This window comes from Streptomyces colonosanans (assembly GCF_001866645.1).
Taxonomy (GTDB): domain Bacteria; phylum Actinomycetota; class Actinomycetes; order Streptomycetales; family Streptomycetaceae; genus Streptomyces; species Streptomyces colonosanans.
The window spans coordinates 1-46,288 of record NZ_MLYP01000005.1 but is presented as its reverse complement, the minus strand read 5'-3'; the positions used below and the strand labels follow the sequence as shown (position 1 = coordinate 46,288).

The following is a 46,288-nucleotide window of genomic DNA, read 5'->3' as shown; positions in this document are numbered from 1 at the left end:
CACCGATCGGCCGCTCCGGATCGGCGACCACTGCCTCCAGCAGCCGCGTCCAACGAGCGAACAGCGTCTCCACCGTGCCACGGTCGAACAGATCGGTGGCGTACTCCACGAGCGCGTCCAGCCCGCCCGGTGCGCCGTCCGTGCTCCGGCGCTCGGCGAAGCTGAGGGTGAGGTCGATCCGGGAGGTGCTGGTGGCCACGGGTACCCCGGTCACCGTGAGGCCGGGCAGGGTGAAGTCGCCCATGGGCGCGTTCTGAAGGGCAAGCATGGTCTGGAACAGCGGGTGGTGAGAGAGCGACCGGGCGGGGTTGACCACCTCCACCAGGTGCTCGAAGGGCACGTCCTGGTGGGCGAACGCCTCCAGCGCGGTCTCCCGTACCCGGCCCAGCAGTTCGGCGAAAGTCGGATTGCCCGAGGTGTCGGTGCGCAGCACCAACGTGTTGACGAAGAACCCGACCAGGTCGTCCAGGGCCTCGTCGGTGCGCCCCGCGACGGGGCTGCCGACGGGGATGTCGGTGCCGGCGCCGAGCCTGGTGTACAGGGCGGCAAGGGCCGCCTGCAGCACCATGAACAGACTCGCCCCGCAGCGTCGGGCCAGGTCCCCCAGGCCGGCGTGGAGCACGGCGTCCAGCTCGAAGGTGACCAGGTCACCGTGGTGGGTAGCGGTCGCCGGGCGAGGTCGGTCGGCGGGAAGCATCACCTGCTCCGGCATGCCAGCCAACTGACTTTTCCAGTACGCAACCTGGGAAGCGAAGACGCTTTCGGTGTCGCTCTCGTCACCGAGGATGTCGTGCTGCCACAGGGTGTAGTCGGCGTAGCTCACCGGCAGCGGCCGCCACGCGGGCGCCTCGCCTTGACACCGGGCCGTGTAGGCGGTCGCCAGGTCGCGGGAGAGCGGTGCCAGGGACCAGCCGTCACCGGCGATGTGGTGCAGGACGACCAGCAGAATGTGCTCGTCCGGTGCGAGCGCGAAGAGATCGGCCCTGACGGGCGGTTCGGCGGCCAGGTCGAAGCCGCGGGCCGCCCGGGCGCGCAACACCTTCGGTAGTTCCGCCTCGGCGACTTCGGTGAGGGACAGCGGGATCCCGGCCTCCGTGGTGTCGAGGATCCGCTGGTACGGCACGCCGTCGCGGTGCGGGAACACCGTCCGCAGAGGTTCATGGCGAGCCACCACGTCCGCCAGCGCGGCCTCAAGCGCGCGGCGGTCGAGGTCGCCGGTGAGCCGCAGCGCCAGCGGCATGTGGTAGGTGGCGCTCGGCCCTTCCATCTGGTGGAGGAACCACAGTCGACGCTGGGCGAACGACAGTGGTGTGGGCTCGGGGCGCTGCCGCGGCACCAGGGGCGTCCGGGCGGTTGCGGCGCTGTGCAGTCCGGCGGCGAGTCCGGCCGGTGTCGCGGTTTCGAAGAGTGCCCTCAGCTCCAGCTCCACGCCGAGGGTGACGCGGATCCGCGAGACCAGACGGGTGGCAAGCAGCGAATGGCCGCCCAGGTCGAAGAAGTTGTCGTCCACACCGAGCTGGGACACGCCCAGCACGTCGGCGAAGAGCTCGCAGAGGATCTGCTCCTGCGGGGTGCGCGGTACCCGGGCGCCGGGGCTGTCGCCCCCTGGTGCGGGCAGCGCGGCGCGGTCCAGTTTGCCGTTGGGGGTCAGCGGAAGGGCATCCAGGGTGACGATCGCCGACGGCACCATGTAGTCCGGAAGCCTTTCCCGCAGGTACTCACGGATGCCGTCCGCTCCCGTGGCACCAGGTACCACGTAGGCCACCAGCCGGTCCTCCCGGGCCACCACCGCGGCCTGCGCGACCGAGGAATGGGCGATCAACTGGGCCTCGATCTCACCGGGTTCGATGCGGAACCCGCGCACCTTGACCTGGTGGTCCACCCGACCGAGGAACTCCAGCTCGCCGTCGGCCCCCCAGCGGACGAGGTCGCCGGTGCGGTACATCCGCGAGCCGGTCGGGCCGTACGGGTTCGCCACGAACCGGCTTGCCGTCAGGCCCGGCCGGCCCAGGTAGCCGCGGGCCAGTTGGACGCCGGCCAGATACAGCTCACCCGCGACGCCGGGTGCCACCGGCCGCAGCGCGGCGTCGAGTACATACACCTGGGTGTTGGCGATGGGGCGGCCGATGGGGACCGGCAACGGGCACACGGTGAGGTCGGCGGGGAGCGGGTAGGCGGTGACCACGTGTGTCTCGGCGGGGCCGTAGTGGTTGTGCAGGACCCGGTCGGCGCGGGCGCCGAGGCCCCGGACCTGGTTGCCCAGCCGCATCGCCTCGCCGGCTTGCGCGATCACCCGCAGGCTCGGCAGGTCGCGCCCCTGCTCGTCGGCTGCCTCGGCGAGCGCTTCGAGCACCAGGTTGGGCGCGTAGAGCTCCTCCACCTCGTGGTCGTCGAGCCACTGGGCCAGCAGCTCGGCGCTGCGGCGCTGCTCGTCGCAAGGAACGACCAGGGTCTTGCCGAACAACAGGGCGGAGAGCATCTCCTGCGCGGAGACGTCGAAGCTGACCGCGGTGAACTGGGCGACCCGGGTGCCGGGTTGACCACCGATGGCGCGGTGGTGCCACTGGAGGAGGTTCACCAGGGCGCCGGAGGGCATGACAACGGCCTTGGGGCGGCCGGTGGAACCGGAGGTGTAGATGACGTAGGCGGGGTGACGTGGATCGATCGCGGCCGCCGGATCGGTGTCCGGGTGGCCGGGTTCTGCCTCGACGTCCCGTGGGTCGTCCAGGACCAGGGTCGGGCGCGCGTCGTCCAGCATGAACGCGACCCGGGACTCCGGGTACTCCGGGTCGACCGGCAGGTAGGCGGCACCGGTCTTCAGCACCGCCAGCACGGCGACCACGAATCCGGCCGAGCGCGGCAGTCGCAGCGCAACGATCCGCTCCGGGCCCGCTCCCCGCTGGATCAGGGCATGGGCGAGCCGGTTGGCACGGGCGTCGAGCTCGGCGTACGTGAGTGTGGTGTCGCCGCAGATCACGGCGGGTGTGTCGGGTGTGGCCCGCACCTGGGCCGTGAACAGGGCGGGCAGGCTGGCGTCGGGGAACTCGACGGCGGTCGCGTTGCGTTCGACCAGCAGCGCTTTGCGTTCGTCGGTGGCGAGGACGTCGAACGCACTGATGGGCCGGCCGGGTTGGGCGACCGCCGCGCGCAGCAGCCGCACCCAGCGGGCGAACAGCATCTCGACCGTCTCCTGGTCGAAGAGGTCGGTGGCGAACTCGACGTATCCGTGGATCCCCTGGGGCGTGCCGGCGTCGCCGCGTTCCACCAGATGGAATCCGAGGTCGAACATGGCTGTCGGGGTGTGCACGAGATGGATATCGGCGTGTACACCGGGCAGGTCGAAGTCGCTGCGCGGCACGTTCTGCAGCGCGAGCATGACCTGGAACAGCGGCTGGCGGGAGAGTGAGCGGGCCGGGTTGAGGGCCTCCACCAGGTGCTCGAACGGCAGGTCCTGGTGTGCGTAGGCGCCCAGGGCCTGTTCCCTTACTCGGCCGAGCAGCTCGGCGAAGGTCGGATCGCCCGAGGTGTCGGTGCGCAGAACGAGCGTGTTGACGAAGAAGCCGACGAGGTCGTCCACTGCATGGTCGGTGCGGCCGGCGATGAGGCTGCCGACGGGGATGTCGGTGCCCGCGCCCATCCGGGTCAGAAGGGCTGCAAGTCCGGCCTGCAGCACCATGTACACGCTGGCGCCGCGCTCCCGGGCCAGCACGGCGAGCCCCTGGTGAAGCTCCGCGTCGAGCTCCACTGCCAGATGGCGGCCGTCGTACGAGGTGGTGGCGGGGCGGGGGCGGTCGGTGGGCAGCGGGATCTGCTCCGGCAGCCCGGCCAGCGTCGTCGTCCAGTAGGCGGTCTGCCGGGCGGACAGGCTGCCGGGGTTCTGCCGCTCGCCCAGCAACTCCTCCTGCCACAGCGTGTAGTCGGCGTAACTCACCGACAACTGCGCCCACTTCGGCTGCCGGTCGTTCAGCCGTGCCGTGTACGCCGTGGACAGGTCGGCGGCCAAAGGGCGCAGCGACCAGCCGTCACCGGCGATGTGGTGGACCACGATCAGCAGGACGTGCTCATGTGGACCGAGCGCGAACAGCTCGGCGCGCACCGGTGGTTCGGTGACGAGATCGAAACCGCGTCCCACGGCCTGTCCGAGCAGCTCCGGAAGTTCTGCCTCGGCGGCCTCGGTGACGGGCAGCTCCGGGCGGACCTTCACCACGTCCAGGACCTGCTGGTACGGAACGCCATCGTGTTCGGGGAACACCGTCCGCAAGGTCTCGTGCCGGGCGATGACGTCGGTGAGGGCGGCCTGCAGGGCGGCGCGGTCGAGGTCGCCGGTGAGCCGCCAGGCCAGCGGGATGTGGTAGGCGGGGCTGGCGCCCTCCAGCTGGTGCAGGAACCACAGACGCCGTTGCGCGGAGGAGAGCGGAATCCGCTCCGGGCGCTGCCGCGGGACCACTGCCTGGCGTGCCTGCCCGGCCTCACCCAGACTCGCTGCCAGACCCGCCACAGTCGGGGTCTCGAACAGGGCGCGCAGCTCCAGTTCCACACCCAGCGCGGCCCGCACCCGGGAGACCAGGCGCGTCGCGAGCAGGGAATGGCCGCCCAGGTCGAAGAAGTTGTCGTCGACCGTCACCTGCGGCACGCCCAGCACCTCGGCGAACAACTCGGCGAGGACCTGCTCCTGCGGCGTCCGCGCGGCCCGGCCGCCCGGAGTGGTCGTGACCTCGGGCTTCGGCAGCGCGGCGCGGTCGAGCTTGCCGTTGGCCGTCAGGGGCAGGGCATCCAGGGTCACGAAAGCGGCTGGGAACATGTACTCCGGCAGCCGGTCCCGCAGATGTGCCCGCAGCTCTTCAGAGCGTGGCGTTCGGTCCTTCGCCGGCACCAGGTAGGCGACCAGCCGCGTGTCGTCCGCTCGATCCTGGCGGGCGAGGACGGCGACCTGGCCGACCTCCGGGTGGGCGGCCAACGCGGCCTCGATCTCGCCGGGTTCGATGCGGAAGCCGCGGATCTTGACCTGCTGGTCGGCACGGCCGACGTACTCCAGGTCGCCGTCGGTGCGTCGGCGTACGAGGTCGCCGGTGCGGTACATGCGGCTGCCTGCCGGGCCGTACGGGTCGGCGACGAACCGTTCGGCGGTCAGCCCCGGACGGTTCAGATAGCCGCGGGCCAGTCCGGCACCGGCCACGTACAGCTCGCCGGGGACGCCCGGCGGAACCGGCTGCAGCCGCTCGTCGAGCACGTACACCCGGGTGTTGGCGATGGGACGGCCGATCGGTGGCACCTGGCCGCAGGGGACGAGCGGCTCGCTCATGGTCGAGATCACCGTGGTCTCGGTCGGGCCGTACGCGTTGATCATGCGGCGGCCGGGCGCCCACCGTTCGACCAGCTCTGGCGAGCACGCCTCACCGGCCACGACCAGCGTCGACACGGACAGCGCGTCCTCCGGCACGGCAGCCAGCACCGACGGCACCAGCGTCACATGCGTCACCCTGGCGGCAGGGTCGGTCAGGGCCGAAAGCGGCGATTCCGGAGGCGGCAGCACCAGCGTGGTGCCGGTCAGCAGGGCGCTGCACAGATCCCAGAACGAGACGTCGAAACTGGGCGAGGAGAACTGGAGCACCCGGCTTCCCTCATCGAGCCCGAGGCGTTCCACCTGTGCCGCGACCAGGCTGAAGACACCCGCGTGGCTGACCACGACGCCCTTGGGGCGGCCGGTCGAGCCGGAGGTGTAGATGACGTACGCGGGGTTGTCCAGGGCGACGGCGGTCCGGGGGTCGGTTTCCGGCAGGGTCTCCAGTAGGGCGGCTGCATCGGGAGAGCCCAGTACCAGGCGGTCGAGCTCCTGCGGGCCGAGTGGGCGGTCCTCGAGCGCGCTGCTGGTGATCAACAGCTTGGGCTGGGCGTCGGAGACCATGAACTCCAGGCGGGCGGCGGGGTAGTTCGGGTCCAGCGGCAGGTACGCGGCACCGGCCTTGAGGACGGCGAGCATGGCGACGACCAGGTCGACGGAGCGTGGCAGCGCGAGCGCGACGATGTCCTCGGGCCCCACACCGCGGCCGGTCAGCGCATGAGCGAGCCGGTTCGCACGGGTGTTGAGCTCTGCGTACGTCAGTGTGATGTCGCCCGACACCACGGCGACCGCATCGCGGCGGGCGTGGACCTGTGCCTCGAACAGGGCCGGCAGCGCGATGGCGGGCGCCTCGACGGCGGTGCCGTCGGCGGCCAGCAACTGCCGGCGTTCGTCGGCGCTGAGGATGTCGTACTCGCTGATCAGCCGCTCGGGGTCGGCGGCCGCGGCCTCCAGCAGTCGTACCCACCGCTCGGTCATCGTCCGCACGGTCTGTGGGTCGTACAGGTCCGCGGCGTACTCGATGTACCCGTCGATACCCTCGGGTGATCCGTCCTCACCGTGGCGCTCGGACATCGAGAAGACCAGGTCGAGCTTGGAGGTGGTGGTCGTCAGCCGGACGTCGCCGACGTCCAGACCCGCCAGGGCGAGGTCGGCCGTGGGGGCGTTCTGCATCACCAGCATGACCTGGAACAGCGGATGGTGCGCCAGCGAACGGGCCGGGTTGAGGACCTCCACCAGATACTCGAACGGCACGTCCTGGTGGGTGTAGGCGCCGAGCGCCACATCGCGGACGCGGTTCAGCAGGCGAGCGAAGCTCGGGTCACCGCTGGTGTCGGTGCGGAACACCAGGGTGTTGACGAAGTACCCGATCAGCTCCTCCAGCGCCTGGTCGGTCCGCCCTGCGATCAGACTGCCGACCGGGATGTCGGTGCCCGCGCCCAGCCGGTTGAGGAGCGCCGCGAGCCCGGCCTGCAGCACCATGTACAGGCTGGTGCCGTGGACGCGCGCCAACTCACGCAGGTTCCGATGGAGTTCGGTGCTCAGCTCGACGGTCTCGAAGCCGCCGCGGTGGGACGCGACCGCTGGGCGGGGCCGGTCGGTGGGGAGTTGGATCTGCTCGGGCAGCCCGGACAGGGTCTTCGTCCAGTAGGCGGCCTGGCGGGCGAAGAGGCTGTCCGGGTCGGTGTGGTCCCCGAGCAGCCTATGCTGCCACAAGGTGTAGTCGGCGTATTGCACCGGCAGCGGCCCCCACTGCGGCTGCTCGCCCCGGCAGCGGGCCGCGTACACCGCGGTCAGATGGTGTGCCAGGGGACCGAGGGACCAGCCGTCACCGGCGATGTGGTGGACGACGAGCAGCAACACGTGCTCGTCGGGCCGCAGTGTGAAGAGCTCGGCGTGAAGAGGCGGTTCGGCGGCGAGATCGAACGAGTGGGCCAGCGCCTCGGCGAGGACGCGGTCCAACTCCTCCTCGGTGGTGGAGGCCAGACGCAGCCTCACACGGGCGTCCGCCGGGCTCAGTACCTTCTGGTAGGGCGCGCCGTCGATCTGCGGGTAGACCGTGCGCAGGCTCTCGTGTCGGGCCACCACGTCCGCCAGCGCGGCCTCCAAGGCGGCCCGATCGAGGGGGCCGGTCAGGCGCCAGGCCATCGGGATGTTGTAGTTGCCGGTGACGCCCTCCAGCTGGTGCAGGAACCACAGGCGCCGCTGGGCGAAGGAGAGCGGGATCCGCTCGGGGCGCTCCTGCGGGGTCAACGCCAGCCGTGCCTGCCCGGCCTCGGCAAGGCTCGCCGCGAGGCCTGCGGGGGTCGGTGCCTCGAACAGGGTGCGCGGCTCCAGTTCGACCCCGAGGACGGCGCGGACCCGGGCCACCAGCCTGGTGGCAAGCAGCGAGTGGCCGCCCAGGTCGAAGAAGTTGTCGTCCATCCCGGCCTCGGCCACACCGAGGACCTCGGCGAACAGCTCGCACAGGATCTGCTCCTGCGGCGTGCGCGGAGACCGGCCGCCGGCGCCCGCGGAGCCGAACTCCGGCTCCGGCAGCGCCTTGCGGTCGAGCTTGCCGTTGGTGGTCAGCGGCAGCGCGTCCAGCGGCACGAAGGCGGCGGGCACCATGTACTCCGGCAACCGCTCCCGCAGGTGTTCACGAAGCACGGCCGAGCGCGGGGTGGCGCCGGACGCGGGCACCAGATAGGCGACCAGCCGGGTGTCGTCGGCGCGGTCCTGACGGGCGAGGACGGTTACCTGGGCGACGTCGGGGTGGTCGGCCAACGCGGCCTCGATCTCACCGAGTTCGATGCGGAACCCGCGCACCTTGACCTGGTCGTCGGCGCGCCCGACGAACTCCAGCGTGCCGCGAGAGCTCCAGCGCACCACGTCGCCGGTGCGGTACATCCTGGTCCCCGGCGAGCCGTACGGGTCGGCCACGAAGCGTCCGGCGGTGAGCCCCGGCCGGTTCAGGTAGCCGCGGGCGAGCCCCGGACCGGCCACGTAGAGTTCACCCCTCACACCGGGCGGCACCGGTTGCAGGTGGGCGTCGAGCACATAGGTGCGCAGGTCCGGGATGGCGGTGCCGATGTCGCTGGCGGCTCCGGTGACGGCGCTGTGCCGGTCGAGCCCGGCGTAGGTGACGTGCACGGTCGTCTCGGTGATGCCGTACATGTTCACCAGGACGGGGGCGTCGTCCTGGTGGCGCCGGTACCAGTCGGCGAGCCGGGCCGGCTCCAGCGCCTCGCCGCCGAAGATCACGGTGCGCAGGGCCAGGGCACGGCCGGTCTGCGGGTCGTCCTGATCGGCCTGCATCAGCTGGTAGAACGCGGATGGCGTCTGGTTGAGCACGGTGACGCGTTCGTCGGCAAGGAGCCGCAGGAAGCGGTCCGGGGAGCGGCTGACGTCGTGCGCCACGACGACGAGCCGTCCGCCGTGCAGCAGCGGGCCCCACAGTTCCCACACCGAGAAGTCGAAGGCGTAGGAGTGGAAGAGCGTCCATACGTCATCGGCACCGAAACCGAACCAGTGCCGGGTGGCGGCGAACAGCCGCACCACGTTCCGGTGGGGGATGACGGTGCCCTTGGGCTTGCCGGTGGAGCCGGAGGTGTAGACGACGTACGCGGGGTTGTCCGGTGCGACGACGGCTCGGGGGTCGGTGTCCGGGGCCGCATCGAGGCTTGCGCGTACGGCCGGGTCGTCGAGCAGGAGTTGCTCGACCGGTTCGGCGCGGCCGGGGAGGGTGGCGGCGGTACGGCTGGTGGTGAGCAGGAGGGTGGGCCGTGCGTCACGCAGCATGAAGGCGATCCTGGCGGCCGGGTACTCCGGGTCCACGGGGACGTATGCCGCGCCCGCCTTGAGGACCGCGAGGACCGCTGCCACCAAGTCCGCCGAGCGCGGCAGGGCCAGCGCCACCAGCCGCTCCGGCCCGGCGCCCCGGGCGATCAGCAGATGGGCGAGACGGTTGGCTCGTGCGTTCAGTTCGCGGTAGGTGAGCGAGGTCTCGCCGGACACCACGGCGACCGCGTCCGGGGTGGCCTGGGCCTGCTCCTCGAAGAGCGCAGTGATGGTGGTCGGCGCGACGGTGTCCGCTGCGGTGTCCGGCGCGGCGAGCAGGCTTCGGCGTTCCTCCGGCGTCAGCACGTCGATCCGGCCGATGGGCTGGTCCGGGTCGGCGATCGCGGCCCGCAGCAGCCTCACCCAGCGTTCGACGATGACCTCCACGGTGGCCGCGTCGAACAGGTCGGTGCTGTACTCCACGAATCCGGCGAGCCCGTCCGGAGTGCCGTCGGCGGTGTGCCGCTCGGACAGGTTGACGGTGAGGTCGTACTTGGCGGTACCGGTGTGTACCAGTTCGCTCTCGACGTGCAGTCCCGGCAGGTCGTAGGCGTCCTGGGGTGCGTTCTGCAGCGCCAGCACGACCTGGAACAGCGGATGGTGCGCCAGCGACCGGGCCGGGTTGACCGCCTCCACCACATGCTCGAACGGCAGGTCCTGGTGGGTGTAGGCGGCCAGTGCGCTCCTCCGAACCCGTGCGAGCAGTTCGGTGAAGGACGGGTCACCGGACAGGTCCGTGCGCAGCACCAGGGTGTTGATGAAGAGCCCGACCAGATCGTCCGCAGCCTCGTCGGTGCGGCCTGCGACGGGCGTGCCGAGGGCGATGTCCGTACCGGCGCCGAGCTTGCCGAGCAGGGCGGCCAGACCCGCCTGGAGCACCATGAAGAGGCTGGTCGCGCTGGTACGCCCCAACTCCCGCAACCTGGTGTGGAGGTCCAGGTCCAGTCGCAACGGCACGTGGGCGCCACGGTACGACATCGTTGCGGGCCTGGGCCGGTCGAAGGGCAGCTCGGTCTGATCCGGCAGACCGGCCAGGTTCTCCTTCCAGTAGGCGAGCTGCTGGGCGCTCAGGCTGCCGGGGTCTGACGCCACGCCGAGCAGTTCACGCTGCCACAGGGAATAGTCGGTGTAACTCACGGGCAAAGGGGCCCAGTTGGGTGAATCTCCGCGGAGCCGGGCGGTGTAGGCGGTGGTCAGGTCACGCGTGAGCGCCCCCATCGACCAGCCGTCGCCGACGATGTGGTGGACCACGACGAGCAGCACGTGCTCCTGCGGGCCCAGTACGAAGAGTTCCGCCCGTACCGCAGGTTCGGCCGCGAGGTCGAAGGTGTACCGTGCGGCGTCGGCCAGCCGCTCCGGCAACTCGGCCCGGGTGGTGTCGGTGACCAGCAGCCGCAGTGGCACCTGCCCGGGGCCCAGGATTCGCTGGCACGGCACGCCGTGGGTGTCAGGGAAAACCGTGCGCAGGGTCTCGTGACGTGACACGACGTCCGCGAGCGCGGCTTCCAGGGCGCCCCGGTCCAGGGATCCCGACATCCGCAACGCCAGCGGGATGTTGTAGGTGGCGCTCGCCCCCTCCATCCGGTGCAGGAACCACAAGCCGTGCTGCGCGAACGACAGCGGCACCACGTCGGGTCGGCTGCCGGCGGTCAGCGGGGGCCGCCGCTGACCGGCGCTGTCGAGTGTGGCGGCCAACCGGGCGACGGTGGGAGCATCGTACAGGTCACCGAGGCCGAGCTCGGCACCGAGGACGGAGCGGACACGGGCGATCAGCCGCATGGCGAGCAGGGAGTGCCCGCCGAGGTCGAAGAAGCTGTCGTCGACGCCGACGGCCGGCACACCCAGCACCTCGGCGAAGAGCTGGCACAGCAGTTGCTCCCTGGGCGTGCGGGGCGTCCTGCCGGGATCGGCCACCGGGCTGTGCGGGGCGGGCAGGGCCCGCCGGTCGAGCTTTCCACCCGCGGTCAGCGGAAGCCGGTCCAGAACCGCGAAGGCCGCCGGCACCATGTGATCGGGCAGCCGCTCCCGCAGAAACGTACGCACCCGGTCCACCTGGACACCTTCGGCGGCGGGCACGACGTAGGCCGCCAAGGACGGCTCGCCGGAACGGTCCTGCTCGACCACGACGGCGGCCTGCGCCACATCCGGGTGCTCGGCGAGCGCGGCCTCGATCTCGCCCGGTTCGATACGGAAGCCTCTGATCTTGACCTGGCCGTCGGCGCGACCGGCGAACTCCAGGTCGCCGTCCCCGTTCCGCCGCACGATGTCCCCGGTGCGGTACATCCGTTCTCCGGCAGGGCCGAAGGGGTCGGCGACGAACCGTTCGGCGGTCGGCCCGGGCCGGTTGAGATAGCCGCGCGCCACCCCGGCCCCGCCGATGTACAACTCGCCCGGAACGCCCGGCGGCACGGGCTGCAGTCCGCTGTCGAGCACATACACCCGGGTGTTGCCGATCGGGCGGCCGATGACGGGGGCGGGGGAGGAGCCGATCCGCGCGGTGACCGCGTCGACCGTGCACTCGGTCGGGCCGTAGAAGTTGAAGGCGGCCACGCCGTCGACCGAGCCCAGGTCGTCCCAGAGCCGCTCCGGTACGGCCTCACCACCGGCGATGACCACGGCGGGGCGCCATCGGCCGGCATCGAGCAGGCCGTGGGAGAGCAGGATCCGCCAGTACGACGGTGTGGTGTTGACCAGATCCAGACGGTGGCGGGCGAGGTAGTCGGCGAAGGCGTCGGGGTCGGCCCATGTCTGCCGGTCCAGGACATGCAACTCATGGCCGGCGAACAGGCACGACAACTGGTCCCAGGCCGCGTCGAACGACACCGAGGTGGTCAGCGCCACCCGCATCCGCCGCCCCGGCGTGGCGGTGAACAGGGTCCGCCGCTGGTGGTGGAAGAGGTTGACCAGGCCCGCACGGGTGGCCACAACCCCCTTGGGCCTGCCGGTGGAACCGGATGTGTAGATGACGTAGGCCGGGTGCTGCGGCTCGACGGGGGCCGCCGGGCGGCTGTTCGGGTAGCTGTCCACCACGTCGGCGGTGTCCGGGTCGTCCAGGACCACACGTCCAACGGGCGGTGCGCCGGTGAGCCTGTCGACGGTTCCGGTGCCGGTGATCAGCAGCGCGGGCCGGGCGTCGTCGAGCATGCCGGCGATACGGGCCGCCGGGTACTCGGGGTCGAGCGGCAGGCAGGCCGCACCGGACTTGAGTACGGCGAGGATCGCCACCACCAGCTCCGCGGAGCGCGGCAGGGCCAGCGCCACCAGCCGCTCGGGTGCTGCGCCCCGGGCGATCAGCAGGTGCGCGAGGCGGTTGGCGCGGGCGTCCAGTTCGGCGTAGGTCAAGGTGGTGTTGCCGGCCATCACGGCCACCGCGTCCGGCGCGGCCTTCACCTGCTCTTCGAAGAGCTCGGCCGGGTCGGTGCGCGGTACTTCGGCATGCGTGCCGTTGAGGTCGCCCAGCACCTTGCGACGCTCCCGACCCGACAGCAGGTCGATCCCGCCGACGGTCTGCTCGGGGTCACCCTGCGCGATCCGCTCCAGCAGCCTGGCCAGGCGCTCCCCGTGGCGGGCGAATTCGGTTTCGTCGTGGGCGTCGGCGGCGCCATGGAGCTTGATGCGCGGAACCGAGCCGTCCCGCCGGTCCACAGCCCAGAGCGCCAGGTCGCTGGTGGCTCCCTCGGCGAGGTTGTGGGCCGTGACCCGGTGTCCGGCGAACGTGATGTCGTAGGGGAACGACATGATGTTGACGACCGGGGAGAAGGCCGTGCTGATGCTGCCGGGCAGGGCGAGCTCGCGGTGCAGGTCCTCGGCGCGGTAGCGCTGGTGCTTCAGCGCGGCGCGGACCTCCTGCGCAGTCCGGTCCACCAGGTCCGACCAGCGCAGGTCCGGGCGCACCATAAGACGCAGGGGTACGAGATTGGAGACCGCGCCCGGTGCCGCTGCCAGCGCGGGGTCGTCGGTCGGGCGGCCTGCGACGGCCAGCCCGAGGACGATGTCCCGGGCGCCGGTGAGCCGGTGCGTGTAAAGGGCGGTGGCGGCGATCAGCACGCGGGACCATCGAGTGCCGGCCTTGTCGGCCGCGCTCCGGAGAGCCTCGCCGACCGGTGCGGCATCCAGTTCGGTCCTGCGCACGGCCGCGGGACCACCGCGTGCGGTGCGCGTCGTCAGCCGCACGGCCTCCGGGCGGTCCCCGAGGCGCCCCAGCCAGTACGCGCGGTCCGTGGCGAACTTCTCGGAGAGGCGGTAGGCGGTGTCGCTGGCCACCAGGTCGTCCAGCGAGGTGAACGCGGTCGGCGCCGCGGACCGGCCGTCGACCAGGAGCGTGTACGCCTCGGCGAGGCGCCGCGCGACGAGCGAGTAGCCGTACCCGTCCATCACAAGGTGGTGGTAGCCCTGGTACCAGATGTAGTGGTCGGGCGCGAGCTTGAACAGGGCATAGCTGAACAGGGGATCACGCGCGAGGTCCAGCGGGCGGGCGCGGTCGGCGGCGATCCAGGTGAGCGCTGCCGCGCGGGGGGAGGTCTCCCGGCTGAAGTCGAGGTAGGGCAGCAGCCGGTCCGTCGTCGCGCGCAGGACCTGCGTCGGGCCGTCCGCGTCCTCGGCGAACCGCACGTGCAGGGCGTCGATCTCGTCGACGACCTGGTGCAGGGCGGCCTCGAAGACAGCGCCGTCGACCGGCCCGTGGATCTCCAGGTACTCGCCGATCCGGTAGGCGGGGATCACCCCGTTCGATGCCTGTTCGGCGAGCCAGATCTCGCGCTGTGCCGCTGTCAGCGGAAGGGCGGCGCCGTCGCGACGGGACATGGGGGTACCTCCAGAGGTGTTTCAGAGAAAGCTGATGCCGCCGGCGTCACTGCCGGCCGACCAAGCGGTCAGGGGCGCCCCTTGACGGGCGCTCGGTGACCTCGCCTGATCGGCGGGCGTGTTATGCGACCTTCTCGCCGGCCTGAAGGTTCCACAGGGAGGCATAGAGCCCATCACGCGCGAGCAGGTCGTCGTGGGTGCCCTGCTCCGCGACGACTCCGCCCTTGTCCATGACGTAGATCCGGTCGGAGTGCCGGATGGTGGAGAGGCGGTGCGCGATGATCACCAGGGTGCGGTCCTTCGCGAATCCCCGCAGGGTTCGTTGGATAGCCGCTTCGGTCTCGTTGTCGACGGCCGAGGTGGCCTCGTCGAGGATGACGACGGGTGCGTCCTTCAGCATCGCCCGTGCCAGGGCGATGCGCTGTTTCTGGCCACCGGAGAGGGCGGCGCCTCGCTCTCCGATCAGCGTGTCGTACGCGTCCGGCAGTGCCTCGATGAAACCGTGCGCTTCCGCCATGCGGGCCGCCCGTACCACGCTGTCGTCGTCGGCCTCGAAGCTGCCGTACCGGATGTTCTCGGCGATGGTCCCGTCGAACAGGAAGGGGTCCTGTGCCACGAACCCGACCTGCTTTCGCAGGTCGCGCCGTGGCAGTCGGCGGATGTCCTGCCCGTCGAGCAGGACATGGCCGAACTCCGCGTCCTGGAAGCGCATGAGCAGCTTGGCGATCGTCGTCTTCCCCGCGCCGGTGGCACCCACGATGCCGGTGACCTGGCCGGGGGCGATGGACAGCGACAAGTCGTCCAGGGCCGGTGGCCGGCCGGGATAGGAGAAGCTGACGTTCTCCAGGGCGATTGCCCCCTTGACGTCCCGGTCGTCGAGCGTCAAGTCGTGGCCATCGGGTTCGACGGGGAGGCTCCGCAGGTGCTCGACCCGGTCGTAGGCCGCCAGGGTGCGCTGATACTGGTCGACGATGCCACTGAGCCTGGTCAGGCGCAGCAGGACCTGCTGGGGCAGGCCGATGAGCGGGCTGAACACCTCGAAGGGGAGAGTGCCGTTGAGGACCGAGAGGCCACCCAGCAGCATCGTGCCCGCCATGGAGGCCGTGGTGCAGACGCGGATGGTCTCGGAGTGCCGGGCGGTGCTCCGGTCGGTGCGGTGATCGCTCTCCCGGCAACTCTCGCTGAGCCGGTCGATGCGCTCGGCCTCGTACTCCTCGGCGCAGAAGCTCTTGACGGTGGCACTGGCCTCCAGCGTGTTGACCAACTGGCTGTGCAGCTGGGCCTTGTTCTCGCTGGAGACGGCGTAGTCGGCGGCCACCCGGTCCTGGTAGTGGAACGACAGCCAGGCCACCACCGGCATCGGCAGGAAGGCGATCCAGGCGATCTGCGGTGCCAGGAGCAGGAAGGCGGGCACCAGGACGAGGAAGCTGGTGGCGAGTTGCACCACATCGTTGGCCGAGGTGGCGAAGAAGTTGCCCATCTGGCTGATCTCTGCGGTGAGTACCCCGGAGATCCGGCTGGTCCGTTCGCCTTCCAGATGGCTCAGTTCCAGCTTCTGCACATGTGCGTACGTCTCATTACGCCAGTCGTGCTGAACGGCCTGGCCGAGCTTGCGCCACTCCAGGGTGGCGGCGTACGACAGAGCCGCGGCTGCCGCGCAGGCCACGGCGGCCCCGCAGGCCAGGAACCACAACTGTGCGCAAGCGCCGGTCACTCCGAGGCTGACGAGCGGGGCGCACTCTCCCTTGATGAGCACCAGGGCGATCCAGCCCAGGAAGACGCTGAGGGCCAGCTCGGTGACCTGGCAGAGCGCGGACAACGCCGAGGCCATGCACAGCTTCCCTTTGTGCGGTCCGACGATGCGCAGCAGGGTGTGCTCCGACGGCTCGTGCGGCAGGGACTCCCCTTGGGCGGCCAGGGTTTTCCGCCAGGCCCGCCGTACGACGACTGCCGTGGCCGCCGTTACGGCGCCGAGCGCCAGTACGGCCTTGCGCAGCCTCCCGCGGCCGAGCGTGAGGATGGCGGCGGCACCGCCTGCGACGGTGAGGGCGGGACGCAGCACGCCGGCCCGGCCTCCCGTCGCCGAGGTCGCCTCGCGGGGCGCTGCCGCTTCCGAGGGGCGCGGGATGGCAGCGGCGACGCCTTTCGACAAGGCATCGACGGCATTTCTCAGCAGTTCCCCGATATCTGTGGCGGTGAGGGCGGAGTCATGAAGGACGAGCACCCCACCGGTCACAGGATTGGCACGGGCCTCCCTGACTCCGGGCGTGCGCCGGAGCACGCCCTCCAGGATTTCCGCGACCTTGGGCCGCCTGAGCACCGCAGGGACGTCCCAACGCTGTCGACCCGGAACGACAGACCTTGCGTGAACGTTCGAGCGGTTGGGTCGGCGTGTGGCTGCTGCGCCCACCAAAGATGTCATGTAGAACAATCACCTGTTTTCGGAGGACGCGTCCCGGAACGGGCGGGCGTACCCTGCGGGGAAAATGGACGACTCGACGACTTGCGCGGACGAAAGCGCGGCGCGGAGATTCCCGAAGAGTGGCCTGGCCGACGACAAGCGGAAAGTGCTCAGGTCGCTTTACGACAGGACATCGAGCGCGGTGGGACCACGCGGAATCCGGGTCAGCGGACGGCTTTGCGCTCCCACGCCCCGTTTCCTCGGACTGCCGGGAGGGACGGAAAGAACGTCACGCCCCGGCCTTGGTGCCGACAGCCATGTGGTGCGCGATCTCAGTGCAGCTTGGCGGCGGCCGAACCGGCGCCGCGGGCCTTGCTGCTGGACTTGCTCCCCGCGCTGCTGGTCTGTGTCGCCGACGTGATGCCCGCCGTGGGCCGGCTCGTGGTGCCGTCCTCCTGGGCGCTGGTGTGCGCGTCGAGCTCGGTTTCGTGTGCCATCTGGGCGGCGAGCATTTCGGCGGTCGCCTCGGCCGCGAGATCCTGGATTCCCTCGCTGGCCTCATGGACGGCTCTCTTGACCTCCACGCCCAGTCCCACCGACGTTTTGACGACCCCTCGCATGAGCGGCTTTCCCAGCCTTTTGACGAGAGCGGCGGTGAGCAGACCGATAAGGAAAGGGGGCACTACAGGCGGCATAAGAAGACACCCTTCTCTTCTGCTGGGGAAACGAAGATTGAGGAAGTGGCGGGAGGTGAACAGGAAATGTGATGAAAGCACCGCCCGGCACTGTGGGATCTTCGGCGCCTATGCCGTGCCCGGAATCCATACACCTTGCGTATGCGTTCCATATTGCGGAACCGACATCCCATCACGCAGAGCGTATCCGAGATTGAGTAGGTAGATCCAAATGCTGCTGCCGTCCTTCACCCATTCGAGCGGGACCGCTTTTCCATAAAGGCCTGTTCAAGCCATTCGACGGCCGGCATGAACCTCACCTGCCATCTTCGGGTGACCACCCGTACCTCTGCTGACGGCCGGACGTCAGCGCAGCTCACGCGCAACCCGTCGACTCAGGGCGGGAAACGGCAGCGCACCGCCGGCCAGAACGGCCTCATGAAAGGCGCGTACGTCGAACCCTGCGCCCGCGCGGCGTTCACACGCTGTGCGCAGTTCCGTGAACTCCGCATAACCCGCCCGGTACGTCAGCGCCTGCCCTGGAAGATCGGTCGCGTAGCGCAGCAACTCCGTCGCAATCTGCCCGTCGGACTCAGCCGCCGCATGGGCACGCATGAAGGTGCGCGCCTGTTCCATCGTCATCGTTCCGAGGTTGAGCCCGGTGTCGACAACGAGACGCTGCGCGGTGAACCGTTCATGGGCCAGGCGTCCGTACGCGTCCCACGGGTCGTCGTACAGGCCCATCTCCCAACCCAGTCCTGCCGCGTACTCCGCCCAGCCCTCCTCGAACCCGCTGAAGGTGGCCAGTTCGCGCCGCAGGTCGGGCAGGGTGGTGTTCTCGGACTGGCGGGCGAGGTGGAAGTGGTGACCTGGCGCCAGTTCGTGGTAGATCAACGCGGCCGCGCCGAGCAGCGACCGGTGCGCCAGGTCCGAGGCGTTGTAGCGGTAGCACCCCACCGGCTGTGCGGCGGTGGGCGGGTCGTAGTAGCCGAAGGTCATCGATGCCTCAAGCGCCGGGTCGAGGCGGGCCACGCCGTAGGGGGCGCGGGGCAGGATCGCGAACCAGCGCGGCAGCAACGGTGTGAGGCGATCGAGGTGTCCGCGGTAGCGGGCTTCGACCTCCTCCGGGGTTGCCACATACAGGCGAGGTTCGGTTGCGAGCCGTTCGTTGAATTCCGCCTCCTTTCCCGTGAAGCCGAGTGCGCTTCGCGCATCCCGCATCCGTTCTGTGAGTTCGTGGCAGTGTTCACGGCCGAGTTCATGGAGGCGTTCGGGCGGTGTGTCGCCGGATGTGTACGTCCTGACGAATGCGCGGTACGCCTCTTCGCCGTCCGTGTAGTGAGCCCACCCGACATCCTGCGGCGCGCGCCGCAGATAGTCCGGATCGCTCATGACGGCGAGGAGGCGGTCGAACGCCGGTTCAAGCTCGGTGGCCACGAGCCGTTCCACTCCGTCGCGCACGCGCCCCCGGCTCGCCGTGTCGAGTCGGGTGAGCCGCTCGGCGTCCGCCCCGACATAGCGTGCCGCCGATGCGCGCAGACGGGTGATGGTCGTGCGGACCCCGGGCAGGGCCGGTGCGGGGACGAAGAAGCCACGTGCCGCCTGCCCGGCGGCCTTGTCGCCGATCGTCGCGACACAGCGGGCCAGGTCCCGTACGAGGGACGCGTAACGGTCTGCGTCGGCCCCGGTCTCGAAGAGGAACGGGCGGAAGACCATGTCACCGTACTGCTGCAGGCGGAAGAGCTGGTACGGCGTGGCTGTGGGGGTGAGCCAGTGGAACCGTCCCGCCTGGGCTTCCTGTTCGGCCAGGGCCTCCAGGAAACCCGCGGTGTCGGCGGCGGGGCCGGTCAAATCCGCGGGCTTCAACGTGCGCAGCCGGTCCAGCACGCCTGTCGCGAATCCTGCGCGCTCATCGGCCTCCGTGGCCGACATCCCCGGCAGCGACTCGACGGGCAGCCCGCGTCGTGTTTGCAGCGACGGCTCGCGTGCGAGCAGGAATTCCCAGTACGAGGTCGTGAGACGGTCGATCTCCTCGGCCGCCGAGCCGTCGTCGGAGTCCGATGTGTGAGTCGTCATAGCGCCAGTGTGCGCGGAGGTGACGCCATGTCACGTGCATCAAAAAGCGCACCGCGTGGCGGGCAGCCTCACTCGGAAGGGGGAAATGGTTCGCGGTATTCGCAGGCGGCCCGGGAACGCCGGTCCGGCGCCGTCGATCGCGATGGCACGATGAGCGCCATGCACCGCCGAACCGTGTCGTTTCCCGGGGCCCGGTCGGCCGCAGTGGCGTCGGCTGCCGTCGCGTCAGCCGTGCTGGCGGGTTGTGGCGGCAACGACGACGTGTCATCGACGCACACTCCTGTCGTTGAGCGAGGCACGGTAACGATCGCCACCGCCTCCGAGACCCCGAGCTTCAACCCGTACTCGCAGTTCGGTACTGCCCTGGCTCCGTATGCCTACGACTCACTGGTCCACGTGGCGCCGGACGGCCGTGTGGTGTCCGGTCTGGCCGAGAAGTGGGAGGCCGGTGCCACTTCGGCGAGCTTCGTCCTGCGCAAGGGCGTGACCTGCTCCGACGGCACGGCCCTCACGGCTTCCGGTGTGGCACGGTCGCTGAGGTATGCGAGCGACCCCCGGAACCGGCTCATCGGCGCCCAGGCAGCACTGCCCGGTGTGCCCTTCACCGTGTCGGCCGACGATGCCGCGGGGAGCGTGTCGGTGCGGATGACGTCGCCGTACAGCTTCATCGTGCGGACGATCGGTCTGATGCCCGTCGTCTGCCCCGCCGGACTGGCGGGTCCCGGCGTACTGGACAGGAGAACGGAGGGCACCGGACCGTACGTGTTGAGCGGGTACACCTCGGGCGGTCCGTACGTCTTCACGCTGCGCAAGGGATATGCGTGGGGGCCGGGCGGGACGACCAACGCGACTCCGGGCCAGCCCGCGAGGATCGTGGTGTCGGTGGTCCCACAGGAGTCCACCGCGGCGAACCTGCTCCTCACGGGCGGTGTGAACATCGCCACCGTGACCGGCCCGGACCGTGCGCGGCTGACCGGTCGCGGCCTGGCCACCGCCAAGGTGCCGACCGTGGTGGGACTGAGCTTCTTCAACGAACGCTCCGGCCGCCTCTTGAGCGATCCGGTGCTGCGTCGGGCTCTTGTCGGCGCCCTGGACCGCAAGGGCCTCGCCAACGTGGCGATCGGCGGCGACGGTAAGCCCGCAAGCCATCTGACTGCTACAGACTCCGTCTGTCACGCCGACGTGGCCACCAGGAACCTGCCCTCACACAACGCCGTACGGGCCCTGCGGACTGCGGGCTGGACGAAGGACGCACAGGGCGAGCTGGTCAAGCAGGGCAGACCGCTGCGTCTGCGAGTGCTCAGCAGTGGCGACTTCGGCTCCACACTTCCGTCGGTCGCGGAACTGATGGCCGTGACCTGGCGGGAGCTGGGTGCGGATGTCGAGCTTGTCACCGAGAGCCGTAACGCGGTGGTGCAGGCCATGTACCAAAGCGGCGACTTCGACGTCGTGGTCGGCAGCTCCCCGGGGCCGCAGCTGCCCGTGCAGCTCGTCCCGTACTTCTCCGGCCCGCCGCCGTCGCGCGGGCTGAACTTCGCACATGTCACCAACCCGGAGTACGACCACTTCGTCGCCCTTGCGATGCGCGCACCGGGCGCGGCCAGTTGCGCGGACTGGAACCGGGCCGCCGCGGCGCTGTTCCGCTCGGCCGACGCGCTGCCCGTCGCGGACGGCACGAGCACGGTCTACGGATACCGGACGACCTTCACCGTCGCTCCCGGCGGCCAGCTCGCCCCGACCAGCATCCGCCTGCACAAGTAGCCACGGCGAACGCCCGGTGTGGCCGCACCGCCCCGAGTCGAGGAGGCTCCCCATGACGACCATGTCCGCGCGGCTAGGTGCCCTGGCCCGGCACCACCCGTGGGCGGTGTTCTGCTGCCGACGTGCGGCGCGGCTGATCGTCTCCCTCTTCCTGGTCGTCACCGGTTCCTTCGCGATGATCCGGCTGATCCCCGGAGACCCCGTCCGGGCCGCACTGGGCGTGGATGCCGCACCGGACCTCGTGGCGGCGAAGAGGCACGAATTCGGCCTGGATCAAGACCTGTTGACGCAGTACCGGCAGTACCTGCGGCACCTGGCGCACGGGGATCTCGGGGTGTCGCTGGTGACCGGCGAGCCGGTGGCCGACCTGGTCAGGGCACGTCTGCCCGCCACACTGCTGCTCGCCGTCCTGGCGTTCGCCTGCGTACTCGTCGTCGCTCTCCCCGGCGGTCTGATCGCCGCCGTGTGGACCCGCGACGGGCGGCGGCCCCGGACAGAACTGGTGTTCACCACCGCCACATCGGTCATGGCGGGCATGCCGGACTTCGTCCTCGCGGCGGGCCTGACCGCGGGATTGGCGGTCTCCCTGCGGCTCTTCCCGGTTTCCGGCGACCTTGGTCCGCAGTCCTATGTGCTGCCCGTGCTCGCGCTGGCACTCGCTCCGACCGCGGTCCTCCTACGGATCGTGCGGGTGGAGACGCTCAAGGTCCTCGCCGAGGACTATCTGCGCGCCGCCCGCGCGAAGCGGCTGCCCGCCTTTTCGCTCTATCTGCGCCACGTAGCGCCCAACACGCTGACCGCGTCGCTGACGGTCGCCGGGAACCTGCTGCCCGCCCTGATCGCCGGGACCGTGCTGGTCGAGAAGGTGTTCGCCTGGCCGGGCATCGGGTCGGCGATGGCGCAGTCTGTGGCCGCGCAGGACTACGCGGTCGTGGAGGCGACGGTTCTCGTGCTGGGCGCGGCCGTGCTCGTCGTGAACCTCCTGGTCGATCTGGCCCTCGCGCTGCTCGACCCCCGATCGGTCATCCGGAAGACGTGATCCCATGGTGTCCTCACCTCCCCTGCCCGCGCCGCGCGCCACCGCTGGACGCGGCTCTCGTCCGGTCCGGTCGGGTTGGGCTTCGCCGATGGGCGTGATCACCCTGACGATGCTCGGGTCGCTCACCGTGCTGGCCATGGTGGGACCTGCGCTCTGGGGGCAGGCGGCCGACCGTCCGAACCCGTCGGCGGTGCTGCAAGGGCCCACCGCGGGCCACCTTCTCGGCACGGACCATCTTGGACGCGACCTGTTGGCACGGCTGCTCGCGGCGACGGGGCTCTCCCTGCTGCTGGCGGTCGCGGCGACGCTGCTCGGGGCGACGGCCGGGATCACGCTCGGCGCGCTCACCGCCGTCGTGGGTGTGCGCACCCGCCGGATGCTGGGGGCCCTGATCAACCTCCTGCTGGCCTTTCCCGGGCTCCTCGTCGCGATGTTCTTCGCGGTCCTCTTCGGCGCGGGCGCGGGTGGTGCGGTGTTCGCACTCGCGGTCGCCTACGCGCCGGGCTTCGCCCGGATCGCCCAGACCCTCGCCGCCAAAGTCACCGAAACCGACTTCATGGCGGCGGCGCGCGTGCTGGGCCTGCGTCGCCACCGGCTCCTCCTGCGCCATGTCCTGCCCCACATCGCCGAGCCGCTGATGCTCAACACCACAGTCGCCGCCGGCTCGACACTCGTAGCCCTGTCGGGCCTGAGCTTCCTCGGACTGGGCGTCCAACCGCCCTCGTACGACTGGGGGCTCCTGCTCAGCCAGGGGCTGGACCGCATCTACTCCGAACCCCTGCCCGCCGTGGCACCCGGTATCGCCATCGTCTACGCAGGCGTGGCCTTCCAACTGCTCGGCGAGATGCTGGCCAAAGCCGCCGCACGACGCACACGCCCACGGCAGATGGCGGAACCGGCGGTACGCCCGGCACACGTCGACCGCACGGCCTCCGTCGACCAAGTGCTGGAGGTGGAGGATCTGCGGGTCGCCATTCCCACCGCGGCCGGGGTGGTCCGGCCCGTCCGCGGTGTCAGCCTCGACCTGCGGCGCGGCGAGATCGTCGGGCTGGTCGGCGAGTCCGGCTCCGGCAAGTCACTCACGGCGCTCGCCATCGCCGACCTGCTGCCGGAACACGCCAAGTCCACCTGGCGGGCGAACCGCTTTCTCGGCACGGACACCAAGTCATTGACGCGCAAGGAACGACGCAGACAGCTTGCGACGGGAATGGCGGTGATCTTCCAGAACCCGGCGTCGGCCTTCAACCCGTCGCTCCGCATCGGCACGCAGATGACGGAGGCCGTGCGCGCACACCACAACACGCCTCGCGCCGAAGCCGTCGAGCAGGCCCTGACCGAGCTTCAGCGAGTCACTCTCCCCGCCGGGCATCGGTTGCTGCGGTCCCGGCCCTTCCAGCTCTCCGGCGGTCAGCGCCAGCGAGTGGCGATCGCGACCGCTTCGATGATGCGGCCCGATCTCATCATCGCGGACGAGCCGACAACGGCCCTGGATGTCACCGTGCAGCGGCAGATCGTGGACCTGCTCCGCCGTATCCGGCACGACGATGCCACCGCGATCCTCTTCATCAGCCACGACATCGCCCTGGTGGCCAACACCTGTGACCGGGTCCTGGTCATGTACGCGGGAACGATCGTCGAGAACCTCCCGGCCCACGCGCTGGCGACCGGAACACGGCACCCCTACACGCGGGCGCTCGTCGAGTCGGTCCCGGACATGACCGCGGACCGTACCCACCCCTTGCGCACGATCAAGGGAAGCCCACCCGATCCGTACGGCGAGATCTCGGGTTGCCCGTTCTACGACCGCTGCGCACACCGGCAGGACCGGTGCGCCCAAGAGAGGCCCGTGTTGTCCCCTCTCGGCCCCGGCCATGAGATTGCCTGCTGGCATCCGTTGCCCCAGGCACAGCGTGAGGCCGAGGAGGCGGCCAAGTGAGTGCAGGACTGGCTTTGCACGACGTCACCGTTCGCCATCACGGACCATTCGGTCCCGTCACCGCGGTGGACCGCGTGTCACTGGAGGTTCCCGACGGCACGACGGTCGGCCTCGTCGGCGAGTCCGGCTCGGGGAAATCGAGTCTGGCCCGTGCCGTCGTCGGGCTGGCCGACTCGTGCTCCGGGCAGATCACGGTCGGCGGGCGGCAGTTCCGCGGGCGTGGCGTACCCGATCGGCGCCGGCTGGGGCAACAGGTCCAGCTGGTGTTCCAAGACCCGGACACCGCACTCGATCCGCGCATGACGATCCGTCAGACACTTGCCGAAGCCGCTGGCGCCTTCGTCCGCCTCGACCGCCGCACCCGCGAGCAGCGCATCAGCGCACTGCTGGAACGGGTCGGTCTCGACGCCCCGTGCGCCGACCGATTTCCACAGCAGCTCTCAGGCGGCCAGCGCCAACGCGTGGCCGTCGCCCGCGCGCTCGCCGTCGATCCGGCGGTCCTCATCGCCGACGAGATCACCTCGGCCCTCGACGTGTCGATCCGCGCGGCGATCCTCACCATGCTCCGCGACCTGCAGCGGCGCATGGGCTTCGCCATGGTGTTCATCAGCCATGACCTCGCCGCAGTTCGCTCTGTGTCGGACGTCATCGCGGTGATGTACCTCGGCCGAATCGTCGAGGTCGCCCCGACCGAGGACTTGCTTCGAAGCCCGCAGCATCCCTACACCCGGACGCTGCTGGACTCCGTGCCGAACTTGCGGGGCGGGTGGCGATCGACCGCGGAACCGCTCCTTGCCGGGGAGGTACCCGATCCCGCGGCGCCACCGTCCGGGTGCCGCTTCCATCCGCGCTGCCCCGTCGGGCCGAACCGTCGTCCCGAACGGGACATCTGCATCACGCAGGATCCCCAGTACGAGGCAGTCGGCCGGCCCCACCAGGCGGCGTGCCACTTCCCGCCGACCGCCGACGACTGCCCGCCCCACGCCAGGAACGTTGACCCGGACGCGAACGGTGACCGGGCACCCCGAATCCCCAGGGAGCTGCCGTCATGACGATCAGGAAGCCGGCCACGGTCCCGTCCGGCGCGGACGCGGTCATCGTCGGGGCCGGTGTGATCGGTGCCGCAGTGGCCCTGGAGTTGGCGCGCGCCGGCCGTCGGGTCGTGGTCGTCGACAAGTCCGGCGGCGTCGGCCACGGATCCACCAGCGCCTCAAGCGCGATCATCCGTTTCAACTTCTCGACATGGGAGGGCGTCGCCAGCGCATGGGAAGCGCACTACTGCTGGGCGCGGTGGGCGGACCACCTCGGCACCTCCCGCAGCCGGGCCCTGGCGGGGTTCCGCCGGACCGGAGCGATTCTGCTCGACGCACCGGACTCCGGGACGTCCGATGTCCTTGCGTTGTTCGATCGTGTCGGCGTGCCGTACGAGCGCTGGGATGCCGCCATGTTGCGCAGCCGAGTCCCCGGCATCGACGCGGGATGCTACTGGCCCCCCAAACCCCTCCACGATGACGCGTTCTTCTCCGGACCGGAGGGAGAGCTCGGCGCGCTGTTCACACCCGATGCGGGCTTCGTCGACGATCCGCAGTTCGCGGCTCAGAACCTCGCGGACGCGGCGACCGGCATGGGAGCGCGCTTCCTCTTCCGACGTACGGTCATCGGTGTCCTGCGCCGCGAGGACCGGGTGACGGGCATTCGGCTCGCCGATGGCACGGTGATCACCGCACCGGTCGTGGTCAACGCCGCCGGCCCTTGGTCGGGCGCGTTGAATCGGCTGGCCGGCGTCGGGGCCGAGTTCACGGTCGCGGTCCGCCCGCTGCGACAGGAGGTCCACCAAGTGGCCGCACCGGCGGGCCGGCGCGATGTGATCGCGTCGGGCCGGGGCAGCACCGAGGACGTGCTCGGGCCGGTCGTGGCCGACACCGACCTCGGGACGTACCTGCGCCACGCCCCGGGCGGACACCTTCTGATCGGCAGCACGGTGCCCGCCTGCGACCCCATGGAGTGGCTCGACGATCCCGACACGTGCAACCCCCACCCGACTCCCTCCCGGTTCGAGACCCAGGTGACGCGGGCGGCACGACGGTTCCCGCTCCTCGGCGTCCCGAACCAGCCGACCGGAATCGCCGGCGTCTACGACGTCACCGACGACTGGTCCCCGATCTACGACCGAACCGACCTGAACGGTTTCTATGTCGCCATCGGCACGAGCGGCAACCAGTTCAAGAACGCCCCTCTGGTCGGGCGGTTCCTCGCCACCTTGGTGGACCGCATCGAGGCCGGCCACGACCACGACCGCGATCCACTGCGGTACGCCGGTGAACACACCGGCAACGTCATCAACCTGGCGGCGTTCTCCCGCAAACGCCACGTGGCCGAGGGTGCCGCCTCCCGAACCGTCATGGGCTGACGCTGCCCTTGCCGATAACCTCAACCATCAGCGCGGATTGCAGACGGTGCTTGCCGTGCGGGGGTACGGGCACCGTCCGGCCATGGAGCCGTACTGTCATCGGGCGCGTTGAACGAGCCCCTGCCGCCGGTGAAAAGCCCGGTGGCGAGTACGAGTACGACGGCCGCCACCGAGATGCCGAGGAGGGGTCTGCGGCGCATGGGAATCTCCTTGCTGTGTGCGTCGTGGAGTGGTCTCACTGTCCCGGGCACCCGCCCGTCGGCTTGAGGGTCAGCGTGACGTGTGCGGACCCGGACCGCTTGACGGTGGCCACGTCGGTGGCCGAGCTGAGGCCGTCCTTGGACGTGATGACGGTGATCCGGTCGCTTTGCCCGTTGACGGGCAGCCACAAGGCGGCGGGCGGGACGGCGCCGGCGCACGGGTAGGAGTGGACCGGCCCAAGACCGGGCAGCACCCCGGGCCACACTGCGGTCAGCGCCTGCGCGGAGAGCGCGAAGATCTTTCCCAGTGTGGCCAGGGTGTGCAGGTCGTGCCACTCCCAGCGTGAGAAGCGGTGCGGCTCGGGCAGGCCGAGCTCGCCGTCCCACGCGGTGATGCGGACCACGGCGGTGACCCGGCGCACGTCCGCTCGGTCATCGTGAAGGACCGTGATGACATGGGCGTTCTCCTCGCGCCCTGTCAGTCCGGTCTCCTCCGTCAGCTCCCGTACGGCTGCGGCAGGCGCGCTTTCGCCCGTCTCGATCCGCCCGCCGGGCAACTCCCACATGCCCTGGGTGGAGCGGCCCAGGAGGACCCGCCCAAAGGGGTCGGTGACGACGGCGGCGGCCCCGAAGACCGCTTCCGGCGCGGGCGGACGCTGTCGCTCCTGCACGGTGAACGTCTCGGCTTGGCCGTGCAGCACCAGCACCGCCAAGCCCTCCGCGTCGAATCTCTCGGCCTTTCGGAATCCGTCGGTGAGCGTGGTGAGTTCGTCCTCGTCCAGGGCGATGTGCCGCCGCTGTTCGGGAGTGTGCGCCACGTCCGGGGTGATGACGACGAGTGCTCCGTCCTCGCGCAGCCGCGCGGCCAGTCGGCGCAGGACCCGGGAGCGGTCGCGGACGAACGCGATGCCGAGCCGGAAGGTGATCAGGTCGTAGCCGTCCTCGGCGAGGTCGGCTAGGTCGTCGTGCTCGACGTCCAGGCACAGCCAGCGCACCGACTCCGCCTCGGCGTGGTCCTTGCGGGCCCGTGCCAGGGCGCCCTCGGCGAAGTCGATGCCGTCGACGGTGTAACCGAGCGAGGCGAGGAAGAAGGCCATCTCACCGGTCCCGCAACAGACGTCGAGTGCCCGGCCGTCCTCGGGGGCCGGCGCATGCTCGACGAGCAGGCTCTTCTCCTCGTCGCCGAGCGGTCGGAAGCCGCGGCCGTCGGTGTAGTGCTTGGACCAGTCGGCCCGGGTGTATCCCACAGATCGCTCCTCGTGCGTCAACGGCCGGTGGCGTGGCGCTGTCGCGGCAGGTCGACGGCCTTGTACAGGGCGGCCGTCTGCTTGGTCTGCAGCGCCCAGTAGCGGTGGCCGTACGACCAGTGCCACCGCTTCGTGCCGTAATCGGTCAGTCCAGCTGCGGACAACGCCGCGCCCGGTGTGGCCGGGTTCGTACGGGCCCGGTCGCTGAGCCCCGCCGCGTCGGTGTAGCAGGCGCCATCGGACTCCTCCGGGGAGGCGTTGACGCGCGTGCCCATGTCCAGCTCGCGCCCGGCGGCGAGGGCAGCGGGGCGGTGCGCGGCCCCGGGATGCTCTCGGCTGCTGCACCGGTGGGCTCGCTCATGCCGCCCACCCCGTATCCGGGCGTGCTGGGCAGCGGGCATCGTCAACGTCGCGCATGAGCACAGCCGCTGCACCGTTTGGGAGGCTGGTGCGCGGGGGCAGAGCTGGGGTGCATGGTGTCCTCCGTCTGGGCGCCGGTGTGGCACTGGTGCTCTAAAAACGCGCTGGATCTGGTCCCGTCACCGCCTGTTCGCGAGGCATTTTGTGAACGCAAGTTCTCATACCTTGGATTGAGCGCGCCGACTCTGGGTGGTCACAGCTCAAACTCGTTCGATCAGGCCCGTCCACCCCTTCGGGGGATTGCGGGCGGCACGGAACAGGCCGGCGGAAGCTGCCGGGCGGCGTTGCGGCGGCCTTGTCGCTGCTGCTGAACAGCCGCGGCTGGGGCTCGATCCGGCGCGCCGGAGCGGCCGTCGAAGCACCGCAGGTCCGCGAGCACCCCGGCATGGGCGACGGGGCTGGACATACGCGTCCGCATCGAGGACGCTCGCGCCCGAGTCGTACGGACATCCGCAGCCGGACATCCCCCAACGCTCTGTCGGGAAAGGCTCCTTGAGCGCACCTCTGTATAGCCCAGGTCGGCCAGGAGCCTTGTGCGAAGCGCCGAGTGTCCGGGACGGCTGGATGCTCGCCGTGTGGATCTTCTCGATGGGCTGCCGCGCCGCGGTCAAAGAGCTGGGAAGTGCGCTGTTGCGCCCGCGTTTTGACGATCGCTGTCTCGATGGATCGAGGTTCGAAGGCCGGACTTGCCCGGCTGGAGATGGCGGGCGGCCGTGCAGCCGCCCGCGTCTGCCACCTAAGGAATGTGCTGCCGACTGTCACGTCCTGTATCGGAAGATGATCCGGCCGCGGGTGAGGTCATACGGGCTGAGTTCCACGAGCACACGGTCATACGGCAAGATCTTGATGTAGTTCTTCCGGATCTTCCCGCTGATGTGTGCGAGCACCTTGTGCCCGTTCTGGAGTTCCACCTTGAAGGTGGCGTTGCGTAGGCACTCGACGACGGTGCCCTCGATTTCGATGCCCCGTGCTGTTCTTGCCAAGTTCTCTCACTTCTCCGTTCGGTGATTGTGAGGTCGGTAAGGAACCGAATTTCGACGACGCGCCGCCATCGCGGTGTCCGGGCGGACGCGCTTGTTGCGGACGGCGGCTACGCCCGTCCGTCCCGTGGACTGCGGGGAGGCTTGCTCACCCGCAGCGGCCCGTACCCTGCGTACTTCGGGTTCGGTCCAGTCGTGGTGATGTGGTGAAGCGTCAGCGGTGGACCAACTCCAGGTTGCTGCTCACACGCTGGGCGCCGACGCCCTCGAACAGCGCCACGGCCGCTGCGTTGGATTCGTTCACTTCGGCCCATGCCGTTGCGGTCCCGGAGCGGTGCAGGGAACCCAGCGCGTGCGCCAGCAACGCCCGGGCGACGCCGCGGCGGTGCCGATCGGCCCGTACTGCGATCAGCCCGATCCGCGGCTGCCGGGTAATCGGCGACACCCGGACCAGTCCTACGTAATGATCGGACTGTGCTGCTACCGCATACTTCGACGGGTCCAGCAGGGTGGTCCCGTCCGGGCGGGGCAACACCTCGGCCGGCATCGCCTGCCATCCGACCGCGGCCTCGACTTCGTCGCGAATCGCGCGGTCCAACGCACGCAGAGGGACCTCCTGCGCTTCACCGGCGGGCACTGTCGTCACGCCCGACGGCGGTTGTACCGAGTCGAGCCCCGTGACCCGCGGGTCGGTGGGCACGAGGTACTCCCACTCGCGGCGTCGGGCCTCGAAGCCGGCTCGCTCCCAACTGGACGTCAAGTCGAGGTCCGCCTCGTCGACCACTGTGTACAGCGGCCTCGGCAGGTCCGCGAGCATCGCAGTGGCGAGTTGGTCGAAAACCGTGTCGTGCCACGAGTCGATGCTGATGAAGAGCCGTCCGTCGGGCCTGCGCGACGCGTCGCCGCGGCCGACCACCTGGCCGTTCTCCACGGCGTGCCATTGCTGCTCCGCGACCCGCGTGATCACTACCGCGTGCTCGCCCGTGCCCGAACTGAAGTGCACAGAATTCATAGGTTGTTGCCTTTCAGGAGTGCCTTGTCGGTGAGGCACTCCCGGCGACACCTATGTCAGCCGCCCACCGTGACGAAAAGGGGGAGCACCCACGTGAATACAGCGTTCACGGGTCTCACCTCCTTGTGGTCTGTCACGTTCTCCAGCACGCTACCAACCGGGCGTCATCCCGCTCAACCCCTTTTCCCGCTCCTGACGAAAGGCCCAAGGGGGGTCTCCGCCGAAGCGTTGTTCTCATCCGGCCCTGGCGTAACGATGTCGTCGGGCCGATGAGGGGGCACCGATGACTTTCAGTACGACGAACAGCCGCATTGCAGCGCGCGATTTCTCCATCGGAGGCGAGTGCCGGGTGACCCGGCTCGGGTTCGGCGCCATGCGCCTGCCTACCGGGCCGCCGAGTCGGTCGGTTCGGAGCCCGCTGAGGAACTACGGTGCGTCGGGCAGCACCAGGCACAGCGCGTCCAGGGCTGCTGCGAAGGCGTGATCCGGCGGTGTGCCGTAGCCGATGACGAGGCCGTCGCGCGGTCGCATCGTGCTGTCGGGGTGGCGGTAGGGGCGCAGTCCTTCGAGGGCCAGCCCCTGCCGCCGGGCCGCCTGCAATGCCGCGTCCTCGGTGTTCTCCGGCAATTCGAGCACGGCGTGCAGCCCCGCCGAGATGCCGCTGACCTTGATGTGCGGGGCGCGCTCGGCGAGCGTGCTCACCAGCAGGTCGCGGCGGCGGCGGTAGTGCTGCCGCATGCGGCGCAGATGGCGGTCGTAGGCGCCGCAGGCGAAGAAGTCGGCCAGGGTGAGCTGGTCGACGACGCCCGACCACATCTCTCGGGGTCCCTTGGCGGCAATGACGTCGTCGACGAGCCATCCCGGCAGCACCATCCAGCCCAGCCGCAGAGCCGGCGACAGGCTCTTGCTGGTCGAGCCGATGTACACGACGCGGTCGGGGTCGAGGCCTTGCACCGCGCCGACCGGCTGCCGGTCGTAGCGGAACTCGCCGTCGTAGTCGTCTTCCACCAGCAAGCCGCCCCGGGAACGGGCCCAATCGATGACCGCCGCCCGGCGTTCGGGGTGGAGAGGGCCGCCGGTGGGGAACTGGTGCGCGGGCGTGAGCAGGACGGCGTTCGCGTCGGTGCCCGGCAATTCGTCGATTCGGGCCCCGTACGAGTCGACCGCCAACGGGACGGTGTGCAGCCCGATCTCCTCAAGAATGCCGCGGTGGAAGTCCAGTCCGTATGACTCGACCGCGACCGCGCCCTCCAGCACGCTGCCCAACAGCCGTAGACCGTGGGCGAAGCCGGAGCAGACCATGATCCGGTCGGGCTCAGTGCGCAGCCCCCTGGCGCGTGCCAGGTACTCCGCGAGTGTCTCGCGAAGCTCCGGCCTGCCGCGTGGATCGCCCACGCCGAAGGCGTCGTTGGGTGCCGCGGCGACGGCCCTGCGGGCGGAGGTGAGCCATGTGGCTCGTGGGAAGGTGGCTGCGTCGGGGGAGCTGGGCATCAGGTCGTGCAGGACGCGGCGGCGGGTCCGGCGTTGCGGGCGGCGTTCCTGGTTCGGGTGCGGCGCGGCGCGTCCGGCGACGTGAGTGCCGGAGCCCTGGCGGGCGGAAAGCCAGCCCTCCTCGACCAGTTCGGCGTAGGCGTCGGCGACGGTGTTGCGGGCGATCCCCAGGTCGTGGGCAAGGCTGCGGTACGGGGGAAGCCGGGTACCGGGGACGAGCCGACCGGAACGGATGGCCTCCCGCAGGGCGCGCATGAGTCGGCCGCGGAGACTTCCCTCGCCGGAGAGCTCCAGGTGGAGATCGGTTCCCGCGGTCTGCTTCGGTTCGGCTTCCGCGGTCCGGGACTCCGAAATATTGACCCACGCTTCTGCCATGGGAATACACCCTATCGTGGGTCGTTCTCGCTCTTACGGTCATGACATGACAACGTCTCAGGTGCCCCAGAGCATGAACTTCTCCACCGTCGCCCCCAAGGTCTTCAAGGCCGTACTGGCTCTCGACTCCGCCACCCGGGAGGGACTCGACCCGGTTCTGCTGGAGCTGGTGCAGATACGCGCCTCGCAGATCAACCGCTGTGCGTACGGCATCGACCAGGGCCTGTTCTGAGTTCCCCGTCTGCGCCCCGACGCCCGGCACGCACTCCCCCAAGCTCTCGGCTTCGCTCGAGCAGGGGGGACCCCCATGCCGCACGGCGCCGCAGGACAGGTGGCTCCGCCACATGACCTGCGACACCGCACGCCGATCGCACGCACCGCACGCCGATCGCACGCACCGAACGCCGCTGCGCCCGCGCTCCGCGCGGACGACGGGGAACTCAGAACAGGCCCTAACACACGTCCGCCGGCACAACGCCCGCGCCGAGTCCGGCCCGCCGCGTGGTCGAGGACGGCTGGGCTCATTGACGGCCGCGGCGTGTCACGAGAACGCGGAGGCGGCCCCAGGGGCCCCCTGCCCCTGAGGCGGCCTTCGTCAGCGGGGCCGATTCGGGTGCGCCCGGGCGGGGCCGGATGGGTGCGGACGCCTCCGCGCCGCGGACCTTCTCTCCGAGCTCCTGCAGGACATCGGCCGGGCACATCGCTTGGAGGCGCGGGAAGAGGAGCTGCTCCTCCTCGACGATGTGCTGCGTCATACGGGTGACCACAGCCAGCAGGAGGCGCCCGAACTCCTCACTGTGGGAGTCCTGGGCTTGCAGGGAATCCAGCAACTCCTCGAACTCCCGGTGTTCGGCGAGCTCGTGTTCCGTCCAGGTGTCGCCGTCCGCCACGAACCTGCGCACCGTTGGATGCAGGTACTTCTTCTCAGCCACCGAGTGGCGGACCAGAGTGACGCCGACCTGCTCGACAAGGGCTTTCCGCTCGTCGCTGTCGGGCCTGGAGGAGCGGATACGGTCGAAGAGACTCTGGATCCTTCGGTGGTCCGCTGTCAGTACTTCGATGATGTCGCTTCGACTGCCCACTCCCGCTCCTTGGTGGTGCGTTGCCCCGTTCGGCGTCGTGCTTCGGCAGTGTGTCAGAGCGTGGGTACCCGGTCGCTGCTCAAAACCGTGGGCCCTTCGGCACGCCTGCGCCGTGCACCTTGGGTTCACGATCAAGATTGAATCACGCGGCACTCGAGTAACTCCCGGCCTTCCGCGCGGCCGACCGAGCTGCGCGGCGCAGTACAGGGAAGGTCGTAGAGGAGTGTGGTGCGGCGTGCTGACGCGGCGACGCAAGGCGAGGCTGGAGGCGAAAGCCCGGCAGGCGGCGTTCCAGGCGTACGTTGTGGCGGACCGGCGCGCACCTGTCTCCGAACTGGCCGGACAGCTGTTGCGCAAGGCCTTTCCCGACCACTGGTCGTTCCTGCTCGGAGAGATCGCTCTCTACGGCTTCGTCATCCTGGTCCTCACCGGCAGCTACCTGACGCTCTTCTTCGATCCGAGCCTGGCCGAAGTGACCTACCACGGGTCGTACGAGCCGCTGCGGGGCCTGCTGGTCACGAAAGCCTTCGAGTCGACGCTTCATGTGAGCTTCGATGTGCGGGGTGGGCTGCTGATCCGCCAGATGCACCACTGGGCCGCCCTCGTCTTCGTAGCCGCCATCGGCGTCCACATGCTGAGGATCTTCTTCACCGGCGCGTTCCGCCGGCCGCGAGAGCTCAACTGGGTCATCGGCCTGACCCTGTTCCTGCTCGCCCTCCTGGAGGGGTTCGGCGGTTACTCCCTCCCGGGCGACCTGCTGTCCGGGACGGGGCTGCGCACCGCCAACACCATCGTGATGTCGATCCCGGTCGTCGGGACCTACCTGGCTTTCTTCCTGTGGGGCGGCTCCTACCCCGGCACGGTGCTCAATCAGCGGCTCTACATCGTGCACGTCCTGTTCGTGCCCGGGCTGATGATCGGCCTGATCGCCGTGCATCTGATCTTGGTGGTCTATCTCAAGCACACGCAGTGGGCGGCACCGGGGAGGACGAACCGGAACGTGGTGGGGCATACGATGGTCCCCTCGTTCGCTGCCAGGTCGGTGGGGTTGTCCCTGATGGTCTTCGGCTCCACCGCGCTGCTGGGTGGGGTCGCACAGATCAATCCGGTGTGGAACTACGGCCCGTACGTCCCCGATCAGGTTTCGACCGGCGCCCAGCCGGACTGGTACGTCGGCTTCCTGGAAGGGGCCTTGCGGCTGATGCCGCCCCTGGAGACGAACGTCGCCGGCCACACCTTCATGTGGAACGTCCTGCTGCCCGCGGTCGTGCTGCCCGCGCTGCTGTTCATGGGGCTGTACCTGTATCCCTTCTTCGAGCGATGGCTGACCGGGGATCTGGTGGAGCATCACCTGTGCGACCGCCCGCGCGACCGGCCGGTGCGGACCGGGCTGGGCGTGGCGGGCATCGTCTTCTACGCAGTGCTGCTCTTGGCGGGCGGCAATGACGTGATCGCCTATCTGTTCGACGTCTCGGTCAACGTTCTCACCTGGGTCTTCAGAGTGGCCGTCATCGTCGGCCCGATCATGGCTTACCTCCTCACCAGGCGTGTCTGTCTCGCGCTGCAACTGCACGAGCGGCAGTTGTACCGACACGGTGAGGAGACGGGTGTGGTACGTCAGGACCTCGCGGGAGGCATGGGAGAGCGTCATGTCGGTCTCGACCGGGAGCGGCGCTATCGCCTGCTCGCCAGGGAGATCCCCCGGCCGATGAAGCACCCCGGACCTCAGGCACCGCTGCGCCGCCGCCTCAGAGCATCGCTGAGCTCCTGGTACTACCGCGACCGGGTCGAACTGCCCACCACAGCGGAGGAACGCCTCCAGATCACGGGGCGCACAGCCGATCCGGTGTCAGGCGGAGTCGACACGGAAAGGTGACGGTCCCCCCTCGCGGGGGGACAGCAGGGTGGTGCAAGCAGGAGCGACAGAATGAGCCCAGCTTCTGCGACCGTGTGCTGTGAGATGCATCAGTCGCGTCGTGAGCGCAGATGCACCGACCGTCGACGGAGTGGCCAAGGACAGGGCAAGGCAGGTGGGAGTCCGGTCTTCCTCAGGTGCTCTCCCGGTCTCCGAACTGGAAGACCATGCCGAAGACGCCCGGCCACAGGAGACCGAACCCGATGAGGATGATCCACACGCCGTAGACGATGCCGACGGCGATCACCGCGGCGCCGAGTGCGGTCAGGACCGGGTAGCCGCTGTGCGGGGGGAAGAAGTCGATGGTGCCGCTGCGCTCACGGATGTCGGAGCCTGGGCGGTCTTCGGGGCGCTGACCCCTGCGCCGGTAATTGATCAGACAGAAGAACGAGATCACGGACGCCATGCCGAAGGAGACGCTCAGCGCGGCGATGCCGGCGGGTTCGCGCGCGAACCAGATGTAGGCGGCGTCGGTGAGGAGGAAGAACAGAGCCACGCCGGCGAAGAGAAAGGCCTCGGACTTCATTCGCTCCGCTCTCCCAACATGTCGGGGGTCGGCTCCGTCGTTTCGTGAGCCGCAGGGGGCAACCGCAGCACCTCCGGATGATGCAGATCGAACGCGGGGGAGTCGGACCGAACGCGCGGCAGCGCGGTGAAGTTGTGCCGGGGCGGGGGACACGAGGTCGCCCACTCGAGGGAACGGCCCCAACCCCAGGGATCGTCCACGTCGACCTTGGGGGCGTACCGCGTGGTCTTCCACACGTTGTAGAGGAACGGCAGGGTGGACATGCCGAGCAGGAAGGCGCCGATCGACGAGACGGTGTTCAGCGTGGTGAATCCGTCGGCGGGCAGATAGTCCGCGTAACGGCGGGGCATGCCCATCTCGCCCAGCCAGTGCTGGACGAGGAAGGTCGTCTGGAAGCCGACGAACAGCGTCCAGAAGTGAATCTTTCCCAGGCGTTCGTCGAGCAGCTTGCCCGTCATCTTGGGCCACCAGAAGTAGAAGCCGCCGAACATGGCGAAGACGATCGTCCCGAAGAGCACGTAGTGCAGGTGGGCGACGATGAAGTAGGTGTCGGTCAGATGGAAGTCCAGGGCGGGGGAGGCGATGATCACGCCGCTGAGCCCGCCCAGGAGGAAGGTCACCAGGAAGCCGGCCGACCACAGCATCGGTGTCTCGAACGAGACGCTTCCGTGCCACATGGTGCCGATCCAGTTGAAGAACTTCACGCCCGTGGGGACGGCGATCAGGAACGACATCAGCGAGAAGAACGGCAAGAGCACCGCGCCCGTGGCGAACATGTGGTGGGCCCAGACGACGGCCGACAGCATCGTGATCGAGATCGTCGCACCCACCATGCCGAGGTACCCGAAGACCGGCCTTCTGCTGAACACCGGGATGATCTCCGTGACGACGCCGAAGAACGGCAGCGCCACGATGTAGACCTCCGGGTGGCCGAAGAACCAGAACAGGTGCTGCCACAGCAGGGCCCCGCCGCTGGCGGAGTCGAAGATGTGAGCACCGTAGGCCCGGTCGGCCACCAGCGCCAGCAGGAGCGCCGTGAACACGGGGAAGGACAGCAGCACGAGGACCGATGTGAACAGGATGTTCCAGGTGAACATCGGCATCCGGAACATGGTCATCCCCGGAAGCCGCAAGCACAGGATCGTGGCGATGAAGTTGACGGCGCCGAGCGTGGTGCTGACACCTGCTACCGCGAGCCCCATGGCCCACAGGTCACCGCCGTGGCCGGGGGAGTGCACCGCGTTGTTCAGCGGTGCGTAGGCGAACCACCCGAACGGCGCGGGGCCCTGCTCGACGAAGAAGCCGGAGACAACGATCAGTCCGCCGAAGAGGAACAGCCAGTACGACAGTGCGTTCAGGCGGGGGAAGGCGACATCGGGCGCGCCGATCTGCAGGGGCATGACGGCGTTTGCGAACCCGGCGAACGTGGGGGTCGCGAACAGCAGCATCATGATCGTGCCATGGATCGTGAACAGCTCGTTGTACTGCTTCGCGGTGACGATCTGCAGTCCCGGGCGGGCGAGCTCGGCACGCATGAGCATGGCCAGCACTCCGGCGAACAGGAAGAAGCCGAACGAGGTGACCAGATACAGGCGGCCGATCTTCTTGTGGTCGGTGGTCGTCAAATAGTCCCGGATCCGCTCCCCTGTGGGGACGTGAGGATCACGGGCGGCGGCCAGGGACTCGTCGAGTCCTGGGGGTGTCTGCGACATGAGTGCTCTCCATGTGCTGGACTCACGAGGCGGCATCCGGTGCGAACGCGAGCGGAACTGCCCGCGTGGGCCGGTGCTCAACGGCAGTAGATCGGTCACCGTTTCTCTTGTCACTCACCAGCGCTGGTCGCCTGCCCGGTCGTGCCCCCGTAAGGGCGAGCGGAAGGTCTGGAGCGGCCGGGCGGCCTGGCGTCGCTGTAACGGGCTCGAGCAGCCCGATCCCACCGGGCCTGACGCGTCAACCCGGCACTGTCCGACCAGGGCCGTGAGGCCGCGCGGGCACGCAGCTGCCGGCCGGTCTTGCCACACCCAGTCACATCGCAGGCCCTGGCTGAGATGTGGATCACATTTCGGGAGTTGACGTCACACTCCTGTGCCCGGGATCGCTCTCAGTTCAGAATGCATTCGCGACGGGAGGCCCACCTATGCACTACCCCCCGCCAGACACACAGACAGCCTGTTCCGAAGGCAGCCCGGGGGAGGCAGCGTCGGATCCGGTGGCGAACACCGCGACACAGGTGTTCAACGACCACCGTGAGCTGCTGTTCTCGATCGTCTACAACATGCTCGGCAGCGTCGCCGACACCGAGGACGTGTTGCAGGAGACATGGCTGTCGTGGGCGAGCAGAAACCAGGCGGCGAGCGCAGAGCGGATCGGCAACCCGCGTGCCTATCTGGTGCGGATCGCGGTGAACGGGGCCCTTGCCCACAAGTCCACCATCAGTCGCCGGCGTGAAACCTACGTAGGGCCATGGCTGCCTGAACCGCTCGTCAGCCCCCTCGTCGATACTTCCGTCGCCGACGATGCGGCCGATGCGGCGGTGCGCGCCGAGTCGGTGTCGATGGCGCTGCTGGTGATCCTGGAAACTCTCACTCCGCTGGAACGCGGGGTGTTCGTCCTGCACGAGGTGTTCGGCTACGCCCACACCGAGATCGCGGAAATCCTCGGCCGCAGCCCCTCGGCGATCCGTCAACTCGCCCATCGCGCCCGCGAGCACGTCCACGCCCGACGCCCCCGCTACGAGCCCGACCCGCACGTACGGCAGAAGGTGACCGAACGGTTCCTGGCCGCCGCACTCGGCGGTGACCTGGACGCCCTCCTGGAGATTCTGGCGCCGGAGGTGACCCTCTGGGGGGACGGGGGAGGCAAGGGCCGGGCGGGTCGGGGAGCGGGGGGCCTGCGGCCGCTCCACGGGCGGGACAAGGTCGCCCACCTGCTCGCCGCTCTCGGCCCCCGCTCCGGCACGGGCCTGGACATCGCCTACCGCAGCGTCAACGGCGACCCGTCAGCGCTGCTGCTCGCCGGTGACACCCCCTTCGCCGTCATCGTCCTGGACCTCACTCCGGACGGCGACCAGGTGTGCGGGATCTATGCCGTCTCCAATCCCGACAAGCTCTCTCACGTCGACTGAACTCAGGAATCCACATGGTGCGAAAAGTGGCGTCCTTGCCCAGTGGCAGGGTCGCGAAGTGGGTCATCCTCGCCCTCTGGGTGGCCCTGCTGATTCCGGCCCTCATGCTGGCCGGCAAGCTCGGCGACGTTGAAGAGAACGACAATTCGGCCTGGTTGCCCGGTAACGCGGAGTCGACCACGGTCGTCGACCGAGCCGAGAAGTTCCAGCCCGCCGACACTCTGCCCGCGATAGTCGTCTACGACCGGCCCGACGGCATCACCCCTGCCGACATGGCCAAGGCTCGAGCCGACGCCGAAGCCTTCAAGGGCATCACCAACGTCGTGGGGCAGCCGCAGGGCCCGTTGAAGGCCCAGGACGGCAAGGCCATCCAGACCCTGGTCCAGGTTCACAAGGACAAGACGGGCTGGGAGGGGATCGGCAAGGTCGTCGACGCGATGCGCAAGGTCGGCGAAGAGAACGCCCATGGTCTCGGGCTCCATGTCACCGGACCGGCTGGTTACGCGTCCGACTCGATCAAGGCCTTCAGCGGAGGAGGCGGCCTGACGACGATCACCGCGGTGGTGGTCGTCGTGATCCTGCTGTTCACCTATCGCAGCCCGTTGTTGCCACTGCTGCCACTGCTGACCGCGGGCGTCGCCCTGGTCACGTCGGAAGCGGTGATCTACCTGCTGGCGAAGAACGCCGGACTCACCGTCAACAAGCAGACAAGCTTCATCCTCACCGTGCTCGTGTTCGGTGCTGCCACCGACTACGCCCTCCTGCTCATCTCGCGGTATCGAGAGGAGTTGCGGCGGCATGAGGACCGGCACGAAGCGATGGCGGAGGCCCTGCACCGCTCCGGTCCCGCGATCATCGCCAGCGCCGCGACCGTCGCGGTCAGCCTGATGCTGCTGACGCTGGCCACCCTCAACTCCACCAAGGGGCTCGGGCCGGCCTGTGCCATCGGCATCCTCGTCGGGCTGCTCGCCATGGTCACCCTGATGCCGGCCTTGCTGGTCATCTGCGACCGCTGGATCTTCTGGCCGGCGAAGCCGTCGTACGGATCGGCCGGGGCGACCAAGGAGGACTTCTGGACCCGGGTCGGCACCGCCGTCTCCGGCGGTCCGCGGACCGTGTGGATCGTCACCGCGCTCGCTCTCGGGGCCATGGCGATCGGGGTGTTCGGGCTCAAGGCCGACGGGCTCTCCAACAAGGACCAGTTCACCGACAAGCCGCAGATGGCCGTCGGCGAGGAGATCCAGTCCCAGCACTTCCCCGCCGGGGCGGGTGACCCCCTCTACGTCGTGACCAAGGCCGCCTCGGCGGAGCGGGTGAAGACCGCGCTGTCCGGCGTCCCGGGAGTCGCCGACGTTTCGACGCCGGTGATCAAGGACGGCGAAGCCATCATGCTCGGGGAGCTCAAGGACGATCCCAGCAGCACGGCCGCGATGCACACCGTCGCGCAGGCCAGAACCGCGGTCCACGAGATCGAGGGTGCGGATGCCCAAGTCGGCGGCAACACGGCGATCAACGTCGACACGCAGGATGCGGCCACCCGCGACTCCAAGGTGATCATCCCCTTCGTGCTGGCCGTCGTGTTCCTCATCCTCGCGCTGCTGCTGCGGGCGATTGTCGCCCCGCTGCTGCTCATGGCGACGGTGGTGCTGTCGTTCGGAGCGGCTCTCGGCGTGAGCAGCCTGATGTTCAACCACGTGTTCCACTTCGCCGGGGCGGACGCCTCCTTCCCGCTCCTGACGTTCGTGTTCCTGGTCGCCCTGGGCATCGACTACAACATCTTCCTGGTCACCCGGGTGCGCGAAGTGGCACTGCTGTACGGCACCCGGCGCGGCGCGCTGACAGGGCTGTCCACCACCGGGGGCGTGATCACCTCAGCGGGTCTGGTGCTGGCCGGTACCTTCGCGGCGATGGCCTCGCTGCCGCTGGTCTTCGCGGCCGAGCTCGGGTTCGCGGTGGCGTTCGGCGTACTGCTGGACACTATGATCGTCCGCTCCGTGCTGGTCACCGCGCTGACCCTGGACGTGGGGCGATGGATGTGGTGGCCCAGCACATTGTTCAGGCGGCACGACGATTCCCCGCCGCCGGTGGCCGAGCCCGGTCTCGAACCCGCTCTCAGGGGCATGTGAACCTTCCGCCACGGGCCTTTTGACGCCGGTCGGAAGGCCCGGCGGTCCGCTTTCGAGGACGGCGAGCCATGTGCGTACGGTGTGGCTGGGCGGCGCCTCACGGGTTTGTCGGCAGTTGCAGCCCCGTGCAGTTCCCGCGCCGCACTTGGTCCTTCGCGAGCGCGGCTACGTACTCACGCAACAACACGCGCCGCTCATACCGCTCGGCCGCCGTCGGAGGCGCGGACTTCTCGCCTGCTGCCCGGTAGGGGTAGTCGTCGCCCCAGTGCGCGGCGAAGCCGGCATTCTCGCCGTCGCACTTGGCGACGGCCCACGCCCTGTTCTCGGTCAGCGCGGGCCGCCAGGCGGCGCCTTCTCCCATCGGCAACGGGTCGGGTCCTGAGCTCATCTCGCGCATGGACGTGCCCCAGTTCCCACGCCAACTGGTGAGTTCGACAAGCTGTGCGCCCGCTCTCACACCCGTTTGGTACGCGTCGTCGCCGACCTCGTTCGGCGTGAACAAGGTGCACCGTCCGACGACCCCGCCGTCGGCGATGGCGATGCGGACCTCCCCATCCCGCCCCTCCGCCGGGACGCGGGTGGTGGCGAGAGCGCCGCAGGCGGTGCCCTTCGCTTCCGCGCGGGGCACATACGTGCCTGTGTCCGGTACTGCCCCGTCCTTCGGCGCGGGCAGTGGCTCGCCACCGCAGCCGAGCTTCTTGGTCACCTCGTTCGTCATGCGCACCGCGAGCCGCAGCATGGCCGCCTTCTGCTCGCGGCTCTCCGCGAAGTACGTCCAGGTGCCCACCAGCAGTCTGCGGTGTTCCTCGGAAGGTCCCTTGCCGCCGCGCGGGCACTCGGGCATGAGGTAGACCAGGCTGTTCTCGTCCTCGAAGCCGGGCAGCCCGCCCGGCAGCACGGCGTGCGGAGGATAGGAACTGCCGATGTACGACATCTTCTCGTCCCGGTCCGGGCCGCCCAGATAGGCGTCGACGGCGACCACGACCTTGTCCTTGTCGGTCTTCAGCACGCAGTGGTACTGGCCAAGGACCTTGTCGAAGGACTCACGCTGCGACCCGAGCCGCGTGTCCGTGGCCCGTACCGTCTTCAGATCGCCGCGGGGCAGCTTGCCCCCGCACGCCTCACGCGCCAGCCACCAGTCCTTCACCGGCGCCCGGACCGAGAACCCGGCTATGACCAGCACGGCCAACGCACAGGCCGCACCCCACAGCCACCCACGGTGCCGCCCCGCCCAGTTCCCCACCCGTTCCTCCGCTCACCCGTACGCCACTTCCGCACTAGTGTGTGCAGCGTACGGCGGGACGATCACTGAGCGGTTGCGGGGCACTGGGGAGGATGTCCGGATGAAGCGGCGGATCGTGCTTGTGCTGGGCGTGGGCGCAGTGCTCGGCGGCGTGGGCTTCTGGACGGCAGCCGATACGAGCCGCCGGAAGAACCACACCGACAAGGAAGCGGTGGCGAAGTACTTCCCGGCACTGGGCCCGCTGATGGAGGTGCACTGGGCGACGAGTCGTGACGGCGAGGCTGATGGGCGCTCCTTGCTCCCCTCGTCCGACTTCGCTGTCACAGCCGTCCTTCGGCTGAAGCCGGCCAAGGTGGCCGCGTTGGTCGCCGACGGGGGCTTCGACGTGGTGGATACGGGCGTCGGCAACCTCTCCTGGTTCGAGAAGGGGCTGTCCGACGTCCTGCCGGCAGGCGCGAAGTGGGAGCACAGCGACGCCTTCGACGAAGAGGTACTGAGCAGGTTCGACGGCGGCCAGTGCTACCTGGACAGGGCGACCGACACAGCCTTCGTCCGGGCCGTCAACCCCGTAGGTTCGGGTGGGCCCACCACCGCCGCGTCTGCTGCCGCCGGTCAACCCCGGTTCGGGCCCGCGCCCCTCATACCTGCCCGAACCGGATGGATCGGCTCAGCGGGCGGCGGCTCGTCCAGGCATCTCACATGAGGTCATCGAGGCTCGCCCGGACCGCACTGTGACGCTCGCCATATCGTTGCTCCGGAACCCGGCCACCACTCGCCCCGACTCCTGAAGCTGTACGGCTCATTCGACCTGTGCCGTACGACGTGATGTGGAGACGCGGCCGATGGAAGAGTCCAGGCAGTCCTCCTCCAGCGCGGTCGAGCGGGGGTCGAAGCACTCGCCGGCCCGGGCCAACACCACGTACGCCCGGTGTGAATTCGGCACCATCCCTGCCGACGGTGAGCTGTCCATGTCGTGGCACGGCGTGGACGTGATCGTGGGGGCCCCTCGAGCGTGGTTCTCCGTACCCGCGCATGACCACGGAAGTCGGGAATGCGAGGATGAGGCGCCATGACAGCAGGGTGGTGTGCTCGCACGATACGGGCCGCGGTGTTCGCGGCCGTATGCGTGCTGCTCGCCGCCCTGGGCCACGTCCTGATGTCCGGGAACGACGTGCCCGTGTGGGCGTTGGCCGCAGGCGTGGCCGTGACCGGTGCCGCGGGCTGGTGTCTGGCGGGGCGCGAGCGCGGACTGCCCTTGATCGTGACGGTCGTGGTCGCTGCCCAGACGGTGCTGCACGAGGCGTTCTCATACGCCCAGTCGGCGTCCGGCGGTTCGGCCTCCATGGGCATGAGCAGCATCAACCACATGGACATGGGCTCGATGCAGAGGGGCTCCATGGACATGGGGCACATGGGTATGAGCCACATGAGCCATAGTCATATGGACGACATGGGTTACTCCATGGACGGCGGCTCTTCGTCGTTCGGCATGCTCGCCGCCCACCTTCTTGCCGCGCTGCTGTGCGGCCTGTGGCTGGCGTACGGCGAGCAGGCCGCCTTCCGGATCCTGCGGGCGGTGGCCGGATGGCTGGCGGCGCCGCTGCGGTTGCTGCTCGCTCTGCCCATCACCCCGGACCGCCCGCGGGTCCACATCCGGCGCCGCCGCTCGGACCGTGCGCCGCGTCTCCTGCTTCTCGTCCACACGATCACTTCTCGGGGTCCGCCCGTGGGAACGGCTGTCGTCTGAAGACAGCTGGTTTCCCGAGGCTGCTCGTCTGCGCCTCGGGCCACGGCCGTACGACCGCACCGCCGAGTGCCTCAACAGGCAACGTTCGCTGCGTAGCGGCGCCCGGTGCACCTCTCCCACGCTCGGCTGCTCCCCACGCTCGGTATCGCCCGGGCCGGGGACCCCAGCGCGGGTGGTGCCCCCACGACGCTGCTTCTTGAAGGGCGAACGTCCCTGCCGGGGCTCTGGCGTCACAGCGACGAAGGGCCGTCTCCCCACCTCACCGGACCGCGCGCTCTTGCGGGCCAGTGGTCCGGATCACGGTTGACCCGAGAAGGACACCAGGTGATTACCTCTGACCTGCCCGCGTCGCGCGCCAAGAGCGACACGGCAGCACTCGACGAATCGATCACCGCTTGGGCGCTCGCCGCCCGAGGCGGTGACGCGGACGCGGTCGAGCAGTTCGTGGGCGCCCTGCACCGGGACGTCCAGCGCTATGTCGCCCATCTCTGCGGCGACCCCCAGGCCGTGGACGATCTGGCACAGGACACGTTCCTGCGGGCGCTCGGCAGCCTGCACCGGTTCGAGGGGCGTTCCTCGGCCAGGGCCTGGCTGCTGTCCATCGCCCGCCGTGCGGTGATCGACAGCCACCGGTACTCCGCCGCCCGGCCGCGTCTGTCGGACGTACCGGACTGGCAGCTGGCCGTCGAGCTGGCCCAGCCGTGCGACCTGCCCGGCTTCGACGACGGCGTCGCCCTGCTGGATCTGCTGGCTTCGCTGCCCGATGACCGGCGGGAGGCGTTCATCCTCACGCAGATGCTCGGCCTGCCCTATGCGGAGGCGGCCGAGGTCAGCGACTGCCCGATCGGCACGGTACGCTCCCGCGTGGCCCGAGCTCGCGCGACCCTGATGGACCTGCTGGACAAGGCGGAGAGAACCACGGTCCTGGCTGCCTGAGGGATCCGGGGAGGGTGCCGGTGCCGACCGGACAACCCCGGCACCGGCACCCTCCTCACCACTCGTGTGCTTGTCCTCGCGTTCGGGGCCGGCTGTCACGCTAACCACGCCGACTCTGCCTCCTGCGCAGTCGCAGGACCACCATGCAACTGCACACCAGCACCGCTGCGGTCACCGCACTGGCAACGACTGCCGTCATCGGACCTCCTCCAGTACGTCGGCTTCACCTGTTTCTTGCGAGGAGGCCCCGGCGTTCACGCCGGGGGGGCATCGCATCTTGTGACAGCGACGCGGAGCGTCGCCGTGTCCTGCTTTCCGGGCGCGGAGCGCCGCTGTGGCCTGCCCGGCGGAGCCGGGTGAAGACGAACGCGTGTGCCTGGGTTCGTTGATGGGGGTGATGGTGGTGGGAGGGGGCGCGGGCGTGCGGATCTCGCACGTACGGTCGTCCGGTCAGGGGTGGGTGACCGGAATGAGCGCGGGGGTGATGTTGTGGTGGCAGTGGCAGTGGCAGTGGCAGTGGCAGTGGCAGTGGCAGTGGCGGGGGCCGACGGGTGGGGCATGCCCGGTACACGTTCCGGCTGCGTGTGTCGTCCGCTGCCCGCGGGGTCCTGATGGCGGAGTGGGACCGGTGCCGCTGGGTGTGGAACGAGTGCGTGTCCAAGTCCAGGGCCGTGCACCTGCACAACAAGGCCACCGGGGGCAGGCGGACGTGCGGGCCGGCGCAGCTCGACAGGATGCTGACCCAGGCGCGCAAGGCGATCCCGTGGCTGCGCGAGGGCAGCTCGGTTCCGCAGCAGCAGATCATTCGCGACTTCGGCAAGTCCCGCGCCAAGGCGCACAAGGACATCGAAGACCGGCTGCCCATGGCGCGCCGGGCCGGGATGCCTCGCCACAAGAAGAAGCGCGAGGCGAGGCCCACCCTCAACTACACCCGGCGCGGCTTTAGTCTGAAGGACGGCCGTCTGCACCTGGCGGGCGGGATCGCCCTGACCGTGGTGTGGTCGCGAAAGCTGCCTGCAGACCCGTCGTCGGTACGCGTGTACAGGGACGCTGTCGGCCACTGGTACGCCAGCTTCGTCGTTCCCGCCGAGATTCAGCCGCTGCCACAGACCGGCGCGGTGATCGGTATCGACTGGGGCGTGAAGGACACTGCCACCACCACCTCCGACACCCACGACCTTCCGCACGCCGGGCACGGCGGGAAGGCCAGGCAGAAGCTGACCCGGTACGACCGGATGATGGCCCGCCGCAAGCCGAAGAAGGGGCAGGCTGCCTCGAAGGGCTACCGCGAAGCGAAACGACTGCGCGCCAAACTGCACAAGAAGGTCGCACGCCGACGCCAGGACACCGGCCGCAAGTGGGCCAAGTCCGTCGTGACCGACCACGACGCCCTGGCCGTGGAGGACTTCAAGCCGAAGTTCCTCGCCAGGACCTCGATGGCGCGCAAGGCCGCCGACGCCGCCATCGGCGCCACCAAGCAGGCCCTGATCGAGATGGGCCGCAAGCACGGACGCACCGTGCACCTGGTACACCCCGCGCACACCACGATGGACTGCGCGCAGTGCGGAGCGAGAGCCAAGCACGCACTGCCGCTGGGAGAGCGC

General features: G+C 69.5%; 26 protein-coding genes and 1 pseudogene. 13 read left to right on the top strand and 14 right to left on the bottom strand.

Annotated elements, in window-relative coordinates; all coding sequences use genetic code 11:
- The 4 genes from BIV24_RS01930 to BIV24_RS01915 form a co-directional block, all read right to left on the bottom strand.
- Positions 1 to 13,963 (bottom strand): non-ribosomal peptide synthetase (locus BIV24_RS01930; protein ID WP_143064550.1); only part of this gene is annotated, 13,963 nt, incomplete at its 3' end.
- Positions 13,964 to 14,084: 121 nt separating this feature from the next.
- Positions 14,085 to 16,283 (bottom strand): ABC transporter ATP-binding protein, encoded by a 2,199-nt coding sequence (locus tag BIV24_RS01925; RefSeq protein WP_245766644.1) that lies wholly within the window; start codon positions 16,281 to 16,283, stop codon positions 14,085 to 14,087.
- A gap of 413 nt (positions 16,284 to 16,696) precedes the next feature.
- Positions 16,697 to 17,047, bottom strand: coding sequence for a DUF5132 domain-containing protein (locus BIV24_RS31145; protein WP_245766643.1), 351 nt, complete (start codon positions 17,045 to 17,047; stop codon positions 16,697 to 16,699).
- Between the two features lie 357 nt (positions 17,048 to 17,404).
- Entirely contained in the window at positions 17,405 to 19,114 is a 1,710-nt protein-coding gene (locus BIV24_RS01915) for a DUF885 domain-containing protein (protein ID WP_071364346.1), read from the bottom strand.
- Positions 19,115 to 19,273: 159 nt separating this feature from the next.
- Between BIV24_RS01915 and BIV24_RS01910 the strand changes: the two genes are divergently transcribed.
- From BIV24_RS01910 to BIV24_RS01890, 5 genes are all read left to right on the top strand, one after another.
- Positions 19,274 to 20,875: an ABC transporter substrate-binding protein gene (locus BIV24_RS01910; protein ID WP_071364345.1), complete on the top strand. Its 1,602-nt coding sequence runs from the start codon at positions 19,274 to 19,276 to the stop codon at positions 20,873 to 20,875.
- A 52-nt stretch (positions 20,876 to 20,927) separates the two neighbouring features.
- Complete coding sequence (locus BIV24_RS01905) at positions 20,928 to 21,914, top strand: ABC transporter permease (protein ID WP_071364344.1); 987 nt, start codon at positions 20,928 to 20,930, stop codon at positions 21,912 to 21,914.
- Between the two features lie 88 nt (positions 21,915 to 22,002).
- Positions 22,003 to 23,850, top strand: a complete 1,848-nt coding sequence (locus BIV24_RS01900) for a dipeptide/oligopeptide/nickel ABC transporter permease/ATP-binding protein (protein ID WP_071364343.1) — start codon at positions 22,003 to 22,005, stop codon at positions 23,848 to 23,850.
- Complete coding sequence (locus BIV24_RS01895; protein ID WP_245766642.1) at positions 23,847 to 24,902, top strand: ABC transporter ATP-binding protein; 1,056 nt, start codon at positions 23,847 to 23,849, stop codon at positions 24,900 to 24,902. Before BIV24_RS01900 ends, BIV24_RS01895 begins: the two co-directional genes overlap by 4 nt.
- Positions 24,899 to 26,260, top strand: coding sequence for an NAD(P)/FAD-dependent oxidoreductase (locus tag BIV24_RS01890; protein WP_071364341.1), 1,362 nt, complete (start codon positions 24,899 to 24,901; stop codon positions 26,258 to 26,260). The genes BIV24_RS01895 and BIV24_RS01890 overlap by 4 nt, the downstream gene beginning before the upstream one ends.
- Before the next feature lie 235 nt (positions 26,261 to 26,495).
- Here the strand turns inward: BIV24_RS01890 and BIV24_RS01885 are convergent, their stop codons facing one another.
- From BIV24_RS01885 to pdxR, 5 genes are all read right to left on the bottom strand, one after another.
- On the bottom strand, positions 26,496 to 27,707 hold the full coding sequence (locus tag BIV24_RS01885; RefSeq protein WP_071364340.1) for a bifunctional class I SAM-dependent methyltransferase/NUDIX hydrolase: 1,212 nt from the start codon (positions 27,705 to 27,707) through the stop codon (positions 26,496 to 26,498).
- Between the two features lie 17 nt (positions 27,708 to 27,724).
- Positions 27,725 to 27,982, bottom strand: a complete 258-nt coding sequence (locus BIV24_RS01880; RefSeq protein ID WP_425442501.1) for a M15 family metallopeptidase domain-containing protein — start codon at positions 27,980 to 27,982, stop codon at positions 27,725 to 27,727.
- A gap of 903 nt (positions 27,983 to 28,885) precedes the next feature.
- Entirely contained in the window at positions 28,886 to 29,110 is a 225-nt protein-coding gene (gene infA, locus BIV24_RS01875) for a translation initiation factor IF-1 (protein ID WP_071364339.1), read from the bottom strand.
- Positions 29,111 to 29,321: 211 nt separating this feature from the next.
- Positions 29,322 to 30,119, bottom strand: coding sequence for a GNAT family N-acetyltransferase (locus BIV24_RS01870; RefSeq protein WP_071364338.1), 798 nt, complete (start codon positions 30,117 to 30,119; stop codon positions 29,322 to 29,324).
- A 426-nt stretch (positions 30,120 to 30,545) separates the two neighbouring features.
- Positions 30,546 to 31,985 (bottom strand): MocR-like pyridoxine biosynthesis transcription factor PdxR, encoded by a 1,440-nt coding sequence (gene pdxR / locus BIV24_RS01865; RefSeq protein WP_107459159.1) that lies wholly within the window; start codon positions 31,983 to 31,985, stop codon positions 30,546 to 30,548.
- Between the two features lie 46 nt (positions 31,986 to 32,031).
- Between pdxR and BIV24_RS01860 the strand changes: the two are divergent.
- A pseudogene (locus BIV24_RS01860) lies at positions 32,032 to 32,202 on the top strand (carboxymuconolactone decarboxylase family protein); the annotation flags it as partial.
- A 304-nt stretch (positions 32,203 to 32,506) separates the two neighbouring features.
- Here BIV24_RS01860 and BIV24_RS01855 read toward each other — a convergent pair.
- Positions 32,507 to 33,067, bottom strand: coding sequence for a hemerythrin domain-containing protein (locus tag BIV24_RS01855; protein WP_071364337.1), 561 nt, complete (start codon positions 33,065 to 33,067; stop codon positions 32,507 to 32,509).
- Positions 33,068 to 33,302: 235 nt separating this feature from the next.
- Here BIV24_RS01855 and qcrB point away from each other — a divergent pair, with 235 nt between their 5' ends.
- The gene (gene qcrB, locus BIV24_RS01850; protein WP_071364336.1) at positions 33,303 to 34,943 is read left to right on the top strand and encodes a cytochrome bc1 complex cytochrome b subunit; all 1,641 of its coding nucleotides are present in this window, start codon (positions 33,303 to 33,305) and stop codon (positions 34,941 to 34,943) included.
- Positions 34,944 to 35,115: 172 nt separating this feature from the next.
- On the opposite strand, the gene ctaF is transcribed toward qcrB, so the two are convergent.
- Together ctaF and ctaD are read right to left on the bottom strand one after the other, a co-directional pair.
- Positions 35,116 to 35,508 carry an aa3-type cytochrome oxidase subunit IV gene (gene ctaF, locus BIV24_RS01845; protein WP_071364335.1) on the bottom strand — a complete coding sequence of 131 codons (393 nt, stop codon included), beginning with the start codon at positions 35,506 to 35,508 and terminating at the stop codon, positions 35,116 to 35,118.
- Entirely contained in the window at positions 35,505 to 37,220 is a 1,716-nt protein-coding gene (gene ctaD / locus BIV24_RS01840; RefSeq protein ID WP_071364334.1) for an aa3-type cytochrome oxidase subunit I, read from the bottom strand. The genes ctaF and ctaD overlap by 4 nt, the downstream gene beginning before the upstream one ends.
- 497 nt (positions 37,221 to 37,717) lie before the next feature.
- Here ctaD and sigJ point away from each other — a divergent pair, with 497 nt between their 5' ends.
- Entirely contained in the window at positions 37,718 to 38,632 is a 915-nt protein-coding gene (gene sigJ, locus BIV24_RS01835; RefSeq protein ID WP_071364333.1) for an RNA polymerase sigma factor SigJ, read from the top strand.
- Between the two features lie 14 nt (positions 38,633 to 38,646).
- Positions 38,647 to 40,758, top strand: a complete 2,112-nt coding sequence (locus tag BIV24_RS01830; protein ID WP_071364332.1) for an MMPL family transporter — start codon at positions 38,647 to 38,649, stop codon at positions 40,756 to 40,758.
- A 97-nt stretch (positions 40,759 to 40,855) separates the two neighbouring features.
- On the opposite strand, the gene BIV24_RS01825 is transcribed toward BIV24_RS01830, so the two are convergent.
- Positions 40,856 to 42,001 carry a hypothetical protein gene (locus BIV24_RS01825; RefSeq protein ID WP_071364331.1) on the bottom strand — a complete coding sequence of 382 codons (1,146 nt, stop codon included), beginning with the start codon at positions 41,999 to 42,001 and terminating at the stop codon, positions 40,856 to 40,858.
- 100 nt (positions 42,002 to 42,101) lie between these two features.
- Between BIV24_RS01825 and BIV24_RS01820 the strand changes: the two genes are divergently transcribed.
- On the top strand, positions 42,102 to 42,704 hold the full coding sequence (locus BIV24_RS01820) for a hypothetical protein (RefSeq protein WP_071364330.1): 603 nt from the start codon (positions 42,102 to 42,104) through the stop codon (positions 42,702 to 42,704).
- Between the two features lie 96 nt (positions 42,705 to 42,800).
- Here BIV24_RS01820 and BIV24_RS34120 read toward each other — a convergent pair whose 3' ends face one another.
- A complete protein-coding gene (locus tag BIV24_RS34120) occupies positions 42,801 to 42,947 on the bottom strand; it encodes a hypothetical protein (protein ID WP_177198602.1) in 147 nt (48 codons plus the stop codon).
- 123 nt (positions 42,948 to 43,070) lie between these two features.
- On the opposite strand from BIV24_RS34120, the gene BIV24_RS01810 reads away from it, so the two are divergent.
- The 3 genes from BIV24_RS01810 to BIV24_RS01800 form a co-directional block, all read left to right on the top strand.
- Positions 43,071 to 43,748 carry a hypothetical protein gene (locus tag BIV24_RS01810; RefSeq protein ID WP_071364328.1) on the top strand — a complete coding sequence of 226 codons (678 nt, stop codon included), beginning with the start codon at positions 43,071 to 43,073 and terminating at the stop codon, positions 43,746 to 43,748.
- A gap of 324 nt (positions 43,749 to 44,072) precedes the next feature.
- Positions 44,073 to 44,684, top strand: coding sequence for a sigma-70 family RNA polymerase sigma factor (locus BIV24_RS01805; protein WP_071364327.1), 612 nt, complete (start codon positions 44,073 to 44,075; stop codon positions 44,682 to 44,684).
- A gap of 551 nt (positions 44,685 to 45,235) precedes the next feature.
- A partial coding sequence (locus tag BIV24_RS01800) for an RNA-guided endonuclease InsQ/TnpB family protein (protein WP_071364326.1) occupies positions 45,236 to 46,288 on the top strand: 1,053 nt, incomplete at its 3' end.

Coding starts and splice junctions, on each gene's coding strand:
- BIV24_RS01900 (WP_071364343.1), top strand. CDS start 22,003: ATGGGCGTGATCACCCTGACGATGCTCGGGTCGCTCACCGTGCTGGCC.
- BIV24_RS01910 (WP_071364345.1), top strand. CDS start 19,274: ATGCACCGCCGAACCGTGTCGTTTCCCGGGGCCCGGTCGGCCGCAGTG.
- BIV24_RS01915 (WP_071364346.1), bottom strand. CDS start 19,114: ATGACGACTCACACATCGGACTCCGACGACGGCTCGGCGGCCGAGGAG.
- ctaF (WP_071364335.1), bottom strand. CDS start 35,508: ATGAAGTCCGAGGCCTTTCTCTTCGCCGGCGTGGCTCTGTTCTTCCTC.
- BIV24_RS01890 (WP_071364341.1), top strand. CDS start 24,899: ATGACGATCAGGAAGCCGGCCACGGTCCCGTCCGGCGCGGACGCGGTC.
- ctaD (WP_071364334.1), bottom strand. CDS start 37,220: ATGTCGCAGACACCCCCAGGACTCGACGAGTCCCTGGCCGCCGCCCGT.
- BIV24_RS34120 (WP_177198602.1), bottom strand. CDS start 42,947: ATGGTGCCGAATTCACACCGGGCGTACGTGGTGTTGGCCCGGGCCGGC.
- BIV24_RS01870 (WP_071364338.1), bottom strand. CDS start 30,119: ATGAATTCTGTGCACTTCAGTTCGGGCACGGGCGAGCACGCGGTAGTG.
- BIV24_RS01810 (WP_071364328.1), top strand. CDS start 43,071: ATGACAGCAGGGTGGTGTGCTCGCACGATACGGGCCGCGGTGTTCGCG.
- BIV24_RS01905 (WP_071364344.1), top strand. CDS start 20,928: ATGACGACCATGTCCGCGCGGCTAGGTGCCCTGGCCCGGCACCACCCG.
- BIV24_RS01880 (WP_425442501.1), bottom strand. CDS start 27,982: ATGGGCACGCGCGTCAACGCCTCCCCGGAGGAGTCCGATGGCGCCTGC.
- BIV24_RS01830 (WP_071364332.1), top strand. CDS start 38,647: ATGGTGCGAAAAGTGGCGTCCTTGCCCAGTGGCAGGGTCGCGAAGTGG.
- BIV24_RS01820 (WP_071364330.1), top strand. CDS start 42,102: ATGAAGCGGCGGATCGTGCTTGTGCTGGGCGTGGGCGCAGTGCTCGGC.
- pdxR (WP_107459159.1), bottom strand. CDS start 31,985: ATGGCAGAAGCGTGGGTCAATATTTCGGAGTCCCGGACCGCGGAAGCC.